This window comes from Metallosphaera sedula DSM 5348 (assembly GCF_000016605.1).
GTDB lineage: Archaea > Thermoproteota > Thermoprotei_A > Sulfolobales > Sulfolobaceae > Metallosphaera > Metallosphaera sedula.
Map to the genome: position 1 here is coordinate 451536 of NC_009440.1, position 57671 is coordinate 509206.

At 47.1% G+C, this 57671-nt stretch carries 57 protein-coding genes and 1 pseudogene (2 of these 58 cut by a window edge); 21 read left to right on the plus strand and 37 right to left on the minus strand.

Going from position 1 to position 57671, the window contains the following annotated elements; all coding sequences use genetic code 11:
- Positions 1–635: the 5' portion of an ATP-binding protein gene (locus tag MSED_RS02535; RefSeq protein ID WP_144418728.1), read on the minus strand. Its footprint begins 550 nt before the window's first position; the window shows 635 of its 1185 coding nt (coding positions 1–635); the start codon lies at positions 633–635; the stop codon falls past the left edge of the window.
- 126 nt (positions 636–761) lie between these two features.
- On the opposite strand from MSED_RS02535, the gene speB reads away from it, so the two are divergent.
- Positions 762–1694: an agmatinase gene (speB, locus tag MSED_RS02540; RefSeq protein WP_012020461.1), complete on the plus strand. Its 933-nt coding sequence runs from the start codon at positions 762–764 to the stop codon at positions 1692–1694.
- A complete protein-coding gene (locus tag MSED_RS02545) occupies positions 1666–2403 on the plus strand; it encodes a 5-formyltetrahydrofolate cyclo-ligase (protein WP_012020462.1) in 738 nt (245 codons plus the stop codon). Before speB ends, MSED_RS02545 begins: the two co-directional genes overlap by 29 nt.
- Position 2404: 1 nt before the next feature.
- Here the strand turns inward: MSED_RS02545 and MSED_RS02550 are convergent, their stop codons facing one another.
- From MSED_RS02550 to MSED_RS02585, 8 genes and pseudogenes are all read right to left on the minus strand, one after another.
- Entirely contained in the window at positions 2405–2695 is a 291-nt protein-coding gene (locus MSED_RS02550; protein ID WP_012020463.1) for an antibiotic biosynthesis monooxygenase family protein, read from the minus strand.
- A gap of 31 nt (positions 2696–2726) precedes the next feature.
- Complete coding sequence (gene soxC, locus MSED_RS02555) at positions 2727–4373, minus strand: proton pump complex cytochrome B SoxC (RefSeq protein ID WP_012020464.1); 1647 nt, start codon at positions 4371–4373, stop codon at positions 2727–2729.
- Positions 4374–4418: 45 nt separating this feature from the next.
- Entirely contained in the window at positions 4419–5399 is a 981-nt protein-coding gene (gene soxL2 / locus MSED_RS02560; protein ID WP_012020465.1) for a Rieske iron-sulfur protein SoxL2, read from the minus strand.
- A 175-nt stretch (positions 5400–5574) separates the two neighbouring features.
- A pseudogene (cbsA, locus tag MSED_RS02565) lies at positions 5575–6996 on the minus strand (cytochrome b558/566 subunit A).
- Between the two features lie 275 nt (positions 6997–7271).
- On the minus strand, positions 7272–8213 hold the full coding sequence (gene cbsB, locus MSED_RS02570) for a cytochrome b558/566 subunit B (protein ID WP_012020466.1): 942 nt from the start codon (positions 8211–8213) through the stop codon (positions 7272–7274).
- Positions 8210–9634, minus strand: a complete 1425-nt coding sequence (cbsA, locus tag MSED_RS02575) for a cytochrome b558/566 subunit A (RefSeq protein WP_012020467.1) — start codon at positions 9632–9634, stop codon at positions 8210–8212. The genes cbsB and cbsA (MSED_RS02575) overlap by 4 nt, the downstream gene beginning before the upstream one ends.
- Before the next feature lie 73 nt (positions 9635–9707).
- Positions 9708–12065, minus strand: a complete 2358-nt coding sequence (locus MSED_RS02580; protein ID WP_012020468.1) for a plasma-membrane proton-efflux P-type ATPase — start codon at positions 12063–12065, stop codon at positions 9708–9710.
- 40 nt (positions 12066–12105) lie between these two features.
- On the minus strand, positions 12106–12540 hold the full coding sequence (locus tag MSED_RS02585; protein WP_225938885.1) for a hypothetical protein: 435 nt from the start codon (positions 12538–12540) through the stop codon (positions 12106–12108).
- Positions 12541–12888: 348 nt separating this feature from the next.
- On the opposite strand from MSED_RS02585, the gene MSED_RS02590 reads away from it, so the two are divergent.
- The 4 genes from MSED_RS02590 to MSED_RS02605 are packed head-to-tail and all read left to right on the plus strand — an operon-like array spanning position 12889 to position 15705.
- The gene (locus MSED_RS02590; RefSeq protein WP_012020470.1) at positions 12889–13431 is read left to right on the plus strand and encodes a 2-oxoacid:acceptor oxidoreductase family protein; all 543 of its coding nucleotides are present in this window, start codon (positions 12889–12891) and stop codon (positions 13429–13431) included.
- Positions 13424–13690, plus strand: coding sequence for a 4Fe-4S binding protein (locus MSED_RS02595; RefSeq protein ID WP_012020471.1), 267 nt, complete (start codon positions 13424–13426; stop codon positions 13688–13690). The genes MSED_RS02590 and MSED_RS02595 overlap by 8 nt, the downstream gene beginning before the upstream one ends.
- The gene (locus tag MSED_RS02600; RefSeq protein WP_012020472.1) at positions 13691–14851 is read left to right on the plus strand and encodes a transketolase C-terminal domain-containing protein; all 1161 of its coding nucleotides are present in this window, start codon (positions 13691–13693) and stop codon (positions 14849–14851) included.
- Positions 14848–15705, plus strand: coding sequence for a 3-methyl-2-oxobutanoate dehydrogenase subunit beta (locus tag MSED_RS02605; protein WP_012020473.1), 858 nt, complete (start codon positions 14848–14850; stop codon positions 15703–15705). Before MSED_RS02600 ends, MSED_RS02605 begins: the two co-directional genes overlap by 4 nt.
- A 40-nt stretch (positions 15706–15745) precedes the next feature.
- On the opposite strand, the gene MSED_RS02610 is transcribed toward MSED_RS02605, so the two are convergent.
- Genes MSED_RS02610 through MSED_RS02625 form a run of 4 tightly spaced genes read right to left on the minus strand, consistent with a single transcriptional unit; the run spans position 15746 to position 19683 of the window.
- Complete coding sequence (locus tag MSED_RS02610) at positions 15746–16846, minus strand: radical SAM/SPASM domain-containing protein (RefSeq protein ID WP_012020474.1); 1101 nt, start codon at positions 16844–16846, stop codon at positions 15746–15748.
- Complete coding sequence (locus MSED_RS02615) at positions 16843–17886, minus strand: radical SAM/SPASM domain-containing protein (RefSeq protein WP_012020475.1); 1044 nt, start codon at positions 17884–17886, stop codon at positions 16843–16845. Before MSED_RS02615 ends, MSED_RS02610 begins: the two co-directional genes overlap by 4 nt.
- Complete coding sequence (locus MSED_RS02620; RefSeq protein ID WP_012020476.1) at positions 17880–18566, minus strand: MBL fold metallo-hydrolase; 687 nt, start codon at positions 18564–18566, stop codon at positions 17880–17882. The genes MSED_RS02615 and MSED_RS02620 overlap by 7 nt, the downstream gene beginning before the upstream one ends.
- Positions 18559–19683 carry a peptidase U32 family protein gene (locus MSED_RS02625; RefSeq protein WP_048059979.1) on the minus strand — a complete coding sequence of 375 codons (1125 nt, stop codon included), beginning with the start codon at positions 19681–19683 and terminating at the stop codon, positions 18559–18561. Before MSED_RS02625 ends, MSED_RS02620 begins: the two co-directional genes overlap by 8 nt.
- A 204-nt stretch (positions 19684–19887) precedes the next feature.
- Between MSED_RS02625 and MSED_RS02630 the strand changes: the two genes are divergently transcribed.
- Both MSED_RS02630 and MSED_RS02635 read left to right on the plus strand, forming a co-directional pair.
- A complete protein-coding gene (locus tag MSED_RS02630) occupies positions 19888–21090 on the plus strand; it encodes a radical SAM/SPASM domain-containing protein (protein WP_012020478.1) in 1203 nt (400 codons plus the stop codon).
- Between the two features lie 78 nt (positions 21091–21168).
- A complete protein-coding gene (locus MSED_RS02635) occupies positions 21169–21708 on the plus strand; it encodes a hypothetical protein (RefSeq protein ID WP_048059980.1) in 540 nt (179 codons plus the stop codon).
- 158 nt (positions 21709–21866) lie between these two features.
- Here the strand turns inward: MSED_RS02635 and MSED_RS11935 are convergent, their stop codons facing one another.
- Entirely contained in the window at positions 21867–22742 is an 876-nt protein-coding gene (locus MSED_RS11935) for an oxygen-binding di-iron domain-containing protein (RefSeq protein WP_012020480.1), read from the minus strand.
- A gap of 235 nt (positions 22743–22977) precedes the next feature.
- On the opposite strand from MSED_RS11935, the gene MSED_RS02645 reads away from it, so the two are divergent.
- Together MSED_RS02645 and MSED_RS02650 are read left to right on the plus strand one after the other, a co-directional pair.
- The gene (locus tag MSED_RS02645) at positions 22978–23985 is read left to right on the plus strand and encodes a hypothetical protein (protein ID WP_012020481.1); all 1008 of its coding nucleotides are present in this window, start codon (positions 22978–22980) and stop codon (positions 23983–23985) included.
- 68 nt (positions 23986–24053) lie between these two features.
- A complete protein-coding gene (locus tag MSED_RS02650; protein WP_012020482.1) occupies positions 24054–24833 on the plus strand; it encodes a ParA family protein in 780 nt (259 codons plus the stop codon).
- Positions 24834–24894: 61 nt separating this feature from the next.
- Here the strand turns inward: MSED_RS02650 and MSED_RS02655 are convergent, their stop codons facing one another.
- From MSED_RS02655 to MSED_RS02680, 6 genes are all read right to left on the minus strand, one after another.
- Positions 24895–25731 carry an ABC transporter permease gene (locus MSED_RS02655; RefSeq protein WP_012020483.1) on the minus strand — a complete coding sequence of 279 codons (837 nt, stop codon included), beginning with the start codon at positions 25729–25731 and terminating at the stop codon, positions 24895–24897.
- Complete coding sequence (locus MSED_RS02660; protein ID WP_012020484.1) at positions 25731–26636, minus strand: ABC transporter ATP-binding protein; 906 nt, start codon at positions 26634–26636, stop codon at positions 25731–25733. The genes MSED_RS02655 and MSED_RS02660 overlap by 1 nt, the downstream gene beginning before the upstream one ends.
- Before the next feature lie 54 nt (positions 26637–26690).
- Complete coding sequence (locus MSED_RS02665) at positions 26691–27650, minus strand: VIT1/CCC1 transporter family protein (protein WP_012020485.1); 960 nt, start codon at positions 27648–27650, stop codon at positions 26691–26693.
- 25 nt (positions 27651–27675) lie between these two features.
- Positions 27676–28155 (minus strand): hypothetical protein, encoded by a 480-nt coding sequence (locus MSED_RS02670; RefSeq protein WP_012020486.1) that lies wholly within the window; start codon positions 28153–28155, stop codon positions 27676–27678.
- 263 nt (positions 28156–28418) lie between these two features.
- Positions 28419–29342 carry a 2-oxoacid:ferredoxin oxidoreductase subunit beta gene (locus tag MSED_RS02675; protein ID WP_012020487.1) on the minus strand — a complete coding sequence of 308 codons (924 nt, stop codon included), beginning with the start codon at positions 29340–29342 and terminating at the stop codon, positions 28419–28421.
- Positions 29329–31218, minus strand: coding sequence for a 2-oxoacid:ferredoxin oxidoreductase subunit alpha (locus MSED_RS02680; protein WP_012020488.1), 1890 nt, complete (start codon positions 31216–31218; stop codon positions 29329–29331). Before MSED_RS02680 ends, MSED_RS02675 begins: the two co-directional genes overlap by 14 nt.
- Positions 31219–31436: 218 nt before the next feature.
- On the opposite strand from MSED_RS02680, the gene MSED_RS02685 reads away from it, so the two are divergent.
- Positions 31437–31922, plus strand: coding sequence for a PaREP1 family protein (locus tag MSED_RS02685; protein ID WP_012020489.1), 486 nt, complete (start codon positions 31437–31439; stop codon positions 31920–31922).
- A 2-nt stretch (positions 31923–31924) separates the two neighbouring features.
- Entirely contained in the window at positions 31925–34021 is a 2097-nt protein-coding gene (locus tag MSED_RS02690) for a xanthine dehydrogenase family protein molybdopterin-binding subunit (RefSeq protein ID WP_012020490.1), read from the plus strand.
- Here the strand turns inward: MSED_RS02690 and MSED_RS02695 are convergent.
- A complete protein-coding gene (locus tag MSED_RS02695) occupies positions 34013–34804 on the minus strand; it encodes a hypothetical protein (RefSeq protein ID WP_012020491.1) in 792 nt (263 codons plus the stop codon). The two genes, MSED_RS02690 and MSED_RS02695, sit on opposite strands and share 9 nt — an antisense overlap.
- Before the next feature lie 177 nt (positions 34805–34981).
- On the opposite strand from MSED_RS02695, the gene MSED_RS02700 reads away from it, so the two are divergent.
- The gene (locus MSED_RS02700; protein ID WP_012020492.1) at positions 34982–35569 is read left to right on the plus strand and encodes a hypothetical protein; all 588 of its coding nucleotides are present in this window, start codon (positions 34982–34984) and stop codon (positions 35567–35569) included.
- Positions 35570–35755: 186 nt separating this feature from the next.
- On the plus strand, positions 35756–36424 hold the full coding sequence (locus MSED_RS02705; RefSeq protein WP_012020493.1) for a hypothetical protein: 669 nt from the start codon (positions 35756–35758) through the stop codon (positions 36422–36424).
- Between the two features lie 227 nt (positions 36425–36651).
- On the opposite strand, the gene MSED_RS02710 is transcribed toward MSED_RS02705, so the two are convergent.
- Positions 36652–37374, minus strand: coding sequence for a carbon-nitrogen hydrolase family protein (locus MSED_RS02710; protein ID WP_012020494.1), 723 nt, complete (start codon positions 37372–37374; stop codon positions 36652–36654).
- Positions 37371–38498, minus strand: coding sequence for a CBS domain-containing protein (locus MSED_RS02715; RefSeq protein WP_012020495.1), 1128 nt, complete (start codon positions 38496–38498; stop codon positions 37371–37373). The genes MSED_RS02710 and MSED_RS02715 overlap by 4 nt, the downstream gene beginning before the upstream one ends.
- A 48-nt stretch (positions 38499–38546) precedes the next feature.
- Here MSED_RS02715 and MSED_RS02720 point away from each other — a divergent pair, with 48 nt between their 5' ends.
- On the plus strand, positions 38547–39593 hold the full coding sequence (locus tag MSED_RS02720; RefSeq protein WP_012020496.1) for an acetoin utilization protein AcuC: 1047 nt from the start codon (positions 38547–38549) through the stop codon (positions 39591–39593).
- On the opposite strand, the gene purT is transcribed toward MSED_RS02720, so the two are convergent.
- From purT to MSED_RS02755, 7 genes are all read right to left on the minus strand, one after another.
- Complete coding sequence (gene purT, locus MSED_RS02725) at positions 39594–40781, minus strand: formate-dependent phosphoribosylglycinamide formyltransferase (protein ID WP_012020497.1); 1188 nt, start codon at positions 40779–40781, stop codon at positions 39594–39596.
- 56 nt (positions 40782–40837) lie between these two features.
- Positions 40838–41440 carry a hypothetical protein gene (locus MSED_RS02730; protein ID WP_012020498.1) on the minus strand — a complete coding sequence of 201 codons (603 nt, stop codon included), beginning with the start codon at positions 41438–41440 and terminating at the stop codon, positions 40838–40840.
- 21 nt (positions 41441–41461) lie between these two features.
- Positions 41462–41923, minus strand: coding sequence for a hypothetical protein (locus MSED_RS02735; protein ID WP_012020499.1), 462 nt, complete (start codon positions 41921–41923; stop codon positions 41462–41464).
- Positions 41924–42019: 96 nt separating this feature from the next.
- Positions 42020–42667 carry a hypothetical protein gene (locus MSED_RS02740; RefSeq protein WP_012020500.1) on the minus strand — a complete coding sequence of 216 codons (648 nt, stop codon included), beginning with the start codon at positions 42665–42667 and terminating at the stop codon, positions 42020–42022.
- A gap of 74 nt (positions 42668–42741) precedes the next feature.
- The gene (locus MSED_RS02745) at positions 42742–43155 is read right to left on the minus strand and encodes a DUF3211 domain-containing protein (protein WP_012020501.1); all 414 of its coding nucleotides are present in this window, start codon (positions 43153–43155) and stop codon (positions 42742–42744) included.
- A gap of 167 nt (positions 43156–43322) precedes the next feature.
- Complete coding sequence (locus MSED_RS02750) at positions 43323–44096, minus strand: DUF929 domain-containing protein (RefSeq protein WP_012020502.1); 774 nt, start codon at positions 44094–44096, stop codon at positions 43323–43325.
- A 185-nt stretch (positions 44097–44281) separates the two neighbouring features.
- Complete coding sequence (locus tag MSED_RS02755) at positions 44282–45262, minus strand: NAD(P)-binding protein (RefSeq protein WP_012020503.1); 981 nt, start codon at positions 45260–45262, stop codon at positions 44282–44284.
- A gap of 33 nt (positions 45263–45295) precedes the next feature.
- On the opposite strand from MSED_RS02755, the gene MSED_RS02760 reads away from it, so the two are divergent.
- Positions 45296–46111 carry a hypothetical protein gene (locus MSED_RS02760; protein WP_012020504.1) on the plus strand — a complete coding sequence of 272 codons (816 nt, stop codon included), beginning with the start codon at positions 45296–45298 and terminating at the stop codon, positions 46109–46111.
- Here MSED_RS02760 and MSED_RS12135 read toward each other — a convergent pair.
- A complete protein-coding gene (locus MSED_RS12135; RefSeq protein ID WP_012020505.1) occupies positions 46005–46658 on the minus strand; it encodes a hypothetical protein in 654 nt (217 codons plus the stop codon). The genes MSED_RS02760 and MSED_RS12135 overlap by 107 nt on opposite strands.
- Before the next feature lie 40 nt (positions 46659–46698).
- Between MSED_RS12135 and MSED_RS02765 the strand changes: the two genes are divergently transcribed.
- The gene (locus tag MSED_RS02765; RefSeq protein WP_012020506.1) at positions 46699–47241 is read left to right on the plus strand and encodes a MogA/MoaB family molybdenum cofactor biosynthesis protein; all 543 of its coding nucleotides are present in this window, start codon (positions 46699–46701) and stop codon (positions 47239–47241) included.
- Here the strand turns inward: MSED_RS02765 and MSED_RS02770 are convergent, their stop codons facing one another.
- Positions 47242–49074, minus strand: a complete 1833-nt coding sequence (locus tag MSED_RS02770; RefSeq protein ID WP_012020507.1) for a 4Fe-4S dicluster domain-containing protein — start codon at positions 49072–49074, stop codon at positions 47242–47244.
- A gap of 58 nt (positions 49075–49132) precedes the next feature.
- A complete protein-coding gene (locus MSED_RS02775; RefSeq protein WP_012020508.1) occupies positions 49133–49339 on the minus strand; it encodes a hypothetical protein in 207 nt (68 codons plus the stop codon).
- Between the two features lie 34 nt (positions 49340–49373).
- On the opposite strand from MSED_RS02775, the gene MSED_RS02780 reads away from it, so the two are divergent.
- Positions 49374–51596 (plus strand): DEAD/DEAH box helicase, encoded by a 2223-nt coding sequence (locus tag MSED_RS02780; protein ID WP_012020509.1) that lies wholly within the window; start codon positions 49374–49376, stop codon positions 51594–51596.
- A 106-nt stretch (positions 51597–51702) separates the two neighbouring features.
- Complete coding sequence (queC, locus tag MSED_RS02785; RefSeq protein WP_012020510.1) at positions 51703–53112, plus strand: 7-cyano-7-deazaguanine synthase QueC; 1410 nt, start codon at positions 51703–51705, stop codon at positions 53110–53112.
- On the opposite strand, the gene MSED_RS02790 is transcribed toward queC, so the two are convergent.
- Both MSED_RS02790 and MSED_RS02795 read right to left on the minus strand, forming a co-directional pair.
- Positions 53086–53469: a DUF1634 domain-containing protein gene (locus MSED_RS02790; protein ID WP_012020511.1), complete on the minus strand. Its 384-nt coding sequence runs from the start codon at positions 53467–53469 to the stop codon at positions 53086–53088. The genes queC and MSED_RS02790 overlap by 27 nt on opposite strands.
- Positions 53469–54323 carry a sulfite exporter TauE/SafE family protein gene (locus MSED_RS02795; protein WP_012020512.1) on the minus strand — a complete coding sequence of 285 codons (855 nt, stop codon included), beginning with the start codon at positions 54321–54323 and terminating at the stop codon, positions 53469–53471. Before MSED_RS02795 ends, MSED_RS02790 begins: the two co-directional genes overlap by 1 nt.
- Positions 54324–54518: 195 nt before the next feature.
- On the opposite strand from MSED_RS02795, the gene MSED_RS02800 reads away from it, so the two are divergent.
- Positions 54519–54797 (plus strand): hypothetical protein, encoded by a 279-nt coding sequence (locus tag MSED_RS02800; protein WP_012020513.1) that lies wholly within the window; start codon positions 54519–54521, stop codon positions 54795–54797.
- Here MSED_RS02800 and MSED_RS02805 read toward each other — a convergent pair.
- Both MSED_RS02805 and MSED_RS02810 read right to left on the minus strand, forming a co-directional pair.
- Positions 54764–55696, minus strand: coding sequence for an AbrB/MazE/SpoVT family DNA-binding domain-containing protein (locus MSED_RS02805; protein ID WP_012020514.1), 933 nt, complete (start codon positions 55694–55696; stop codon positions 54764–54766). The genes MSED_RS02800 and MSED_RS02805 overlap by 34 nt on opposite strands.
- A gap of 96 nt (positions 55697–55792) precedes the next feature.
- Positions 55793–56803: an FAD-binding oxidoreductase gene (locus MSED_RS02810; RefSeq protein WP_012020515.1), complete on the minus strand. Its 1011-nt coding sequence runs from the start codon at positions 56801–56803 to the stop codon at positions 55793–55795.
- Positions 56804–56838: 35 nt separating this feature from the next.
- Here MSED_RS02810 and MSED_RS02815 point away from each other — a divergent pair, with 35 nt between their 5' ends.
- Positions 56839–57671 carry the 5' portion of an FAD-binding oxidoreductase gene (locus tag MSED_RS02815; protein ID WP_012020516.1) on the plus strand. It continues 550 nt past the right edge of the window, so the window shows 833 of its 1383 coding nt (coding positions 1–833); it begins with the start codon at positions 56839–56841; its stop codon lies off the right edge, out of view.

The window sequence follows — 57671 nt, forward strand, 5'->3', positions numbered from 1 at the left end:
GAGGTATTCCACTCCCCCTCTGCAAGTGACATGAGAATGGCCTCATAAAGGGTTGTTAACTGCCTCTCCTCTTCCTCAAAGACTTCCCCCACAAGCCCCTTGGTGACCATGTAGAGCTGGTATCCCCTTTCCTGCAAGTCCTTTACGTCCCTCAAAAAGGAGATCACCCATGGATCCTTGTACAGGACCGCGAGCAGGGGATTCCTCACTGCATGAAGGGTCTCAGCGTAATGGATGAGCCCCATCCTGTAGGGTATTACTAGACCGAGAAGCGGACTCTTGGAATCAAACACCCTTCTAGATATTCTGAAACTCGAACCTACCAACACGAGTTTACCGTTCTGACTCAGGGGACCAAACATTTCCCAGTACCTTTCAGGCATTCTCTGAAACTCGTTCACTACCGCGGTTCCATCACGCCTCAGAGTCTCGCTCAACTCCTTGAGGGCATCTTGGAGGGGCCTAATTTCCCCGTCAAGGAAGAAGGCCTGTAGATCTCTCGTTACCGTGAAATAGAGGTCGTGTTTGAGGTATTTCCTGATCAGAAAGGACTTACCAACCTTCCTTCGCCCGAATATCAGGGTCCAATCCCTGAGGCTCATCACGTCCCTTTGTTCCCTTCTTTGTATTTCCATGGTTATATAGCTCTGGTTATATAATCCTGGTTATATAATTTATCGTGAAAATGGTACGAGTTTCAAACCAGTTTAAGGGAGAAAACACCATGAATTCATTTTTAGTTTTGTGACACTGTCTTAAGTATGAGGCAGATAGATGCCCTCAAATCCCCGAGATTTTCTCAGATTTCGACCTTTGCTCGATTACCCCTCTGCGGAGACGAGAGGGTCGAGGCAGTTTTCATAGGAATTCCCTTCGATGACGCCACAACCTACAGGCCAGGGGCAAGGTTCGGTCCCATGGGTATAAGGGATGGTTCTAGGTTGTTGAGGCCCTACAACCCCTTCCAGAAGGTATATCCGCTTGACGAGCTCTCCGCCTGTGATGGGGGAGACGTGGATGTGATTCCGGGTCACATTGAGGATACCATGAAGAGGATTGAGGAGGTCCTCGTGGGAAGGATGAGGAACTCGACCCTCTTCATAGCGGGAGGGGATCACTCCATCACCCTACCAGTGCTGAGAGCAGTGCACAGGGTTCATGGGAAGGTAAACCTGGTTCACCTGGACTCGCATTACGACTTCTGGGACTCCCACTGGGGTAAGAAATACGACCACGGAACCTGGCTCAGGAGGGCCCTCGAGGAGGGTCTTCTGAACGAGGTAATACAGCTTGGGATAAGGGGCTCCCTCTTCTCCCACGAGGATGTAGAGGACTCCAAAAGACTTGGCATAACCTCCTACAACATTAGGGAGGTGAAGGCTAACCCGGAGAAGGTGATCAGGGAAATTAATGGTCTTGAGGGGCCCACTTACATCTCCTTTGACATAGACGTGGTGGATCCAGCTTTCGCCCCTGGGACCGGGACACCTGAAGTGGGCGGGCTAACTTCGTTTGAGGCACTGGAGATCCTAAGATCCCTAAACCTGAACCTGGTGGGGTTTGACGTAGTTGAGGTTTCCCCGCCCTACGACGTGAGCGAAATAACCTCCATGTTGGGGGCAAACCTGATATATGAGGCCATGAGCTTGAAGGCGAGGATGAAGCATGGAGAGGGAGGTAAAGCGGGAAATTAGGGAGAGAATCTGGAGATTAATGGAGGAGAAGAACGTAGCTTCGTTCCCTAGACCCGTGAGGGGGAGAATACCCAACTTCAAGGGAAGTGCCGAGGCAGCCAGGATTCTTTCAGAGACCCAAGAGTTCAGAAACGCGAGGGTCATCAAGTGCAACCCTGACTCTCCTCAGGCACCCCTCAGAGAACTGGTCCTGAGATCGAGGAAGGTGTTACTGGTCCCCACCCCAAGGTTGAGGGGAGAGTTCTTCCTTATGACTGAAAAGGCCTGGGAGAGTCCCAGGGAAGCCTCAAGGATTTCAAACTTTTCCTCCTTCGGGGAAAGGGTTCACTTTAGGAACATACCAAGGATAGATCTAGTCGTAGTGGGTTCGGTTGCGGTTTCGCAGGATGGAGGCAGGGTAGGAAAGGGAGAAGGTTACAGTGAGCTTGAATATGCCATCCTCAGGGAACAGGGCTTGGTGGATGAAAAGGTACCAGTCGTCACCACGGTGCACTCTATCCAGGTTGTGGATAGTATTCCGTTGGAGCCCTTCGATGTCCCCGTGGACATTTTTGCAACGGAAAAAGGACTCTTTAGGACTCCATCCAAACCTAAACCTCAGGGGCTCCTTCTTGAGTACTTAACCCCAGAGAAGATCCTAGACACCCCTTACCTCCTGGAATATCTAAAGGAGACGGGCAGGCTTAACAAGGTTCTTCGCAGAACCTAGATCACTCCACCTGCTGTAAGACCCTATGGGTTGGCCTTCCCTCGATGATTGTCTTTCCATATGAAGTGGTGTCCCTATACGCCTGACTTGACACGAATTGTCTAAACACTTCCAAGTTTTCCCATTCACTATAGATGAGGTATTCCTGAGGATCAGATACGCTCCTGTATAACTTCCCATCCTTGAAACCCGGGAAGTTCTTCTTCAGATACTCCAGAACCTTCGAGAAGGTTTCCTCAAATTCCTTTTCATGACCCTTCTTGACCCTATAATAAAATCCTACATTTATCATATTTTGTAAAAAGGAAAAGAAGCTAAAAAAATTATTCTTCCTTCTCAACGGGCTTCTTGTAGACCACGTAGTGGTAGAGAGAGATTACCTCTCCCAGCATTAGAAATACCAGTCCCAGATCCACTCCGAACAGGTTTGAGGCATAGCCAGTTGGAGGGATAGTCCACATTTGCGCCACTATTATCACAACTAGAATGAAGAGAATGCTCATGAGAACCTCCGCGAACTTCCTCTTGGTCTCATTGGAGGTGGGAGTCTCAGTGGTTGTTCTGACTTCAGGTACAGCATTGTTGGGAAAACCCTTACTCAGAACTACCTTGCCCATGGTCTTACTTCCTATAAAGAATAGCGAGCCCGTGAATAGCGTGACCGCAAAGGTAAACAGGCTTGGATAGTCGATTAGCTCCACGACGGAACCAGCGAACAACATTGCCACCACCACGAAGAGTAGAGATGTAAGGGGTGATATTCCTCTGACCTGTTTCGTCTTGACGTCCATTGGCTTAATGAAGGTTAAACCTAGAGCTACTATAATTGCCGGTATGAGATAAGCGATAACCTGTTCCTTAATACTTACTTCAACTCCGGGAGCAAGATCTCCCCACAGGGAGGTTTGTATAAGGTACGTAATCATGAGGATACCTATCCCAGTGAATACCTTCCTCTTGAGCGGGTGAAGTTCGTCGCTTCTATCTATGAATGGCAAGATGATGAGGTATACCAGTGGTATTATTACACCTATCATTAGAAATATTACCACGTCACTGGTGAAGTCTGCGATCTTGTAGAGGAACAGGAAGAACCACGGTGGATAGGTTGTAATATGCGCTGCAGCAGGGCTGTTGGGTGGAGGAGCTGGCTTCGGGTTCATGAAGGGATCGAAGTATTGTGGCAGTCCGTTTAGGTAGGCTAGCGCGTTCGGGATAGCTAGAATGAAACCCCAAGTCATGAAAATCAGCGAGCTCATGTAAACGAAGTTCCTAGGCCACCATGGATTAAACTTAGACCATTCCTCCTTGGTGTAAACCGCAGGCGCCTTTGGCTTTACCTTCCTTGAGGGCATCATTCCATACTGCTCCGCAAGGAAGAAGTGGAACACGAAAAGTAGACCTATTAAAGCCACTAGGATAATGTGCAACGCAAGTACTCTCGTGTAGTCTCCAGTGTCATAATTCCCGAAGATGATGGGTATTAAGAAGGACAGTTGCGGAATTGAGGTGATGATTCCGGCACCAACGTCAACAGCGCTAACTGCGAGGGCGTCCCCAATAAGGCTATATCCCAGGAAGGAAGCTCCTAGGGTGAGGACGAGCATTAAAACGCCGAGTATCCACAGGAGTTCCCTTGGCTTCTTATATGCTCCCACGAAATAGTTCCTAAACATGTGAACGTAAGCCAGGATAATCATGGCGTAGGAGCCATATAGGTGACTATAGAGCACCACGGACCCATAGGGCACTTGATTGATTATGGTCTCAGTTGACTGGTAACCTGCTGCTGCGTTATAATATAGCAGAAGTATTAGGCCAGATATCACGGTGTAGATAAATGATGCAGCGACCAACGCGCCTAACCATTCGTTAACGTGATACATGTAGTCTGGAGTCTTGAAGAAAGGTAGGTCATTTAATCCTAGTCTCTCCGAAAACCAGTTTGAAACCCTTTTTGTTAAACTCATGGTTTCACCTCATGAGACCATACAATTAAACTCTCACCGTTGAACTCATGAACCCGAGAACGGGTTCGTGCTAGCTTGTACCTGTGTCTTACTTCCCACCGAACTGCCGTACTGAGAGGTATCCAGATCCTTTGTGGGATCTTGTGATGGTACGCCGTCTGATCCCTCTGGGTAAGTGGCAACACCTATGGCCCCTATCGCGTAAAGGTAGTCTGTGGAGCTGTCATACTCAAGGATAACGGCGGGTAACGGTCTTTGCGTAGGGCCTGTTAATACAGCACCTCCCCCATAGGGATCGTACGTGGAACCGTGGCAGTCACAATGGATCAATGCTGGGATATTGGCCTGCTTTGCGGCTAGCAAGGCCTGAGCGGTCAGCGTGTTAGGCTCTGGAGCGGTGAGCTGTGAGGGTCCCACGTAGTTAGGAGGATAGAAATGTATGTACGGAGGCGTACAACCTAGATGCTGGCATATGGCAGAGTAGGATACGATCGAGTTATTTGGTCCAACGCCTCCAGGGAACTTGTACGTCTTCCCAGTTTGTGGAACGGACACCTCCACGGGCGCAATGGAGACCGGATTACCAGACTTATCGCCCAGATTGAGGAGGAAGTTGGGTTCACCTGTTAGAGGATACTCGTATAGAGTGATTATGGGGCTGTTCACTGGGATAGAGGACGCCTTCAACGGGTTCCCTGACACATCTACCAGAAGGGACTTGGGGAAGCCAGTAGCCTGCTCCACTGGCGGAACAAGAACTCTTAGCCCGGGGATTATTCCAACCACCGTCGCGGCGGCTACACCTATGACTATTCCCTTTAGGAAGTTTCTTCTCCCCTCATCAATTCCGCCCACATTTTTCCCCACATAGTTAAACAGGTAATCCTCGCCTTTCTCTACAAACTCCCTGCTATCGAACCTAGTCTTGGGATTCCTCATGGTCCTAAGTAATTTCTGTATGAAATACAGATCTGAAGTCTTCAGGACACCCTTCTCGCCGTTCCCTAACCTAATTTTTAACGGCATTTAGCCTTCACATCGCTATTATACTCCCACATTTATATTAAGACTTTGTCGTTGGACTATTTGTCAATTTAACTATTGATATATAAGGGTTGTTTGGTCCGTAAAAAGAAACCACCAAGAAGGAACTCGTTAAAGAAAGTTTTTTCCTTAATATGGAGAAATTAAAAAAGAGTTTCTATCTTCTAAACACCACATACAAGGAGACTAAGACTATGATAGCAACTACTGCTCCTATGATAGTAGCATCTAGAGCTACACCATTCTCATTAGGCACAGTTGTGGTGGAGGTGGTGTTGGTGGTGGTTGTGGTGTTTGATGTTGTAGTGGTTGTTGTAGTGGTTGTGGTTGGGGCCGAATTGGAGAGGGTGAACTGGAGGAAGCCAGAGGTGATGGACTTGTCGAACAGGGTCTCACCCAGCTTGCCCTGCCAAACAGCGAAGGCAACGTAGTAGGTGTTGCCCACAGTGAAGTTGGGCATCCACTGGGCATATGCCTGAGGTACCTGTAGGGGTCTCACGTACTCCACGGTCCAGAAACCGTTGGAGTAAGTGGCTCCGGTCTTAACGAAGAAGAGGGAGCCGTTGAGGCCTGAGGAGGCCACGGGAGCGTACCATATGCCTGCCGTGTCCACTTCGTACATGTTGGTGTTGTTAGTGTAGAGCGGAACAGCGAAGCCCTGATTACCTGGATCCGTGTAGGGTAGGCCAGTGAGAGACTCGTTATTCCATAGGTTTGCCGCGAAAGCGGGGTCGTAGGTCTTGTTGTTCTATGTGGCGCCGGAGACCCACATCCAGATGTTGGCTGCGCCTCCCTGCTGTTGTAGTGAACCACCTGCAGTTGTGAACGTATATCCGCTTAATGTTTCACCTATATAGTCGCCTCCTATGTTCATGCAGTCAGTTGTGGGAGGAATTACGCTACCCATGTACCACATTATTGCAGCCCTGTCTGGGTAATATTGCGTTGCATTGACATAGTAGCCGTAGAACATTCCATGGTTATACAAGAGATACTGCTTCGGCAACGAGTCAGGAGTTATGATAACCCCGTTGGGTAATACCCATATTTGAGTACCGTTAAGCATAGGCAACGTTATACCAGAGTAGTTCAGAATCAGACGACCATTTTCTTGAGTTCCATTAATGAAGGTAACATAGTTCGAGTATGAGGTGTTAACGTAGTACGTAGTTCCTGGAGTTAGCTCCTGAAGTTGCTCAACTCCCGGACCGCTCGCAGCAGGATACTTTGCCGCTGCAGCTGCAGACCAGGCACCGAACGCTGGGTCTGGGGCTGGCCAGCTCATGAGGACCATGAGGTCAGTCCCATTCCAGGCTGTCTTCACCAGGACGTAATGGGTTAAACCGGATGTTGGGGCCTGGGGTATGTTGGCCGTGAGCGAGATGTTGTCCCAAGGAATCTTGGACCAGAAGCTTTCAGTCCCTGGGGCACTGAGGTTAGCTGAACCCGAGATCTTGTAGGCTACTATCTGGGGAGTGGTTTGGGCCATGGGGACGCTGACAAAACCCATGATGAGTGAGGCGACCAGTAGTCCTACTCCTAGGATTAACAAGATTTTCCTGTTGTCTAACCTGCGCATCAATTCAACCACGAAAAAATAGTCTCGGGAAGTATAATAAACTTAAGAAATTGGACTCATGAAAGGTTAGTCGAAATTTAGAAACCTAAAACAGTTTTAAAGAATTTTTTAGTTATAACTCCTTTAAACCTCTCTCATTTTTTATGTCGTCTAGGGTTAATAATATGCGCTAATAATATACTACATATATAATTATTTCATATTGAGACAACTATACTGGGATGAGAGAATGAGACTTAAAGAATGTTGAAAAAGAGTAGCAGTAAAGGAGTGAACTAAGTTCTGTTTTGTGCTTTGTTTATAATTCTATCTAATAGCCTGCTCTTTCCTTCTTTCATGTTGATTAGGATGACCCCAATTATCGGGTATATCATATAGAGAATTAAATGATAACCGTTCACCCCTAGAAATACCGTCGTTATTACCATGAAGTATCCTAGACCAGCATAGGGATTCCTGCTAAGCGCTATGGTGACTGATAGATAAATGGCCACCGCAAGGGATATCACGAATAAGGGTAGTGAATACGGATTCGTGAGGACTATACCGAAAACTGAGGGCATTACCATGTTCATTATTATATCCATGAACCTGTTGCTGGAAACCAGGAAATAGATTGGAAGAAACACGAAAAGCGCAGGGATTGATGCCAAGTAGGAGATCGAAGCTCTTTTTAGACTAAGATTGCGGGAACTCCAGAGCACGGTATAGACTAGGAAACTAACCAGGGAGACCTCAAATACTAGAAGGTAATTGAGCAAGAGCTCCACATGGGATATATCCACGAGTAATCCGGCCACAATCAGCAGACCCACCATGAAGGCGGTGGGGAGATTTACTAGGGAAAGAATAGGGGCTTGGAGAAAGCTCTCGACTACACCAAGAATTCCAAGTGTGGCCACTATTACCTCGTACATTACCCATAGCGGGGATGAGAAGTAGTTATTGATAAGGGTAAAAGCTGGGGAGATCAGTAGAAGAATACCTAGAGGTAGTAACGCCTTAACCTTTTTCCATGAGAGAATAGAGAAAATTCCTATTGACAGGTACCCCAGATATATGCCGATCTGACCCAGCCTAGTTAGAACGTTCTGGAATGGGATATGAATGGGTAGATAGGAAACCGAGAAGATAAACTGCAGAATGAATTGAAAAATAGAGGCTAAAGCCAAAAAAACCAGAACTAACTTAATTGATTCATCCCTTAGGGAGCTCATCTTCTAAACACCACGTATAGGGCTAGAAGGGCTATGATTGCTACGATTACACCTACTACAGTAACATCCAGTGTAACGTTCCCCACACTGGAGGAAGTGCTTGTGGTGGAGGTGGTGTTGGTGGTGGTTGTGGTGTTTGATGTAGTGGTTGTTGTAGTGGTTGTGGTTGGGGCCGAATTGGAGAGGGTGAACTGGAGGAAGCCAGAGGTGATGGACTTGTCGAACAGGGTCTCACCCAGCTTGCCCTGCCAAACAGCGAAGGCAACGTAGTAGGTGTTGCCCACAGTGAAGTTGGGCATCCACTGGGCATATGCCTGAGGTACCTGTAGGGGTCTCACGTACTCCACGGTCCAGAAACCGTTGGAGTAAGTGGCTCCGGTCTTAACGAAGAAGAGGGAGCCGTTGAGGCCTGAGGAGGCCACGGGAGCGTACCATATGCCTGCCGTGTCCACTTCGTACATGTTGGTGTTGTTAGTGTAGAGCGGAACAGCGAAGCCCTGATTACCTGGATCCGTGTAGGGTAGGCCAGTGAGAGACTCGTTATTCCATAGGTTTGCCGCGAAAGCGGGGTCGTAGGTCTTGTTGTTCCATGTGGCGCCGGAGACCCACATCCAGATGTTGGCTGCACCTCCCTGCTGTTGTAGTGAACCACCTGCATCCTTTAGGGTGAAGCCATCAAACTCCTGTCCAGGTACCTTTCCACCTATGTTCATACAGTCACTTGTGGGAGGAATTACGCTACCCATGTACCACATTATTGCAGCCCTGTCAGGGTAATACCAAGTGTTATTTGTGTAGTAACCATAAAACATACCATTGTTGTACAGGAGGTCCTCCATGGGTCTTAGGGAGTGATATAGGATAATACTACCATTGGGTAAGACCTGAATCTGCGTCATGTTTGGAGTTGGTAGGGTAATCCCAGAGTAATTTAGTATTAACCTCCCTTGTTCCTGCTTCCCGTTGATAATGGCATAATAATTACTGAAGGATTTATTCAGTGAGTACGTAACTCCTGGAGTTAGAAGGATTTGCCTGAATAGACCTGGACCACTGGCAGCAGGATAGAGTGCACCTGCAGCTGCAGACCAGGCACCGAACGCTGGGTCTGGGGCTGGCCAGCTCATGAGGACCATGAGGTCAGTCCCATTCCAGGCTGTCTTCACCAGGACGTAATGGGTTAAACCGGATGTTGGGGCCTGGGGTATGTTGGCCGTGAGCGAGATGTTGTCCCAAGGAATCTTGGACCAGAAGCTTTCAGTCCCTGGGGCACTGAGGTTAGCTGAACCCGAGATCTTGTAGGCTACTATCTGGGGAGTGGTTTGGGCCATGGGGACGCTGACAAAACCCATGATGAGTGAGGCGACCAGTAGTCCTACTCCTAGGATTAACAAGATTTTCCTGTTGTCTAACCTGCGCATCAATTCAACCACGAAAAAATAGTCTCGGGAAGTATAATAAACTTAAGAAATTGGACTCATGGTCAATTCAACTTTAGGTTAATCTTAGTAAACTTACCTTAATCTGATCAAATATTAAGTTGAAAGTAAATGCAGTTAAGAGAATTAGTAAGGTTACCTGGATGGGAATAGGCGTGACCAGTATTCCAAGAGAGGAGATCATTAGTACAAATAATATGTCTGCAATAGACGAGATTAGAAGCGGTTTACTTGGCCTGGAGCTCCAAATTCTTCCCCTAGTTCGAAGGAGGTAAATTGTGAACTGACCGGTAAAGACAAGCATATCGAAAGTCGCTGTGTGTATTTGGTTTACGTCCAGCCTTAGATAGATTGAAAACCAGAGGACAAAGAAGGATTCCAACAATACCAGGAAGGCCAATATCAGAGAGGACCTGACAATTTTGTCCACGTTCCATCTCTCAGGTTTCATGGAATAGGTGACGTTGTCGGTGGCAATTGACATGGTGACGAAATCGTTGAGGAAGAGCAAAAGTATTACATCAAAGGGAGTTGTCACGAAGAACCTTGTAACAAAGAAAGAGAGCGTTAGAAAAAGGACAACCTGGAGCGTCTTTATTATCTTGTTCATCGTGTAGGTGAGCATCCTTTGATATATCTTTCTACCCGTCTTAATGGCCTCAACAATATCGGTTAATCCCTCATGCGTCAGCACCATGCTTGCAGATGCCTTGGCAACGTCTGTGGAATTGTAGACCGCAATACCTACCTCTGCCTGTTTTAGCGCTGGCGCATCATTCACACCATCCCCAGTCATTCCTACTACGTGCCCAGAATCCTGAAGCGACTTAACGATGGTGTACTTATCCTCCGGAAAGACTTCCGCAAATACCTGACATTCCTCAACGTACTTCATCTTTTCCTGTTTAGATGCTTCCCTAACCTCTCTCATATCGCAAACCCTATCCCCTATACCCACTTCCTTAGCTACCTCGACAGCTATCAGTGAGTTGTCGCCTGTTACCATCTTAGGGGACACACCTAGATTCTTTATCTCTTGGATGAACCTCGCACTGTCAGGTCTAGGTCTATCGTAAAGCGGAAGCAGACCTACGACCTCAAGTTTTTCCCTCCCAGCAGCCACAGCGATCACCCTAAAGCCCTTCGATGAGAGTAAACTTACCTGTTCATCAAACCATTTCTTATCGACACTCGCCAACTGCTCTATTACCTGAGGGGCTCCCTTCATAATCCTGAGTTCGCCCTCTGGTGTAGATATTATGGCTTCCGTCCTTTTCTTGGACGGATCAAAAGGCTCAAAGTGCAACCTGGAGTAGGATGATGTGACTCCCCTCTCCCTGGAACACTCAGCCACTGCGACATCTATGGGATCCAGTGTTGCCTCATCTGATGCTAGAAGGGCATAAACAATTACGTCTCTTTCAGTGTAACCCTTTGAAGGGACAGGATCGCCAACCCTAAGCCTGTTCTCGGTGAGAGTTCCAGTCTTATCTAGGTTAAGGACATCCATACTGGCAGCATCCTCAGAAGCGTTAAGCCTGGTAACCAAGATTCCCTTTCTCGAAAGCTCCTCGGCGCCCAAGGCCATGGCTATGGTGAAAGTTGCAGGAAGAGCCACTGGCACTGAGGCTATTAGGACAACTAAGGAGAAAGGTAAAACTTCCTCAAGTCTTATCCCGGCTAAAAGTGCGAATAAAGTGAGGGCAACCACTAGGGTAACGTCAATCATTATCAGGTATCTCACGATCTTCATGATTATGTCCTGAATATGGGATTTGGCCTTAGCTACCTGAACTAGTTGAGTGGTCTTGCCGAAATAGGTCCTTTCCCCTGTACTTATCACTATTCCCTTGGCTTCACCTCTCTTGACTACGGAGCCAGAGTAAACCGTGTCCAAGACTTTCCTTTCCACAGGCTGTGACTCCCCGGTCAGGGCTGACTGATCCACGAGAACTTCCCCTTCCACTATCCTAATGTCAGCGGGCACAATGTCTCCAATTCTTATGGTAACTAGATCCCCAGGCACCAACTCCTTGGCCTGGATTGAGATCCACTTCCCGTCTCTCTTTACCTTAGCCATGACCTGGAGTCTTCGTTTTAGAAGTTCCACAGCGTTCTCTGCCCTGTGCTCTTGGACGAAACTTATTACGGAGTTAAAAACTAGGAGAAAGAGAATTATGTACATGTCAAGGTATTTCTGAAGTATAAAGGTAAGTACTACCGTTACTTCCAACATCCATGGCACTGGAGCCCAGAACTTTAGGAGGAATTCAATGACCGGACTCCTCTTCTTCTCCTTGACTTCGTTGGGTCCAAACTTGAGAAGCCTGGATTTGGCTTCCTCTGAGGTTAGCCCATTCAAAGTGGTGTTTAGGGATTTTAGAAGAGAGTCCAGTGTCTCATTGTCGCTCATGGAAGGACCTTTACTCACCGTGATTAATGTACCTTTCCAATCAAGACCTGGAGCAGGATATCTCGATTTCCTCTTCTTTCTCTTCCTTCTTCCTCGCTTCAAAGATGGAATGACTTGGGAGCTTAAGGTAAGACACGTTCTCAACTAAGTTTTTCCTTATGTGACCCATCACTTCTCTCCATGCCTCTCTTGGGTTCATTTTGCTCACCTTAGCCCCTGATTCCTTAGCAACAAGTTTCAGGTAGGAGACGCACATGGATCTGATGGAACAACTTCTACAGGAGTACTCATCTTTTTCCAGGTCCATTAGGATCAGCTCCTTATCCTCAGTGACGTACATGAGCTTCTCTTTCAACTCCATCCTTTCTCCCTTGGGTTCAAAGGATATCACTGCCTTGAACGCGATTCCGTTCTCTTGCATAAGACCCAATTCCCTCATCTTCTCGAGAACGAAATAGAAGTAGCTCTTGCTCATCTCGCTTCTTTCGTGAGCCGATAAAACCTTGATGAACTTGTCATTACCAATTTTATCAAATTTTTCTTTACGTAACAAAACAACATTCTTTTCTATAATAGGTCGGTCAATTTTAGAAATATTTAAGTAACACATGATCCCAATAAAGTTATTTCTTAACCTTAAGAAAAAAGTCTTTCATAGGTAAAAGTAAATAGATTTTAAAAAACGTGATTAACTAAGTTAATTCTCTAAAACGAGGCGGTTTATTACAAGAGGTGTTCTAGTAAGGTGTATTAACCATGTTAATGCGAGTGAATGGGATGAATGATAAGTCATGTCCTTATTTTCAGAGTTTAATATTAACATATGATCGAAATCTCATTAAAGGGCAGAGGAGGTCAGGGAGTAGTCACGGCTGGAGAGCTATTGACCAAGGCGGTGATAGCAGAGGGAAAATACGCTCAATCTATCCCCTTCTTTGGAGGGGAGAGGAGAGGTGCGCCAGTGAGCAGTGAGGTGAGGGTGTCGGACAAACCAATCCCACTTCACAGGAGGGTATATAACCCGGACGTTGTGACGGTGTTTGACACAACCCTGCTCGAGATACTTAACCCCCTGGAGGGCATCAAGGAAAATGGAGTTCTCATCATAAACTCGGATAACCCTAAGAAGTATTGGAAAAATACATATTATGTTAACGCCACCGAGATAGCGAGAGGCCTTGGACTAGTTGTCGCAGGATGGAGTGTGGTTAACACGGCCATGCTCGGGGCACTAGTCAAGGTAACAGGGATAGCTGACCCTGAGCTGCTGGAGGAGGCTGTCATGGAGGAGTTCCCAGGGAAGCTTGGGGAGCTTAACGCCAAGGCGATACTCCTAGGTTCGAGGGAGGTGAGGGCCCTTGATTAAGGTTCCAGCTGACATTCCGCTGGCGAGACCCACCCTGGGGTCCGCAGGAAAAACCGGAACCTGGAGGGTTCTGAAGCCCGTGATACACTACGACAAGTGCACCAGGTGTAGACTCTGCTTCTTTTACTGCGTCGAGAACACCATTGACCTGGAGAAGAACCTCTATCCCAGGATAGACTACGATTATTGTAAGGGATGTGGTGTCTGCGCCCAGGTATGTCCTACCGCCGCAATCGAGATGATAAAGGAGGTGAAGTAGATGCAGAAGGCTTCCACCAAAAACGTGGTTAAGGCAATGGTGGGAAATCACGCAGTAGCTTACGCCGTTATGCAGGCGAAACCTCAGGTACTGGCAGTTTACCCAATAACTCCACAGACTACGATGCTTGAGAAGCTCTCAGAGTACGTGGATTCTGGCAAGTTAAAGGCCAGAATGATCAGGGTAGAGAGCGAGCACTCAGCCATGGCCTCAATATACGGGGCTGCACTGGCGGGAGCGAGGGTGTTCACTGCGACTGCCTCTCAGGGTCTACTCTACATGACCGAAATGATATACTGGGCTGGTGGTCAGAGGGTCCCCATAGTGGCAGCTGTGGCCACAAGGGCAATCGCCTCACCCTGGTCCATCCTCGATGATCATCAAGACTTCGTAAGCAAGAGGGATGCCATATGGATTCAAATGATGGCTGAGAACGTCCAGGAGGCCTACGACCTGACACTTCAGGCCTTCAGGATATCGGAGAACAGCAACGTTCTCCTCCCAGTTATGATGGGGTTTGACGGCTTTATCCTCACGCATACCATGGAGAGAGTCGAGGTGTTACCCGATGACGTGGTAGATTCCTTCATCCCTCCAAGGGAATTCAATCTGGTGGATTTCACTGACCCGGTGGGAATAGGACCTGTGGCGACGCCCGACGACTACATTTTCTTCAGGCATCAGGCTCAGAAAGCTATGGAGAGAGCCAAGGGCGTCATAGATGAGGTGGGAAGGGGATTTGAGGAGTTGACAGGGAGGAGATATGGGACTACGGAGTGCTATCTCTGCGACGATGCGGACTACCTGGTAATATCCATGGGAGCATGGACTGGTGACGCAAGGGTTGCCGTGGATAGGGTGAGGGGGAAGGGGATTAGGGCTGGTCTTCTGAAGATTAGGGCGTTTAGGCCCTTCCCCAGGGAAGTGGTTAGGAGCGCCGTGAGGAAAGTGAGGGGAGTTATGGTCCTAGATAGGGCCGTTTCCTATGGTTCCGGAGGTGTTTTGGGCATTGAGGTGAAGTCTGCCTCATATGGACTCGATGTTCCAATTCATAACGTGATAGCTGGGTTGGGAGGAAAGGATGTGAGACCCATGCATATCGAGAAAGCCTTGGAGGATCTAAGCGTGGGTGGATTGGAGGAGGAGAGGTGGCTGCTATGATGCTCATGCGCGGTAATGCGGCCTGCCCTGGATGTCCCATTCCCAGGGAGTTAGATGCCCTCCTAGAGGTCACTGGCGAAAGGACCGTACTGGTGGTGCCTGCATCCTGCTCCACAGTAATCATGGGAGATAGCAGGGGAATGCCATCACGCGTGCCAGTGGTTCACAGTGCCTTCGCTGCCTCTCCGGCAATAGCTTCCGGGGTGAAGTCTGCCCTGGAGGCCAGGGGAGAGAAGGCCACAGTGGTGGTCTGGGCGGGAGATGGAGGGACGGGCGATATTGGTTTTGCCTCACTTAGCGGGGCTGCGGAGAGGAATGAGGACATCCTCTACGTGTGTTACGATAATGAGGCCTACATGAACACTGGAATACAGAGATCAGGCTTAACCCCCTTTGGTGCGTGGACCACGACTACTCCCTCTGGTAAGAGGGAATGGAAGAAGCCGGTTCCACGGTTAATTGCAGAACACGGAGTACCCTACGTGGCAACAGCGTCCATTGCGTATATCTTCGACTATCAGGCCAAGGTTAGAAAGGCGAAGGATATAGTAGGGTTTAGATATATCCACCTTCTCTCTCCATGCCCTCCAGGGTGGAGACATGATTCGAGCTTGACCGTGGAGGTTGCTAAACTCGCTGTGGAAACTGGGATCTGGCCGCTTTACGAGATAGAGAGGGGGAAATTCAGGTTAACGAGTATAAGCAAGACGTTAACTGACAAGAAAAAGAGGAAACCCGTGACGGAATACCTGAAGTTACAGGGAAGATTTGCCAATTTAACGCAAGAGCAGATAAAGGAGATACAGGACGAAGTTGATAGGATGTGGGAGGAACTGGTAAAGGCGGAAAACTGATGAACCTATTCTTTTTATTTCTTTTTTAGAAGAGAATACTCTAAAAAGTTATTTTCTCCTTTATTTTCTCTATTTCGTCTAGATAGCACGACGGATCCTTCTCCCACATATCGCCTGTGACCGCCAGAGCTCTTCCCCTTAGCCCGCCGTTACACACGTCGAAGAACTTGCAGGAAGAACACTTAACCAAGGACTTTCTTTCCCTAAGTTTCTTCACCATGGGATGTGGTTCGTCCCATATTCTTTTCAGGTCTGTGATGTCACCTATCTTCACTGGAGTGAACTGATCTGGGTAAATCGTACCCTCTGGGTTAACGTCAGCTATCCTCTCACCTGACTTGTTTCCTCCATTTCTCCTGAGTAGCTCTAAGACCTTCTCCTTTCCCGTCAAGTGATACACCAGGACTCCGTCTACCGGGTTATCCGCTGTCAGGACCTCCCACTCCCCTGACTTGGCATATTCCACTATCTTACTCACTACCTTCAATCTAGTGAAATTATCCACGTCTAGTTTCTTGTCTGCCCTTCCAGCATAGGCTAGGTGATAAAAGCATACCCTGTTAATCCCCTCCTTCCTCATCAAGTCAAACACGAAGTCCACGTACTCGTAATTCTCCCTCGTGATCGTGAATCTAAGTCCCGTCTTTAGACCTATCTCCTTTGCCGTCCTAATTCCCTTCAAGGCCTTCGCGAAGGCACCTTCCACCCCCCTGAATTTATCGTGTATGGGCTCTGGTCCGTCCAAACTGACTCCCACGTAGTCCACGTAATTCTTGAGTTCCTCCAACCTCTCCCTAGTTAACATGGTCCCGTTGGTGGACAGCTCCACCCTTATTCCCCTCTCCCATGCCTCCCTAGCTATCAGGTGAAGGTCTCTCCTCGCCAAGGGTTCCCCTCCTGAGAGAAGGATATGCTTTACTCCCATATCTGATGCCTGCTTCACCGCATTAATCCACGTGGAGAGAGGAAGGTCCTGAAATAGTTGAGTTCCTGATCCGGAATAGCAGTGGAGACATCTCAGGTTACAGTTTCTAGTTACGTTGAACACTAGTACTGAGGGATACCTGTCCTTCAGGCCAGCGTATCTTATCCTGTCAGCCTCCTCCTTCCTATCAGACACCAGCCTAGATATGCTTATCATGCTCTCACCCTAAGCGTTCTTGGAACGTAGGTGCAGAAGGGGTCCTCATCCATGAAGTTCTCGGTTAAGCTGAAGGCCCTTGCCCTGCATCCTCCGCACACTGACCTATATTCGCATAAACCACACTTTCCTCCTAGCTTCGACGGTTCCCTCAAACTCTTGAAAACTGGAGACTGTTCGTAGATCTCGCTAAACCGTCTAAATCTCACGTTCCCTGCTGGAATGGGAAGGAAACCACAGGGATAAACTGTACCGTCATATGCGACGAAGGCATATCCGTTTCCAGCCATGCATCCCCTTGCACCGTTCACGCTTCTTCTTCCATAGTTCTTGTCAGGAGGTAAAGGTCTCACAACTCCCATCTCGTTCATTACCCTCACTAGGTAGGGGGCACACGTCATCCTCACGTTGAGGCCTTCCATCCTCCACTTGGTTATGGTCCTCATTACCTCCTCCGCTTGCTCGGAGGTAATCATCATTTCCTTGGTGGCTCTCCCCGTGGGAATGAGCATGAAGACGTCCCAGTACACGGGCCTCAGGGCCTCAACCGTCTTTCTAAGCTCCTGCAGATGATCCACGTTATACCTACTGATGGTGGAATTTATCTGCACTGGTAGTTTCACCTCGTGTAGGGAATCCACAGCCTGTTTAGCCATTTTGAAGGCTCCCCTAACTCCCCTGAATTCGTCATGTATCTCTTCGGGGCCATCTACGCTAATGGAGACCATACTAACTCCAGTGTCCTTGATGCGTTTGGCCACCTCCACGTTTATCCTACTTCCACTGGGGGACAACGCCGTGGTTATCTTCGCTGAGGAGTATTCGAGTATTTCAAAGATATCATCTCTCTTCAGTGCATCTCCCCCACTTATTACGAAGAGTTTCACACCTGAAGAGGCGAGGTCATCCACAAGGGACTTAACTTCCTCAGTGGTTAGTTCTCCTGGTAACCTGTTGGGTATGGCCTTAGCCCTGCAGTGTTTACAGGCCAGATCGCATGCCTTTGTGCTTTCCAGGACAACAACGTATGGAGCTACCATCTTGTAACCACCTCACCGTGATATGGGATGATTACGGAATAGGGAAGGGAAGTCAGGATCCGAAAAGAGTCTAGTGCCTCGGCGTAATTCCAGGAGAAGAACCTCAGGGGTGGAGTAAGTTTTCCCACTCCCCTTACCGCGTCCCCTGTCACAAGGAAGTTCCCGTCAAAAAGGGCTATGTGACCCCTAGTGTGTCCAGGGACGTGCAATACCCTGAAACCTGAGAGAACTTCTCCTCCCTTAAGTGGGACGTCAACAGTTACGGGATCGTACTCGAGGTGAGCTATCCTCTCCACGGTGGACTTGAATTCCTCTTCTGAAACCTTTAGCTCATCCTTCACGTCATTATATGCAATCTCGTATCTAGGTGGACTCTTCAAGTACTCCACCTCGTTCTCGTGCGCATATATTCTCGCCCCAAGCTTCCTTAACTCCGAGGCGTTTCCGGCATGATCATGGTGCCAGTGCGTAACAACCACATCTGACACGTCCTCAAGGAAGTAACCCCAGGCCCTCAGATAGAGCTCAATCTTCTCGAGATTCATGGGTAGACTTGTATCGATCATCATAAGCCCACCCGAAGGACCTTTCTCCACCACAACTACGTTATGATTGAGGACTCCACCAAAGAAACCGGGCTCCACAAGTTCAAGTATTCTAATCCTACCAAGGCTAACCATTTCCACCAAACCTCGGAATTAGATCTATGGGCGCTTGAATCTTCCCTAAGTCAAGTTCAGAGATCTCTTTCCCCTCAACCCTCATAACTTCCCTTGCCACTGCAGTGCAGTAACCGCACTCTGAGCAAGATCTCTCCTCGCATTGGTTATACCTGAAAAAGCTCAGCCAATTGGGCGGAAACTTTGTGTTATCCACGTAAACCTCCTTTAACACGTCATAATCCTTAGGACCTCCCACCTTCTCCATTACCTTCGGGACAGCCCTTCCCTGAGGGTAGCTGACTATGTCCAGCAAGTTGCCGTCGTACTTCCTGTTGGCGTAAGCTTTTACCGCCCTAACTAACCACTCTGTCCTCTTGTTCCTTCCCGCAATTTTGAACCTATCAAATCCCAGGCCTTCATATACTACCAGGTCCTCTGGCCTTATCCATCTCATCCTAATGATGTTAGCCAAGTCGTTCCTAACGTCTGTAGCACAGAAGAGAATGGGATACTCAAACCACGCCTCTATTCCCCCCTCAACTGAGCTCTGTGACGAGACTATATCATGCGTTCTCCTATAGACGCAACCCCAAAGGCAAGAATTGTTGGTAATAAGCTCGAAATCAACCCTCCTCTGTAACTTCTGTAGAGATCTCAACAACCTGAAGTTCCTGTTATCGTCCTCGTGAAGTATCACCGTGTCCGCCCCAAGTTCCATGAAGTTCTCAACCTCCCTGATATTGTAGACTCTAGCGTAGGACGAGATAGACACCTCCAACTCCGGATGCTCCCTCTTTATTAACCTGACTAGAAAGGGTAGAGCCACGACGAAGCCATCTACTCCGAAACCCACGAGTCTTTCAATTTCCTCTGATAACCTCTTCACGAACTTCTCAGAGTATTCCCCACCGTTCAGCGTAGCAGTATTCATGGTATAAAGGAACTTTATTCCAGCCTCATGCACGACGTCGAGATGGGCCTTGAACCTCTCATCGTCAACCTGTGGGAGGATGAAGGAAGCTCTCCCGTGTCCCGTCAAGGTTTTTGTGTGACTCCCAAAGATGTGGCTAACTGGGTATTCCTTTATTTTCCCTATGAGTTCATCGTCGAAATTTGTTCCTACAACGAGCCTCATGAAATTTAGATCATTTTTATTGTATTTAAACTTGTTATACAATTAACAGCCTTTACCATCTGTTATGATGGAATAATATGGGGAAAAGAAATAGAGCATGTGCCCTCCTCTTCCTCAATGTCCGCAAAAAAGGTAGTCCGGATCGAGAGAAGGGCCGGGAGATGCGGTTACTCCCCAAGCTGGGGAGAGTGAGGTGACCTCCCAATGGCCCTATCCAAGTTCAATATTTTTATTGATAATATAATTTTCAACACACTTACCGGTTATGCCATGGAACTAGAGCCGTGGGAGATAGAGAAGTTAAAGGGTGGAGAGGTACCTGATCACCTTAAGGAAGTAGTGGAGGAGGGATTTTCAACTCCTGGCGATTTGGAGAGCGTGTTGGAGCCACTCCTCAACAAGCCTGTCCTCGAACCTACCCTTCTCCTCACATACAACTGCAATTTCAATTGTACCTACTGTTTTCAGAAGGGATTCAGGAAAGATCTCACGGTCACGGAAGAGGTGATGAAGGGTTTCATAAACTACGTGAGGAAGAGGGAAAGAGGTAGAAAGGTAAGAGTCACGTTCTTTGGGGGCGAGCCTCTCCTAGAGCTCAAGAAGATCGAGGAGATATCTAGGTCGCTCTCTGATCTGAAGTACTCCTTTAGCGTTGTCACCAATGGTTCCCTCTTGACCAAAAGTGTAACCCAAAGGCTGATATCCCACGGACTTTCGCATGTCCAGATAACCCTGGATGGACCCCCGGAAGTTCACGATAAGAGAAGGTTTTATGTAGATGGTAGAGGTTCCTTCAACACGATAATACAAAACCTGAGAGAGGTTCAGGATCTAGTGAAGGTAGTTTTGAGAATAAACATAGACGTGAATAACCTTAACGAGGTATACACTCTTCTGGCCAAATTGGTGGAGGAGGGGATAACTAGGATCAGATTGGATCCTCACTTCGTACATACCAACCTATTTAGGAACGAATGGTGGGAAAACGTGATTCCGAAGGACCTGGAATCAGACGTCCTAGTCAAGTTCTGGGAAAAGGCCAGGGGTTACGGATTTGAGATTCCCCATGACATCTTTAGACTTGGGATCTGTGCAGCACATATAGACGAAGACATCGTGGTAGATCCTGAGGGAAAGGTCTATCCATGTTGGGCTTTCACAGGGAATCCCCTATACGTGAAGGGAAGGCTCACGCAGGAAGGTGAGGTGGAGCTACTGAATCGGTCCCTATCCGGAAGGAAATCCCTCATAATCCACGAGAAATGTAAGTCATGCCCCTATCTTCCCATGTGTATGGGAGGGTGTAGGTTCCTCTCAGTCCTTGACGGAAAAGGATACCACGGTCTAGATTGCAGGAAGGAAACTTATGAAAAGCTAGTCAAGCTATTAAAGTTTCTAATGCGGTAAACCCCGTTAAAGATCGAGTTAGTTATTTAGTGAGATTTCATTTTTTAAACTTTAAAATATCTAGTTATAATGAGTACAATGTGCGACTATAGAATTTTCAATACGGATAGGCCCGTGAAAAAGAGCGAGAAGATAATCATGCTGTCAAGGGAGAATTTCAACAAGTTGGGCACGGAGAATTACATAAAGGTACTATCCACAGATAGGAGAGACAGCCTAGGACTAAGCAAGAGTTACTATTACTACATCCTGGAGGACTTGAAGAGAATGGGACTCATAGAGGACAATGCCATAACCTTTAAGGCAGTTATACCCTTCATTCCCAGGCAAAGCTCACTCGACATAGATACAGGCGTACTTTATACATCAAATAACCACCTGATCTTCATTGACATGGGATCCTCAAAATACGAATGTGCAACGTGTCCTGTTTACGCAGAATGTGTCTACGGGATAAGGAGGGTAGCCAGTGAGATGAGAATAAAGGTAGGCAATGTTGATAACGAGGAAGCTAGGAATTTGAGGATGCCTTCTCAACTTTGGAACAAGTTGGTAAAAGGGATATTTGCAAAAACTGTTGTTAGACTTGAAGTGATCCCGATGACAGCTAAAATGTAAGTTATGAGTCTATCTTATACGTTAGATGATGTTTACTATTCTGAGATAGTTGTTCAGTTTTCAAAAACCATGCTTGGCGTGCCAAAATCGAGGGTCGTGGGTTTGATCCCCTCGCGCCCTCACATCCTCAGCTTGCAGGAGAATCGTTTTATTATATCCTAAAGTAGATCCAGACCCACCTTATCAAGGCTTCTTAACCAATCCAGGAAATTTTTGACATCTTTCTCCATGAATATAGAGCCGTGTTGTGGCGCAATTATCCGTATGTCCATGCCCTGAATTCTGTTTAACCATTTCTCGATCGCCGCCTTACTGGGTATATACCTTCTGTGGAAACCTTCCATTAACTTCACGTGTTCCTCAAAGTTCTCAACGATCAAATACCACTTATCCTTGGGAAATATGGCTGCGCCCATATCACCCGAGAAATATACCTTGGAGATCGGGTCGTAGAAGTGGAAGTTCCCAGGGGAATGCAGGAAATGTGCCGGAACAGCCTCGATATAACTCTTCCCGAACGGTATTTTTGCACCGACACTGTTCAGTAGAGACTCACAAGTATCACTTAGACGAGATAAAGTTATATCAAGGGCCAATCCCGGAGTCGTCACGAAGATAGCATTACAACTGGAATCCCCGGTAGCAAGGTGATACCCTTCGGTTTCAAGGGCAGTTATCTCATCCATGCCAGGTGGATTATCGGTAATTACAACTTCTATGTCTTTTAATGCCTTGGAGTACATTTCCACAAATTCCTTCACATTTGGAAGTTTCGTGGGTAAAATTGATACTAATGTCAATACTCTTAAGTTTCCTTCCTGGACCAAGTATTTTCCTTCAACTTTATCTGCTATCACATTAATTAGACCAGTTTTTAGCCCGAATATTCTTCCGATAGTATTCGTGTAATCCCTGTCCACAAGAAGAACCTTATATTTCTCGGAGAGTTTCTTGGCCAAGAAATAGGCTATAGTCGACTTACCGACTCCACCCTTAATACTAAAAAGGGAAAACTTTACGATCCTATTAGTCATGTATATTCTATATGCGAACTTTATCTTAAATATTTGTCATTATATTTATCCTGCTCAAGGTTAACTGGGTTTATTTCACTTTTTCTTTAGTTTAAATTTAATTTAGCCAGATTTTGCCTTTATAGACGCCTGGAACACGATGAGTAACTATTACATATATTGTCTTCAATAATCAATTATAGGTTTTATAGAACATTTATATACTCCAGATAATCATTATAATATAGGTGAAAGGTTGTCCCTAGATTTTAACAGGGAGCCTGAATTTCCTCCCTACAACGTTTACCCTCCACGGTGGAGTTTCGATAACGAGAAGGCCTGGCAACTTTACAGAAGGGCCAAGAGGGAACAATGGGATGAACAAGACATAAACTGGGAAAAAGTAAAGGAGATTGCCTCAGGACTGGACAGAAAGCAGAGATTGGCCATAGCCTACTGGTGGTCCCTACTCTCCACCTTTGATAATGCCACTCCGGTCTTCGCATATGCACTGGTAAAATCACACGAGCTTCACCTGGACACCGCGGTCAAGGGAGTCATAACAACCATCACCTACGATGAGAATAGGCACAACGTGATGTGTGGGCTAGCCATAAATAGTGTATTACCTGGTTATCCCTTCGATTTCAAACCCCAGGATGACCTGGAAAGGAAGGTAAAACTTAACACGTTATGGGCGTGGTATAATGGTTCCAGGTACTGGAAAGCTTACCTAGAGGCTTACAGCAAGTATACGATGGACGTTCTCTTTACCTCTTTCATGATGGGAGAGGCTGCGGCGACAACAGTGTTCTCCACCATGTCCAAGGGGTCAAAGATCGAGGAATTTGGAAAGGCTTTCAAGAACACGGCCGTGGATGAGACCAGACATTACGCCTTTACTCACCTCATTATGACCAGCAACGCCGCCAGCATGAATGATGAAAGGAAGAAACTGGTGTCCAAGCAGGTTAGAGCGGGATTCGTTTTCCTTTCCCTGATAACTTACAGGCCTCCAAAGGACTTCTGGAGACTCCCTCCGTGGTACCTTGAGGTCACGGAGAAGATGGAGGATCTCGCAAGAAGCGCAGGATTCTACATTCCGGAAATGAAGGAGAAGGAGGAGGCGTGGAGAACTGCCATAATGAGGGTGGGAGCCACACTGGGTAGGTACGGAGTTCCAATGCCTGCTATCCCTGAGCTTGGAATAACAGGTGAAGAGATAAAGGATCTTAAGGAAGACGATTTCGTCCCAGTCTTCTAGGATCAAGAGAGCGAAAATTTTTAAAATTTTTATCATGAAATGATTAAAACATTGGGTGTGCTATCTACTTGCGAATAATAATACTCGGAAGCAAAGGAGGGGTAGGGAAGTCCACCATTAGTCTGCTCCTAGCAAAGAGGCTATGTGAACTTGGGAAGACGGTACTTTTCGTAGATAGAGATCAGATAGGCTACGCCTCCTGGCTAGTGGGAATCAGGAGCAAGGGCCTAGTGGCTAGCGTGGTAGATGGTGAGGAGGGGGATTACTTTGTTCAGAGGAAATTGGGAAAGGGAAATCTTCAAGTCCTCAAATTCTATGGAGATGGCCCTAGATTAAAGGAAGATGTTAAACTAATCATCTCAGACCCAAAACTAAGAACAACGTTTAACGAAAAGTATCAAGAGGTTATCTCGTTAGGTCATGACTTCATTGTTTTAGATAACAAGAGTACCACTTTTCCCTCCAATGACGAGATAAGATTAGAAATTACTGCATATTCAGGACGATATCCCAATGCCCGTGGCTATAGGGTATTCGTCACGGATCCCTTTAAGATAGACATAGAGAACACGGTGTCTTTCGCTGAGAAGTTAAACAGGGAAGAGGTCCTCAAAAACCTACCGGTTAAGATTATAGGACAAGCCCTGGTAGTTAACATGGTTTCTCCTGGCAAAATTCATGATGTGAGGAGCGACCTAAGGGAACTAAGTAGCATGTTCTCGCCCATGATTTTTGTACCTTTCTTAGAAGAATTATTCTCTTTCAGCGATGATATAGCTAGACTTCCTGACGTTGATGAAATAAGACAACTCACTGACTTAATTCAGAGCTTGGAAAACGCAGGGTGATCTTATATTAGCGCTTTCTTGGTGCTTTACGGATCATTGAAAAGTATGCATGTTTTCCTGATCACGGGACTCTTTTGGGTATATCCCTCGATAGCAAACTCATGAACGCGAGGATTAGTGAAATCAAGGAATATCCCAGGGTTAATACCACCGCATCTATCCCCGTTCCAGGTATCGCAGGGAAAATTTCAAGTGCTTGAACTATAAGTGAGGCGTTAGGAATGGTACCAGCGTAAAGGAAAGGTAACTCCGTGGCTCCCCACGAGGGAAGAGCTATGGCTATGGAGTTGAACACTGGATCATTGGTGAGCCGTGCCACGAAAACTAGGACTGCCCCAATGAGGATGGAACCTATTAGCACGGAACTGGAGACTAAGAACGCTAGGCTACTCCTTCTTAGAAGTTCTCCTGACATGAAGGCGACACTGAAGAAGGTCAATGAGGAGAATATGACTGAGCCAACTAAGCCGGGGAGATACTCAAGGTCGGTCTGCGCCCCAAATAATAAATTCGAAAGTGATACCGCAAGTAGAACCATCAGGAGATATATTCCTGCAACTAGAATGTAACCTCCCACTAACTTACTCAACCCAAACTTTAACCTAGTTATAGACTTCGTAAGAAAGAAGTCCACAGTTCCTTGTTCGTACTCCTCCGAGAGAGATCCCGAGGCAATAGAGATGGCAATGAAGTGTAATAGCAAACTTTGAGGTAGGAGAACTCCGGCCAACCAAAGTATGGGCGATATGGGAGCAATTAGCTCCTCTATCCTTGGACTTCGGATCTGTGATAGAGCCACATAAACCCCTACCTCAAAGAGAACCGTTATCGTGATTAGGGAGATCACCTTCTTCCTTGCCACTGACCTCCTAAGTTCATAGGAGATTAGATCCCACATCACCTTGCCTCAGCCTCCTTAATTGCCCTCTCATAAGCTTGTTCCAAGTCCTGATCCAGGTAAAATGATTTCACCCTGACTCCGCCAAGCACTAACTCCCTCAGTAGCTCCTCCCTTGCGTCCCTCGTGAGTTCCACCACGTACTTATCCCTTCTCTCCTCCACGGACTTTACGTAGTCCAATCCTTTCACCAGTGACATGAACTGTTCCCTATCCTGGGTCTCAAGTATTACCCTAACTCCTAGGAAGCGTAGAACCAACTCCTCCGTGGTCCCAGAGAAAAACACCTTCCCGCGGTAAATGAAAATAACCCTGTGGGCCAGCTTCCTTACCTCCTCGAGTTCATGGGAAGTCATCACAACAGTGGTACCAGATTTGATAAGCTCGTTGAGAACATCCCTCATCTTGAGATTAAGGATGGGATCTGTCCCGACATTGGGTTCGTCCATTACGAGCAACTCCGGATTGCCCAGGAGGGCTTCAGCTAAGGCAATCCTTTGAACCATGCCCTTGCTGTACTTGGCTATCTTCCTGTCGGCGTTCTCTGTCATACCTACCAGTTCTAGAACTCTCTTGACGTCCCCTCTTTCCACTCCCTTTAGTCTAGCTGAGAGTTCCAGGAGCTCCCTTCCTGACAGGAAAGGCGGTAAATTCGGCAATTCCTGCACATATCCTACCCTCTTAAATACATCCTTCTCCATAAAGGGGTCCTTTCCGAGTATGGAGATCTTTCCCCTGTCAGGATGGATTAGGGTCATAGTAATCCTTATGAGGGTAGTCTTTCCTGCACCATTAGGGCCCAGGATGGCTGTTATGAGTCCGCTCTCAGCTGAGATTGTGACCCCATCCAAGGCCTGTTTGTTCCCGTAACGCTTGGCTACGTTCTCTGCCCTTAAGGTCTCCATTGATCGGGATTCCAACCTCAGAGTATTAAGAATATGCCAAAGAGATTACATGGTTTAGGAAAAACCCGCTAGATGTGCCAATAGTCCCAGAACGTGAGTCACTAGTGCTGCTCCCAGCGCCAACCCAGTCATTACCGCCCCCTTTCTCCAGGGGCTCACATCGCTGAGTACACCTATGAGCGCACCCACTATGAAAGTGGCGACACCAGTCACGGCATATGAGGTAACCAAGCCAACTAGACCGCCTAAACCCAGGAGAAAGGGTAGGATTGGAATTATCGCTCCCATGATATAGGAGATCGCAGTGGTTCTCACACTCTCCCCTGTTCTGGACACCTCCTGGTCCTCCTCATGTTTCTCCCCTTCTAGAAGACTCCTCAGCCTAGCCTTCCTGAGGGCATTGTTCCTTATGTCCTCCTCAGATTTCGCCGAAAGATAAGCCCCAATGCTCATGGATATCATTCCCGATACTCCTACGATGAGTCCTCCCAGTGCTACATAAAGGGGAACCGAGAATATACCTGCAAGTCCTGACACCGAAGCTAGTACCTCGATTAGGCCATCGCTAATAGCGTAGATGGTATCCCTAACAGTATCCACGTTCACCTGCGTCTGTATGAGCATATCTTCGTGGACCATTTCCTGCATCATAATGTCCCTGAAGCCCTGTCTCTCCGTGTCCGTAAACTCTTGCGAGGTGGAGAAGCGGTAATATTTCTCAGCATCGTTCTCCTCGCCCGCCTCAACCATCTTTAGGACTAGGGCTAGACCCAGAACTTTCCTGAGTCTTCGCAAGATCCAGAGCTTCAATTTGTCCAGAAATCCCAATCCCCTCAGCTTAATCCCTCTGCTTCTGGCTATACTCTCCCAGAACTTAGCATGTCTTCCCTCTCCCTCAGAGAGTTCCTGTAGTACCTCCCTGACCTTCTCGGACTTTTCGTCCCTGGCAAGAGCAGAGTAAAGTTCCTCACCGAACAGCTCTGCCCTATAATTCCTGTTAACTAACTCTTCCATACACTATATCTAGAGTAACTTGTATTTAAGAATTATTCTTAACTAGTTCTCGCATGTAAACCTTCTTAAAGGTCGAGGGAACGTCCATGTCGCGGGTCGAGGCAATAAGGACGCAACACCAGTCCCTGTACTCGTGGGGATTAGCGTCCTTTAGTACGAAGTATTTGAGGCGATCTGGAGAGGCAGTGTTTTCTATCTTCCTATAGTCCGATTCTGACGACATTACAAGATAGACGTTATCTGCCTCGATTTGTTGATCAAGAATGTACCACGTAACCTTCCTGGACTTGATTTGTTCCCAGCTTTCCTTGGGGGGAGATAACTTGAAGCCAGCTGGCGCCCTTCCTATTACCTCTTCTATTTCCATGAGTTCCACCTTATCCCTCCCAATCACGAAGAGGGCATCCCCCTTTGGGTAGTATAGGTATGTCTTCTCCGCAGAACTACCCAGAAGGATAACGAAGACCTTGTCGTTCATGTAATCTATGAAATATTCCTCTGACATTGTGAGGAGGAAGAACAGGAAAATAAAAGGCTGTCTAATTTGACTAATCTCCTCCTGAGGCCCTTAGCGGGGATCTGAATAACTGGAGTGACGTCAGCTTCACTCCTATTGCATGGGCCCAATCATGAAGAATTCTACGGGAATCTGATGGGATAAAAATTGATTATATCATAAAAATTTTATAAATAGCTTAAGGAATACCTTTGGCGAGTTGCGTATCATTCTCCTGATGATCTATTGGAAGGGATGAGTGCTAGTGATACCTAGATTTCCTTCTCCTTCAGGATGTCATCTATGATTGTGGTGTACTTCCCCCCATCCTCTATCCTGATCTTAGAAGGGTTCCTGTCCTTGTAAGATGGAGCATTACCAGCTATTCTCTCCTCGTATGATGGCACTAACTCGTTCTGGTAGAACAGACCGATGGGTATTCTTTCTCCCCACTCGAGGGACTTGAGCATGGCCTTAGCCATCTTCTCGCCCTCCTCCTCAGGTTTCCTAACGATGGGATCCCATCCAGGTTCAGTATCCAGCTTGTACACCCTCTTGTCGTAATACTCCTTAGTATGGATATCGTTATAGGTTGGGCAAGGTTGAAGGACGTCAATCAGAGCAAGTCCCTTATGTTTAATGCCGGCCTTGATCATTTCCTTTAGGTGCTTGACGTCGTAGGCATAAGATCTGGCCACGAAGGTGTAGCCTGAGGATATGGCAAGAGCTATGGGATTGACGTTATCGTTGATGTTGGGTCTTGGAAGTGATTTAGTCTTTTCTCCCCTTCTAAGAGTAGGCGCGGCCTGCCCCTTAGTTAATCCATAGACTCCATTATCGTGAAGTATTACTAACATGTCCACATTTCTTCTTCCAGCATTTACGAAATGACCTGCCCCGATACCTAACTGATCACCGTCACCACCATTCACAATCACGGTGAGCTCAGGATTAGAGAGCTTTATTCCGATGGCGAAGGTTAAGGCTCTACCGTGGAGTGTGTGAACGCCCGAGATCGGTAGCCTGAAGAAGTGGGGAGTCTTTCCCGAGCATCCTATCCCAGAGACGACCACAACATCCTCAGGTGTCAGGCCTAGTTCTGACAGCGCTTGTTGCTCAGCGTTTATGATGCCGAAGTTCCCACATCCGGGGCACCAATCGTTCCACTCAGGAGTCCAGACCTTAGGCACCGCCATGTAACACCACCCTCTTCTCTCCCTTTAAGGCTAACTTGATTCCGTCATAAATCTCATCCCATGTCATGGGCCTCCCGTTCCATTTCAGGATGTAGTTTGTGGGCTCAATACCAGTGGCAAGCTTCGTGATAATCCCGGTCTGACCTTCGTAATTGCCCTCGACGTCGATTATCACCTCCTTATTGGAAAGGAGCTTTTTCACGAGATTCTTGGGGAATGGATTGAACATCCTTATCTGTATGACCTGAGCCTTAATTCCCTCACTGGACAGTTGATCCACAGCGTCCAGTACTGCTCCCTTGGGTGAACCCCAAGTCATGATCGCGATCTTGGAGTCGGAATCACCGTAAACCTTTACCCTTTCCTCCTCTGGTATCTCCCTGTCGGCTGTCCTCAACTTAATGAGTCTCTTCTCGTACATCTTTATCCTGTTTTCCGAGTCCTCTGAGATATGCCCGAGCTCGTTATGTTCATCACCGGTGTAGAACATGTAAGCCTTACCTAGCACGGTCCTAGGAGATATTCCATCCTCAGTGAACTTGAACCTCTGAAACTCCCCGTCTGGTACCTCAACCAGCTTACCCCTTTCTGCACGCAGTTTGTCAAGTTCCAGTTCGCTAACATCGAAGATAGAGTAGGCGTTTGCAATGGCCTTCTCCACCAGGTGGATTACAGGGGTCTGATACTTCTCTGCAAGGTTGAAGGCCCACACAGCGTCCTGGAACGCTTCCACGTGATCGCTTGAGGCTATAACTATCCTGGGGAATTCACCATGTCCCACATGCATGGCAAAGAGCAGATCTGCCTGAGAGGTCCTTGTGGGTTGACCTGTTGAGGGTCCTCCCCTTATATAATAAGTAACGACTACCGGAACTTCGTTCATACCAGCCCATCCAATTCCCTCGGCCATGAGCGAGAAACCGGGACCTGAGGTAGCAGTGGCTGCCCTCACTCCCGTAAGGGCTGCACCTGAGGCCATGTTAATTGCAGCCAGCTCATCCTCTGACTGAACTACAACTATGGGTCTCTTCCTCTTGTCTCCAGTCTCTGGGTCTATGGACATAACCTCTTGGTGAGCCTCTATGTAGACGCTCTCGTCAGACGCTGGGGTAATGGGGTAATAACTCTGGAAACTGAGCCCAGCAAATATCTTCCCCATGGCGACTGCGGTATTTCCATCAACCTGAATTCTTCTGCCCTGCCTAGGAAGTTCCTTCAACTGGAACATTGGCTTAATTCCAGACATCACCATTTCCGCCGCTATTGTGTTGATCTTGACGAAAGTCTCCTGCTTGAAGGTCTTCTTCAGCACATCCAGAAGGTAATCCTTCTTCAGTCCAGTAAGGGCATAGGAGGCAGCAATGGCTGCAGTGTTCTTCGCCCTCTCAGCAACAGACATCGGAACTCCCACTGACTCGGCAGTCTTCTTAACTATCTCGTCGTAGTCAAGTTCAATTAACTTGACTCCCTTACTCTCTGCATACTTGAGTGCGTCTCCCACCGTGGTTCCAAGTCCCTTCGATTCCAGGAACTCCTTAACCCTCTCCTGTATCTCAGGTTCCATGCTCTGAACCCTGTCTAGCTTGGTGTCCTTAACTCCCTTGTTATATATGATGACACCCTTCACCTCTGTGAAATGCTGGAAAACGGTCTCAGCGTCAAAGGTGGCCAATATGTCCACTACACTCGAAATACTCCTGGCCCTCTTGTCGCTAATCGTCAAGTTAAAGTAACTATGCCTCCCCTTAATGTTGGAGTAATACTCCCTGTTCCCGTAAATGAAGTAACCAGCACTTGCCACGGCAGCCCCAAATATGTTCGCAGAAGTATCAACACCTGCACCTTGGGCTCCTCCAATTTCCCAACTTATCTTCATTATTCTCTCATGATAATATGCTTCAGAAGGTATTAAAGTGAATCTCCTGATGATTATAAACAGGTTCGATATGGTTTAAACTTCTGAAACCAGATAATGTATAATTCGTTCCATTTGTATCAGTTTATAGTCTAGGGTTGAAAACTCATGACACGCATTAACTAGTTTGTAGCTAGATGGTAAAAAGGGATAATTACCCTCATGCGGTGTTTAGACCCATGAAAACGTTAGAAGTACCTGAGACCTTGGCTACCAAACTATTTGAAATCAGCGAGAGGAGCAGAAAAAGACCCTATGATGTGATAGCGGAACTGCTGTTGGATAGGATGGAGGAGGCCGAGAGATTGAGCACGTTGTTGGATCTCAGTGTAGAGTTTGAGAAATTGGGCGATGAGCTACATTCCAAGGGAGATGCGGTCGAGGCCGGAGAGGCCTACTGGAGGGCTCTTTCCTACGCTATGAGAGCTGTAGCCATGAAAATAGGGTTTGACGTCACAACATATCAGGATCACTTCTCCCTCGTGGAATACCTTTCTTACAAACTGAACAATGGATCACTTGTCGTGAGCTTCCTAAACGCCGAAAGGCTTCACGGAGAGTTTCACCCCAGACCCCAGAACCCAGAGGAGTTTGAGTTTAGGAAGAAGCATGCGAAACTCCTTCTTACTGAGCTAAGACATTTAATTAACGAAATGCAAAAGTAGATATGCGAAGACTGGACGTAATAGATCTTATTCAAGGGAAGGGGACCTATGTAGATGATTTTCACTTCAGGGGATATTACGGAGTCCTGGTCAGGAGCCCCTATCCCCACGCAATAATCAAGTCAATGGACATCTCCGATGCGACCAAGAAAGGAGCTAAGGTCCTGACAGGCAGGGACATGACTGTGGGAGACACTGAGGGAGAGGAAAGGGAAGGCTCTTCCCTGGGACAATCTCCGCTTGCCACCAGAAAAGTAAGGTATATGGGAGAGCCTGTGGCCCTAGTACTCGCAGAAAATCCGTATAAGGCGCAAGACCTCGCTGAGACGGTACAGGTTGATTACGAGGAACTTCAGCCCGTGAACGATATAGATCAGGCACTGGAAGGGGAGAGCCTCGTTTTCGAGGAACTTGGTTCCAACGTTGTGGGAAATAAGGTCTTCGAGTACGGGAGTATTCCCACGGGCGGAAAGGAGGTTACACTGGATCTATACTGGTCCAGATCCTCTGGTAATCCGATTGAACCATTTGGGGTAGTAGCTATTCCAGAGTCTTGGGGAATTAGAATACTTGCTAACATGCAGGCTCCAAACTATCTGGCAGGCGAGATCTCAAGAGCCCTCAACTTGAAGGTCGTAGCAGAACCCCTACGCCAGGGAGGTAGTTTTGGGGCTAAGTTTTCGGTACTTAACTATGCTGTGATCATTGCCTACGCTGCCTGGAAGTTCAAGACCCCTGTTAAGTGGATCGAGACTAGGACGGAACACCTCATGGCATCAAACAGCTCCGGACCTGAGAGAAAGTTTAAGGCTAGAGCCACATTCCTCCCCGACGGGACAGTTACCGGACTTGATATCAAGATATGGGAGGACGTGGGCGCGGCGACCTCCGGTGGACAAGCCTTCAAACCCACAGGAATTCTAGCAGGTCCCTATGCGGTTAGGAACATTAGATATGAGGTTAACTTAGTTGCGACTAACAAGAATCCTCCAGGTGCCTTTAGGGGGGCTGGAACACCTCCGCACACCTGGGCCCTCGAAAGGTTGATGGACGCGGTAGCAGATGAGCTTGGACTTGGGAGAGAAGAGGTAAGGAAAAGGAATTTCATAAAGACATTTCCGTATGAGGCCCCTTACGCCTTCTACGACTCAGGCAACCCATCTCAGCTTTTGGAGTTAGCCCTATCCAGAAACGATATCTTCTCATTGAGGGAAAAAGGATACGGCGTTGGTCTGGCCTGCTCCACTGACCCGAGCACCCCCTCAGGACAAGAGGAAGTACATCTCTACGTAAGGAATGGAAAAGTAGTGGTAGGTATTGGTTATGGCCCTGAGGGACAGGGGAATGAACATACGGCCATGAGACTAACCTCTGAGCTCTTGGGAATCCCCCTCAACTCGGTTACAGTCGAGACCCTAGACTCGTCGAGGATAGGATCTAGCTTCGGACCTGGAGGTAGCAGGATGGCTGTGTTCATGGCTGGGGCAATCAAGGGGGCCACGGAGGAACTAGTTAGGAAAATAAGGACTAGACTTGAGAGGGAACTAGGAAAAGAAGTCACATATCACAGTGGGGTTTTCAAGGTAAAGGGAGATGGAACTGAGATACCCATAACACAGGTGGAGGAAGAAGCCAAATACACCTTCACGTTACAGGGTAAAACTAGGTTTAACGCCTACCCCTTCGCATGTGATCTAGCAGTGGTTAAGGTGGATCGCGATACTGGAGTAATTAAGCCCGTAAAACATGTGGTATACATAGATCCAGGTACACCCTTAGACGAGGATTTAGTAAAGGAGCAGGTTATAGGAGGTACATACATCGGAATATCGCTTGCCCTCTACGAGAGTTACGTCTACGATGAGGGTAAACTTCTCACAACCAGCCTTTCAGATTACAACATGCCAACTGCGGTGGAGATTCCTGACATAGAGATTAACATTGTTCCCACACCTTCGCCCTACACACCCATAGGCGCCAAGGGGATAGGGGAGATTCCGGTGGGAGTCGCGGCAGCAGCTGTAACTTCGGCCGTGGAGAACGCCCTACACAAGAGAGTAACTAGGGTTCCAGTGAGGCCAGAGGACATTCTAGATTAACTTGCTGGCCAGGGCCTCCACAATCTCGTTCCTGAAGATTGTCTTTTTCTTGTAATCGTAATAGAGAGATGCCTTAGATCTAGGACTTAGTGTATCTCCAGCTAGAACTTCGTCAGGACTTGCCTTACCCTCTAGAATCTCCACTCTTAGCTCTTCGCCGTTCCTTGTTACCTTGACCCTGTTCTCCGAAAGCTTTAGGTTCATGGCTAAGACTGAGGAGAAGAGGGTTAACCCCATGGGATAGAAGTTAAGCGCAACTGGACCCTGCATTAACGCATCCACCGATTTATTCTCAATGAAGATATTCCTCTTCTTCTCCAGGTTAACGACCTTTCCATCTCGGAACGTGGCCACTATATCATCTTCCCCTTGCCTAGCTATGGCCCCCTCTAGGCTCGCATAAGACTCGTAGGGAACGAAGGTAAGCCTCATTTTCCCCTCCTTTACCATAACCTTTGCAGGTACGGAGTTGTTCTCCACAAAGGTTACCACAACATCAGTCTCGGGGGTTGCGTAATATGGGAACTGAACTCCTTCCCCAGTTTTTCCGCCCAGTCTATTAATTGCATTCTGGATAAACTTATCCCTATCGTTACTAAATGATTTATATAAATCCTCCAATCTTGAATCTAATCTTTTTATGAGAGATTTAAGAAGATCGTCCTCTAAATAAAAAGAGACTAGCTCAACTAAACCCAATTCCTTTGATAGTTTGGATGCTATCTCAGCCATGGATTTTGTTGAAGGATTCTGCAGAAACGCCTTTAGCGAGATGGGTTCCATTGTGCCCTATAACACTGTGGTAATAAATATTTGAAGGTTTGATCCCGATTACGTAATACTTTCTGTATTTTCATTAGCTGGAACGAGATATTTGGATGTTCACCAATGCGTTCACTGATGTGAACACGGAGATTTCGCTGATTTATCTTTTATAGAGGAACATCGTACTTGTACTTAATGAAGCCACTATACATAGGTCTAATAGCTCTAGCCTTACTGGGTTCTGGAGTTGCAGCCTCATCGGTCGCAGGATTTGGACCAATTGCCTACATAACGTATCATATAATATCAAATCAAGGAAATGAAAATATCACCATATTACCTGCAAATATAGATCTAGGGAATTTAACACCGGGCATGAAAGGAAATGTAACAGCTAATGCCACAATAACTTTGAGCAAGGCAGATAATTATACTATCATGTTATTACATGTAGAGAAGTTAAAGAAGGACTTTTCAAGTTTCGTTGTGGAAATCACCATAGACAACCAAACCTTCAATGTGAGCGAGGATAATCCATATCACGTAATACAGCTCCAGAATGGAACCTATCAGGTCATCATAAAAATATTCTACACGGTGTCCATGAACCCCAAGGGAGATCTCAACGTTAGTAATGAACCACTATTGATCATACACCCTGGAATCGTGAAGGATAACGGAGACCATGGCCATGGAAATCATGACCATGGGGACCACGGTAATGGAAATCAGAATTCACAGGGTAGAAATGATAATCAAGATGACGACCAAAACGATAGCTAAGACAAATAATTTTTCTTGGTAACTAATTTTTCTTCTTATCTACGTCTTGAGAATTATTGGGAACCGAACATAGGTTGTCCACGTCTGGAAAACTTTAATATATTTACTGGTAAAAATACTATAAGGGACTGTCCGGGGATACGGACAGGATCATACAATTAAATCATGTTTATCTTCACTCTCTAGATGATTGCCTCTATCGACGAATCTGGGAATCCTTCCGTTAACGATCCATTGCCCTTTGTGCTGAGCATTGCTTTGATTCAGGACGAGGAGGGATACAAGGAGGGATACGAGAATATCTCACTAAAGCTGTTTAATAAAATGAGGATCTTCAAGTATTCAGCCGATAAACCTAAGAAGGACGACCCAAAGGGGGTTAACGTAAAGGGTTTGTTCATAGAGTCAATCTCGCCCTACGTCTCCCCAATCTCGATCGTGATAGAGAAGCACGAGGACATAAAGAACCTAGTGATAGAGACTTATGGCAAGTTAATTGCAAATCACTTAAGCGAATTAATTGTGAACAATCCAGGCTCGTCGAAGATGAAAGTAGTGTATGATAAGGTCCCCCTATTTACGTCCAGTGACAAGCAATTCATCACTACAAATTTTTACAGATGGATGAAGGTCGCGAAATCTTTAAGGCCACACGTAGTTGTGGACCTATCATGGAAGGACAGGGATATATGGATCTCGGCCGCGGATTACGTGACAGGCATTACAAGGGATAGTGTGCTATGCGGAAAAGGACTGGTTATTCGAGAGTACTGCGATATAGTGGAGGATTGGATAGGCTTACTAAAGCCCAAGATAAGGTCTTACACAACTGAGGAAGTGAAGGTTCTTAGGTAGTGAAGGTAAAGTTACTGTGCCAGACTAGGTAAGTCCCATTGAGCACATGGACTTAACTTGAGGATGAAGATTGTCCTGATGTCAAAAGCGCTACGAGACCAAGTGTTCCGCTATATCAAAGAGCCCACTTAAGTTCACTGGTGCGTCGAGAAATTTCCCTTAGGATCCATAATAACCCCACAAGATTTACATGAAAGACAGGATAACTAGATCCCAAGGACCACCATCTAGCCAGTGCTTAGCTCCTCCACCGAGAACTGTACTAATTCCTTCAATCTATCTAACCTAAGATGAAAATAACTCATCGGGTCAATGTCCACAGTGACGAAACCGTCCTCTTCTCCCATCTCCGCCACAGCCTTCACGTCCACTATTTCTCCCCTCCTGTAGGGAACCACTGCAACACTTCCTCCCACGAAATTTGGAAGCTCGACTGCATTTGCGTTAACTACTGCTATCCTGTTCTCCAACGCACGCATTCTCACATATTCCCTCCACTTATCCATTCCCTCCCTGCGAATCTTGGATGGGACCAAAAGAACTTCAACTCCCTTAGAGAACAGGGCCCTGGGAACCTCTGGGAAGTCCAGATCGTAACATATGACTATCCCTATCCTGACCCCATTCACGGTGAAGTAATATAGCGTGGTTCCGGGTAGGAGCTTCCCCTTCTCATTCCCAAAAAGATGGATTTTCTTTGCTATGCCTGCAATCTGCCCTCTGGGCGTTATTATGGGAGAAATGACTGAAACCTCGTCCTCCACTGCACCGGGAATAATGAAGGCGGTGTACTTTACAGCTAATCGCTGAAACTCGGCTAGGGGAAGATCATCTAGAGTCTTCACCCACTTCTCAGGTAAAAGGACTACCTGCGATCCGCTCTCCAGTGCCTTCTCTGTATTACGAAGCGCTGACTCAACTGTGGTAGGCTGCACTATGGCTATTTTCAAATTACCTCTTCCTTGTCACCCTTTTTCTCCTGGATTCTCTTTAATCTTTTTATTAGCCTTTGCTCCAACGTGTCCACGGCCCTCTTTACTGCAGCCACTGGATCCCTGTCGCTGTCGTTTGCCACGAAATTACCTATCTTCGTGGAGATATTTACCGAGACCTTGTAGAGAGGCCTGCCCTGACTGGAGGCCTCCTCCTTGAAGGAAACCCTGAAGTTGTTTATATCCACGAACTTCTCAAGCTTCGATAGGTACCTCTCTAGAACGCCGTCCAACTGTGCCTTTAGCTCCTTGTTCCTGAGGCCTGAGGTGAGCTTCGCCTCTATGGGCATTGAGAGCTGGAACTTGGACTCGAGAGACTTTATGATGTCTATTCCGCTTATGATCCCTGAGAGAAAGTCACCCTCCATGACCGGAGCTCCCGAGATCTTGTTCTTCAACAATTTTTGAGCAACCTCCTTGAGCGGATCAACTCCAGACACCGTGATCACAGGGGAAACCATTATTTCCTTCAGGGGGCTAGCCATAACCCTCTCCTCTTCGCTTAGGATTGAGGCTCTCTTCCTTTCGCTAAGTGGAGTGTAGAGGGCGTTAACTATGTCCCTTGTGGTAACTATTCCCACGAGCTTCTTGTCCTGGACAATTGGAATCCTTGAGATGTTGTCTCTAACCATAATCCATCTAGCCTTGGCAACTGAGTCCTCTGGGGAAAGGGTAACAGGCGGGGAACTCATGAACTCCCTTGCCCTCCCAGTCTCCAATTGACCTGAGTTTAGAAGGTAGGAAAGAACCTGTTCCCTTGTGATAATCCCCAGAAGGTTTCTGGAGTCATCGGTGACGGGGATGGCCCTGGCCTTGGTCGTGTAAAACTTGACTATCACCTTGTTGAAGTCGTCATTCTTAGACAGGGAGATAACGGGGGAAGACACATTTATGATCCTTGTCTCCAGGTTCACCCTTCTCCTGATGAGTTCCTTGAAGGAGAGAATACCCACAAGCTTCTTGTTGTTAACAACTGGAACAACCCACTGGTTAGCTTCCTTCATTTTGTTGAGCACATCCCTAAGTTTATCATTGGAATTAGCAACTAGGGATGGGCTCACCATGAGCTCTGAGGCACTCATAATGTCACGTGTAATCTTTTATTGATCTGATTATAAAAGCTACTTAGGATGCACAGAACTGTTTTCGTGTGGGATGATGCTTACCTGGATTACTCCTTTCCAGGGGATCATCCCTTTAAGTCGTTTAGGGAGAGCAGAGCTAAGAAGTACATGGAGGAGAGGGGGTTCTTTCATCACATGGAAATGAGGAGGCCGGATCCAGACGATGAGAGTATTCTCTTGAATGTTCACTCTCGGGATTACGTGGACTTCGTGAAGATGAAGAGTCAGGAGGGGGAGGGATTACTGGATTATGGGGATACTCCAGCCTTCAAAGGCGTCTTCGAGAGCGCACTGAGAAGGGTAATGGGTAGCGTTACGGGGATTAGGTTGCTGGCACAGGGCTACGACCACGCAGTGAACTTGGGAGGGGGTTTACATCACGCGCAATGGGGATCAGCATCTGGGTTCTGCGTCTTCAATGACGTTGCCATTGCGGCAAAGGAGGGAGAGAAGTTCTTCAGAAGGATCGCAATTGTTGATGTGGACGGACATCACGGCGACGGAACCCAAGCGTTACTTTACGATGACCCCAATGTTCTGAAGATATCCCTGCATATGTATCATAGGGGGTTTTTCCCCGGTACGGGAGAGATAAACGAAATTGGAACGGGGAAGGGAAAGGGGTATACGGTTAACGTTCCTCTGCCTCCTGGAACCGCAGATGATGCCTATATTTACGCCTTTGATAACGTGGTTATACCCCTTCTGGATAGGTTTCAGCCAGAGGCCATAATCATCCAGGAGGGAGGAGACTCCCATTTCGACGATCCTCTCGTGGAGCTTAAGTTGAGCACCAGGGGTTACCTTGCATTGGTCAAGAGGATCCATGATCTAGCCCACAGGGGCACTGGAAAGATCCTGTTACTAGGGGGAGGAGGTTATAACTACGATGCGACTGCGAGAGTGTGGACAGTTTCCGTAGCTGAGTTACTCGGACTTGATGATCAGGAGGTTGAGTCTCTGCACGACTGCTGTCTTACCTCATCAAGTGCCTACATAATGGAGAGAGTTAAGCAGGTTGTAGAAGAAGTGAAAAAAGTTCACGGAATCTAGTTACTTAACAAGGATGAGGGAGGAAGCCTTTCTCGCCTTGTCCCTTGCCTCATTCACATCATTTCCGTTTGCTAGTACCACTCCCATTCTCCTCTTGTCATAGGTTGAAGGTTTGCCGAAGAATCTAACCTGAACACCTGGAATAGAGAGGGCCTTCTCCACGTTCAGGTAGGATGGAGCCCAAGTCTCATATTGGGCGAGGATCACATGGGAGGCTGCTGGCGTTAATACCCTCACCTGAGGTATAGGTAAACCCAATGCTGCCCTAACATGAATCTGAAACTCACTGATGTCTTGACTGGCCAGGGTGACGAGGCCTGTATCATGTGGCCTCGGCGATACTTCACTGAAAAGTACCCTGTTCCCTGAGACAATTATCTCCACCCCAAATATCCCGAGACCACCCAACTCGTTCACCACCCTAGTGGCGTATTCCCTTGACCTTGCAATAACCTCCTGGCTCACCGTGGATGGTTGCCATGACTCGACGTAATAGTAGCTGGGCCTTTGATGCTCTATGGGTTCAATGGTTCTGGTCTCTATGGATCCGTTATTCATGTGACGATAGGTGAGAACGGTGAGCTCGGTGTCCACCTTGACGTACTCTTCAACTATTACAGTTCTGCTCTTACCTCTAGCATGGGATACCGATTCCCTGAAGCCCTTCTCCACCTCATCCTCTGATTTCACCAGAACGTGACCATGACCGCTGGAGCTCATCTCGGGTTTCAGGAGGCACGGAAATCCAACCTCTTTACACGCCCTTCTCGCCTCCTCCTCGTCGCTCGCAAAGGCGTACCTAGTTGTGGGCACGCCTACCTTTTCCGCAGCCAGCTTCCTTAACTGCATCCTGTTCATACATGTCTTCACAGCGTTTGCGTTGGGTATCACCCTGACTCCCTGATCCTCAAGGTCAAGCAATGCGTCAGTGTCAATGGCCTCTATCTCCGCTATCACCGCGTCTGGGTTCTCTCTCTTGATTATTGCCCTAATTGCGCTACCATTGAGCATGTCCACAACGTATTTCCTATGTGCAACATGCATGGCTGGTGCCATATCATATCTATCCACAGCTACAGTCTCTATTCCCATCCTCTGTGCCTCTATGACCATCTCCTTACCCAGTTCACCGCTACCAAGAAGGAGAATCTTCTTTCCGTTTCCCACCAATGGGGTTCCAAATTCCATGTGGGCTATTACTTGATCAACATAAAAATGTTTCGGCTTTAACTTCAGGAATTTACTTAATCATGTAAAAGAGAGTGGAGCCATCCCAGGAGGGGCCTTTGATCCATAACAAAATTGGTGAAGTATCTCCATCTCGGCGGTACCTTACAATTGGAGGAAAAGGGAGTTACCAGTGCGCCTAAGGGAAACCTCTTGGAGTACTCGAGGAGTTGTCCATAGTTGTAAAACGATACCTTAGCCTCCACTGGAATCCTGTTTTCCACCAGCAGGTCAGGGGTATTGTGATACCTTTCTCTCGTAAGCTTGAATAGGGACTCAAAGGTCTTTACATGCCTCTCAACCTTGAACTGGGAAGATAATGTTCTATACACAAACTCCTCGAAAACGTAGCCCATTACCCTATTCAGGGATAGAATCCTTGCCTTTCCTGGATAGGCAAGTGCAGGGAGGAGGTTGACCTCTATACCCGTGAACTGTGAGAGTCTTTTAATCTGCTCCACCAGGGAGGCCTCCTCTCTCGATAGGTGAAAGACAGGATTCTCAAGGTTTGTGTTACCGGAGACTACGGAAACTAGGGGGCCCTCAACAAAGACTAGTACCTGACCATTCTCGTCAGGATAGAGTTCCCCCTTAACAAGTGAGTATCTGAAAACATGCACATGATAAATCCTTTCCCCGGTTTAAAGTGTTTCACCTTCTCCCGTTCTGCGGAATTTTCTCCAGATCTCGATCCTCTTTAACGAAGCCTTTGGATCCCTGAGACTAACCCCTAGTTGCTCCCTCTGTTCATCCTCACAACCAACGCAATCATATAGTACCCATCCTCCCTGAAATTCCCACGAATCATAGTACTCTATGGCCCTCCATCCCCTCCTCGTGATCATGGCCCTCAACTCATGTAAGTCCATGACCGGAAAGGCCACATATTCTCTTAGCTTAAGGTAACCGATTCCCATCCTTTCCAGATTCTTTGGATGTATTAGTATGGTGACCTGAGAGTGAATGGGGTCTATGTCGGACATCTTCACAATCTCTACCACATTGTCCTGGGATACGTAAACCGCCACATTCTCGACATCCTGAAATAGGTCCCTCAGGTAATCCCAATCAGGAAGCTTTGACCCTAGGAGCCATGATATCATGAACCGTTTTAACCCTTTTACCCAATAAAGTTAAACAATGATGACGTGACGGTTTACTGAACGATGAAGAACGTTTCCCATATCTGACCTTCACGTTTACCCCAGCTTCACTGCAGCTAGCAAAAATGCGAAGGATAGAAAGGAAACGCTAAGGTTGTCATCTAGGATAGGCAGTACTTCCACCGCGGTGGCAATGACTGCGGAAAGGAGCCCTGGTACCGACAGAAGTAGATATCCTAGGGGTGCCGTCAGGATAAGCATTCCCACCGATCCCCAAAATCCTTTAAACCTCCTTCCATACACGTAGTTTCTCACTATCCCAGTAACCCCATCCCCGAAGGACATGAAGATTAGGGGTAACAACGCCACATATAGGTACTTGTTACCCAACTCCCAGAAGGTGGGCTCGAGAATCCACATTACCAGGAGAACAGTGCCGAAGGAGAAGGAGAAGAAGATCTCGCCCATATTATCAGACTCTTGGAACCACGACATGGGTTGCCTTAATCTCCTGATCAGCAGGTAACCCATCATGAGATAAGAGGCAACTATCACAACAAGGGGAGATGAGAGCAGGAAGGGAGATGTTACAGCAACTACTCCCCCTCCTGCCATATGTATGAACTTTCTTGCCACATACGTGTTTGTTTTTTTCGCGACAACCTTAGAAAGTTTCAGGGTCACGAGTGCTACCCAAACCACGTAAATGATCCCTATTATTGCGTCCTTGAATGTTAAGAGCATCCGACACTAAAGTAGTATTGGGGATTAAAAGATTTGGCTATTTCCATGAGCCTTTTGCAAATTGTTAAGTTTACCTAAATTTTTCTTTTGATTCTTTCTAATCTTAGGTCCTCTTCCAGTCCCTTGAGGAATCCACTCAACCATTTTTCCAACAGAGGAGCTGAGAAGTGTTCCATCCAGCCCTCATACTCAAGCCTGATCCTAACTTCACCCTGACCTATAGAGAAAATTAACCTCCCAGTACCCACATCATTACCGTGGGACACGGTATACGGATATGTTACCTCAGTGTTAGAAACAAATACATTTCCCTTAATTTCATGGTCGAAAAACATGTACCTCGCCATACCTGAAAATGACTTTCCTGATACCTCGAGTCTCTTAATTGTCGGGAAAAGCTTTGGGATGACAAACCCAGGGTCGGATAGGATTACTCTAACGGCCTCAGGAGTATGAGATGTCGGTATATTTCTGGAAATTATTAACATAAGGTTATCATAGTTATTATAAGATTCAAACTTTTTAAACTTTCCTATTATTTAACCTAAAAGTCGAATAATGGAGTTATGATAAGAAAAACTATTGGATTGGCGAAATATGCATTAATGGTACATAGTACAAGTGTGTGACGAACGAGATTTTTCCGGTAGCCGGGTTAAGTTGGACACTCTGACGCAAGAGGACCCGCAGCCTCTAAGGTAGCATTTTGAATAAGTTGCGCTCCCTGGATTATTTGAGTGAACTGATCGATGTGAGTCAGAACGTATTCTGGACTATAACCTGACAGGATATTTGGATTAACTATGGGCGTTGTTACAATGTATGTTCCTCCAGGTCCAGAGATAAGTATTGCAAAGTTGAGATGGGGAGGGTTAACGTAGAGTGCAGAGGGTTTTCCGTAGCTGGTCACTGGGACCTGGGTTTCGTACTTTATGATTAGTTGAGAAACCTGTGGCGGTAATCCCATCTGAGAGTATTCTTGCGTTAGAATTTGCTCTCCGGCCTGAACCAGTTGGCTCTCCGGTATCGGTGTGCCGTTGTAGGAGGCGTTCAGATACTCGTTATAGACGTAGGCGACGTAGAACTGCACGACCGATGTGGAATTAAACTGAGTAAAAATTAGACCAGGGATACTGGCCGGGCTATGTAGGGGGTCAGAGTAATGCAATTGATAGCTAAAGTTTCCATAGTTCTTCAGAGCATCATAGATAGACCATGAGGCTGCAGCTCCAACTGGACAACCTATCCAGGACTGCTCCACAATAATGATTTTCCCCTTTGGGGCTAGATCCTGGTTGCTGATTTTTACGAATTGACCTGCTGGGATAGACTGTGCACTGGTTACATAAATTCTTGAAAAGTAGAGAGAGAGAAAACTTACTACTACAACTATAACCGCGACTATGGCGAGTATTCTAGAGCTATACACGGTATAAAGAGCTTTTTAGCTATTATAAATGTTTTTTCGAAAGTAGAACAAGAAATTATTGAATCGTTTTAGTCAAGCTTTAGCTAGAAATTTATGGACAGGAGATTATCAGGTGTTAGTGCTAAGTACTCATTCATGAAAAGATAACTTGACGAAAGAAAACAGAGTTGTAGGGACCTACCTTGTTATATCTCGTGGGGCTCCCTCCCTACGGTGAAATCCGTGACCCCAGTGAACCTATCTAGAAAATACTCCTTAATCTTCTCCCCAGTCTCAATAAATTCGACGACAAGCTTGGCCAGTCCAGGCCCTACCTCAGCACCGTACCCATCTAAACCGCCTGCGTAAAGAATTTTGTCCGTCATGGGACCGTAAGCTGGTCTCATGTCTGGCGTCCCCTCACAGAACTCTCCGGCCGTGTAAAGGGGATGAAGAGATCCTAGTCTCTCCCTTGCCCTGTCCAAGACTTCATTCTCGTCCACAGGAATCCTTCTCCCAGGGGGAGACTCTATGGCCCTTCCGTCCCCCACAATGGCTATTCCTGTTCCAAGACCCAGGAGAGGTCTAGAGTAAAACCCTTTCTCATAGTCATATATGAAGTGGTTTCCCAATTCCTTGACCCCGCTGGCCACAAGGGTCGCCCAACAGTAATAGCTCTTCGTCTTCACCCCAAGGAGACATGGGTTCCACGGTCCCGCAACTACTAGATACTTATCGGCATGAATCTCCTTCCCATCCAAATAGACTTTCTCCTTAAGTAGGTCAATCTTAGCCTTTCCCCTCACAAACGGAACTGAGGATATTAGCCTTGAGATGTAAACAAGCCTATCTCCGCCCCTCGCAACTATACCATTAGCTTTGAGCCAGCTCACGTGTTCCTCCCTTATCTCTACGCCTGCTCTTTCCCAGGAATTCAGGATTTCACTGTCGACCTTACCAAGGGTTATTGAGATGAACTCCTTCATCGGGACTGAAAACTCTCTGTAGAAATCCAGGCTCATCCTCGCAAGCTCAATGTCCCTGTCCTTAAGAAGTAGGGAATGTATCAGACTAGGGAAGACTCTCCTTTCTCCTGACTCTATCACCTTGACCTCGTGACCTTTTCTCCTCAATAGGTGATAGAGTGAGCTTCCCAGAATACCTCTTCCAACTATTACGATCTTCAACGAGTTTTTGAAACCCTTGGAAGATATAAGATTATGGAAGTCTTTGAGGGCTTCATGCTTGAGCACAGGGATGTTATCTGGTCGGTTAAGGGATGCTACCATCCCGACGGTTACGCTGTTGCAACGCCCAGGTACTTTCAAGGAAGGAAAGTGAAAACATTGAGGGAGGGAATGGAAATAGTGAGGACTTACTTTCCAAGTTACCTACGACACGTAAGCGAAATAGGATTCGAGGTCCCTCTAGTGCCATTAAGGGAGAGCAAGGTCCTGAACCCCTTTACTAAGAGGGTGGATGACAAGTTATTGCGGGAGTTCTTGGCTTTCTTTCGGAATACTGGAGTCACTGGTAGTTACCTCTACTTAGGGGAGGGGAAAGACTTTGACCTGTTGAGCACCAATCTGGAGAACTACCAAGTTCTAGCTGAGCTTAGAAGGAGGAGGGTTACAACATCCTTGGATGAACTCAATCCCACGGAGGTAGAGGGACTTAACCCTCAGGACTTCGTCAACCTAAAGCTACATAGGGTACTGGAAGGGAAATTCAAGGGGCGACCTTACACCTTCAAAATAGTGGAATGTGAGGATTTTGGTGAAGTGACACACACCGAGAGATTTGATAATGTGCTCAGGGTAGAGAAGGCCTTAAAGCCGTTTTCCCTTCCTGCGAAATACCTGGCTTCAGAGGGAATAGTTCTGACTAGCTTTAGAACCAGGTTCACTGAAATACCAGAGGGTACAGTTCTCAGGGTGAGGGGGTTCCTCCTCCATAGAAGGGGTTTCCTAGACCTGGACCTTGACCTTGCGAAGGAGGTGAAAATACTAGAGTTTGGGAAAGGGAGTGCAACCTAGACACCATGAATCCGAAGGTGAAACCATTGGTAATGATTGTGAGTATTTCCATACCCACTTGGTCTGGAACATATTTGCCTCCCAGACCCAGTTGACTTTGAAGCAACATGAGGTTCCTTATCCTGCTATATTCCCCTCCTAAATAATAGGTGAGGGGGATGATGTTCAGAAAGGGTACTTGATTAATGACCGAAAACACCAACAATACTAGGAACATCTTCAATTGGTTATCCCGTGGAGGGGTCAGAATCCTCAGATTCTGGTATCCATACAGGTAGACAGGGGAGTTCACAGGGTGCGACTCCACGTAAGTCCTAAACTTCTCCAAAGTGGAGGAGTAAATAGAGTTTGCCTCCATCACTGTTACATATGTTTCATGTACCATTACAATACCTGATATGAAATAGATGGCCAAGAATAGGCCCGCCAGCGACGAGATCTTGCCAAGCGTGAAGCCACCGAGTAAGGAAAATGGAATGCTTAACAACGCCAATAGTCCTGATACCGAGTGTACGATTCCAAGCAATATTACGGCTATCTTGTTCATAATCCTTTTATGGAGTTGATGGGTATTTAACTTGATTCCAATGACCCATGCACACGAGAGCCATAGGGAAATGGCTCCAAAGAAACTCGGCTTCTATGTAATCACCGTAAGTACCTCCAGGTATCAGAAAATGTCTAGAAAGGAACCAGTTGTAGACGAGTCTGGAGATAAAATCAAGGAACTTATCATCTCCCACGGACATGAGTTGAAAGGTTACGCGCTAGTACCAGACGACAAGGTGAGGATATTGAAGGCAGTAATAGATGCCGTTCTGACCGAGGGAGTAGACGTGATAGTCTCCACTGGGGGCACTGGATATACCCCGTCTGACGTGACAGTTGAAAGTGTCAGGGGAATTTTAGACAGGGAAGTTGAGGGTTTTGGAGACGTGTTCAGAGCCTTGAGCCTCTCGGATCCAAAGGTGGGTCCAGCATCTTACCTAACGAAGGCTAGCGCTGGGATCCTCCGCGGGAAAATAATATATATGCTTCCAGGTTCCCCAGATGCGGTGAAACTAGGCATGGAAAAGCTAATTCTCCCAGAGGCACCTCACCTAACGTTCCTGGCCAGATCTAGCCAGTGATTAATCACTGAAGGTTTTCTTTATTTCCTCCATTAGAATAGATTTTATCTCATCATCGTTCAAAGCATTCTCTTGTACTAGCTTAACGTAAATCTTAATGGCTGTTGCCGGATCCTTCCCTGTAACAAAGTTCCTCAAAAGACCCTTGACGAAATCCACCCTCATGTTGTCATCTAAACCTTCGTACCATGTTAGGTCCTCAAGAATCGCCTTGTTCTTATCAAGAAGGCCAGAGATTTCCTCCACGAGTTTGTCGACATCCTCCTCTTTCACGTCTCCAAGCTCATCAACATAACTTGGTATACCAAGCTTCTTAGAGGCTAATGGACACAGGGTTACCTGAGAGGAGACAGGAGACTTGATGGAGGGCTCTCCATTCAACATTTCAAGGAAGGCAAAGCTACATCTTTCATCTCCGTTCACATTCCCCTTATACATGCACGTTTTGTGAACCTTTTTTCCGAGGATTCTGGATTTAATCTCGTTGGGTAAAACATCGAAGAGGAAGTTGACGTCTGTCACGCTCTTGGGCTTGGATGAAAGAAGGTATAGGCGCTCTTCAGGGGTTAATACGTAGAGCTCCTCAACCCCCTCTGGAAGTTTTAATTCCTTGCCTCTTATTAGCTCATCTAGTGAAATATTAAGCGTGAGCAACCCAAGCTTAATCCCTTGTCCATAGAAGAAACCTATTACCTTGATTGCACTTTCCATTAAATCCCTTGAGATTGGCGTTATGACTATAGACTTCCTGCTTGGTAACGAGAGCGATAAATCAAGGGATACGTTTCTAAATGTGGCCTTTTCTCTCAATTTCGGCACTATGTCTAACGAGACTGGACAGACATCGTCGCATCTACCACAAAGGTGACAGTTAGCGTACTCCTTACTCATCCCAGACACGAAAAAGCCTAGGGGAGAGTAATCCTTATCCCCTCTCTGAGCAACGTGGGGGCAAACACTAACACACTTCCCGCAAAGTATGCAACCTGAGAAAAGGTCCTGGGAATTCTCGTCAGAGAATGGATCAAGGGTCAAGGAGGATAGGTCAAGTGGTTTATTGGATAGTGCCACAAACTTGGTAACATCCTTTCTGATGAATAGGATAAGTTCCTCCACGTCGGGGAAAATGGAATAATCCAGGTCCATCGTCTTGACGCTCCCAAAGTACCTGAACCTATAATTACCCATGGAGAACGAGTAGGGCCTGCTGGGAGACATGTCTTCCAGTTTATCTCTTAAAAGTTCTTGTCTAGCTAACGGAAAGGCAACTTGAAGGATGGATGAATTCCCCTTCTTCATCACGGTAATATCACGAAATGGTGGTATCCCTGTGCTAAACCAATACTTCACCCTGTTGATCACGAAGTCAAAGCTCCTTTCTAATTTCATATATGAAAGAGGCCTCGGATCCTTTCTGATAATAACTGCCGATATTATTCCGCCCCTGAATAGACCACGATATTCCTCGCCATTCATGACTGCCTCAACCTCAACCCTTCTCCTTATGGGACCAAATTCATTGAAGCCAAATCCTGCATCCTCAAAATGGACTGACCCACCCACCGATGCTTCCTCTAACCCAAAGACCTCAATGTTATACTTTAGGAGATCGGACCAGGGGGTTCCAGGTAACACCCTCACCCTGTCTCCCAGATCCTCAACTCCCCTCTGATCTACTAGGTCCAGTATTATGTCCCCCTGTTCCCCTCTAAAGTACTCATATCTGGGCGTTCCTCCGCTTAATAGATCCTGGACTCCCGTAACCCTTATTACCTTCTTGGGTTGGGCACCCCTCTTGGTCCGAGACAGCGCTGAGTAAATAACACCTGGCACGAATTCAACTTGTTACCTGATAGTTAAAATAATCTACTTAAAAGATTGAAAAGGCTGGTTAGTGTCCATTCCTGAGCTCCAAGGTCAACTTGAAAAAGCCGTTGGGAAGATCCTCGGCATCAATTAGAGCGTAGTTATATTTCTTGATAACCGGAATACAGGTTGTGATAAGACCACTATCAACCACAATGGTTAGCCTTGGTTTTCCTCCTTCCCTCTCTAACAGTGAGGCCAGATCCCTTTCGTTGGTTACTATTTCTGACATGCTTTTTAGCTGTGGTTGTTGACTTATAAAGTACATGGAATTTCTCGAGAGAATCTCAGAATCTTTAAAGGTATTTGGTGCTGATATAGCTCACATTTACACTGAGACGGCGCTCGATCCTGAGATGGGGCCCGTAGTCGCGGAGAGCTCCCTTGATTCAAGGATTATAAATAGTTTGAGGGAGGCCGGCATTGAGAGGTTTTACAAGTACCAATGGGAGTCCATGGAGGCAATATTCAACCGCGAAAATCTTGCCATCATCTCAGGCACAGGGACAGGTAAGACGGAGGCCTTCTTCGTTCCCCTACTACAACTGGCGCTCAAGGGGGAGAGATCCGTCCTTGTGTACCCTACTAAGGCCCTGGCAAGAGATCAACTGGTCAGAATGAGGTGGCTAACCAAGGATCTCCTAGACGTTAGGATCGCGGTCCTAGATGGGGATACGCCCCAAAGGGTGAGGGAGGAGATATATGAAAATCCGCCCGAGATCTTGATCACAAACCCTGATATGATCCATTTGGGGCTTTCGCTCTCCCCTAGATTTAGGTCACTCGTCAGGGGAGCGGACCATTACGTAGTGGATGAAATGCACGTGTATGACGGTGTTTTAGGCTCTCACCTACGTAGGATCTTAGATAGGATAAGGGAACTTAATCGAGAGATCCACGTTATTGGTGCCAGCGGAACTGTGGAAGCTACACCCCTGCTCCTTAACGAGCTATTTGGCGTTGAGGGGAAGGTGATTAGAGGGGTTCCGAGAAGGCGAGGGATGGCGATTCATGCCCTCGTGGCGTCCAACGGTGTAAGTAGATGGACCCTTTCGGCTTACCTAGCAGGCTTAATGGTGAAGGAGGGGTTGAAGACCTTGATTTTCGTGGACTCCCAGCAGATGGCAGAGAGACTGGCAAAGATGGCAGAGAGGTTTGGGGCCAACCTAGCGGTTCATAGGGCTGGTATCTTGGCTAACGAGAGGGTTGAAGTTGAGGAGAAACTGAGAAAGGGAGAACTTCAGGGAGTAGTAGCTACCCCTACCCTGGAACTGGGGATTGATATAGGTAGCCTGGACGTTGTGATAATGAGCGAGAATCCGCCCAGTTACCCCAAATACTTGCAGAGGGCAGGAAGAGCGGGAAGAAGGAACAAGCTAGGCCTAGTCTTCACAGTGATGGGGGATAATCCCATTGATTCCTATTTCCTTAGGAGGCCTCATGAGTTCTTCAATAGGAAACTCACTCCCATAACCTTCGATAACACCAACCTCGAGGTCCTTAAGGTCCACGCTGCAGCTTACCTTGTCGAGAAATACGCTGTGAAGAGAGATGAACTTCCAGCCCTATGGGTGAAGGCCCTTGACGAACTGGCAAAGGAGAAGGTTATAACAGAGAGAAAGGGAACTTATTACGCTACTCCAAGAACCACGTCCTTCGTCAGGTCGAGTTCCCTTAGAAGTGCGGGTCCTGTGGTGGACATCGTTGAGAACAGGAAAATCGGCGAGAGGGAGCTCCCTGCAGCTCTATTTGACCTGTACCCTGGTGCGACCTACCTGGTCTCTAAGAGAAGCTATCAAGTGAAGAGTCTAGACTTGAAGAGTCTAGAGGCAAAGGTAGAGAGGACTAAGGATGAACAGGACTACTATACCAAGCCCCTCTACAAGGTAGACATGAAGGAGTTCAGGGAAGTTGAGAGCAGAAAGGTACTTGGATTGCCGGTAAAATACGGGGAGATTAAGGTCACGGTTTCAGTGGTGGGCTACGTGATCTTTGACTACTACTCAAAGAGGGAGAAACCAAGGGCTGAGGTGGAGTACGATGACCCCATAGAGTTCACTTACGATACTAAGGGCCTTGTGATAAAGCATCCTATCCTGGAGGATTGGGATCTCCTCTCATCAATGGAGGCATATCACGCGACTGAGCACGTTCTAATAGCAGCCGGGAGGGTCGTGGCGGGTGGTTCAATCACTGACCTATCTGGGATAAGCTATCCCTCAGGACATGTGGTGATTTACGACTCAACCATAGGGGGTAATGGGGTCTCACGTCTCCTATATCAGCGCCTGGAGTCGGCCTACGACATTGCCCTAGATATAGTGAGAGGTTGTGATTGCGAGGACGGATGCCCTAAGTGCATATTTGACCCGTACTGTGGAAACAACAACAAAGTTCTCTCCAAGAAGAAGTCCATGAGATTGATTCAAACAGTGATGGAAGGTGAAGACACCGAGTACACCCCACCAGATGGGGAGAGCGTGAGGTAGATCACCGTTCACGTCACCACGGGGTAACTGAACAACCGCACCGTTAATCGTGACGCCCATTTAGTTAAAGTTAAATCGTGAGCCTCACATTCGGGTTAGATCACCAGTGTGTAGCGTAACAGGAGTTCTTATCATGGACCCCAGCAAATACGCTGAAGTTAATCAGAAGTTAAAGTCGATCCTGATCAGGGCTGAGGATAGGGGTAGAGACAGTTTTGGAGTTATTGCCGTTGAGGAGGACGGACATGTTAGGTCTGTCAAGTCGCTTGGGAGACCCTCACTTAACCAGGAGAAACTGGATGGAATAATCACCGAGAAAACTAGGGTTCTGGTGGCAAATAACAGGGCAGAGCCAACTACCGAGTTCGTTAGGTTCAAGATGGAGAGGGATATCCAACCTTTCCTTGGGGATAGATTCATCGTGTCCCACAACGGCATCATTGCAAACGACAAGGAGATTGAGAAAAAGTATGAAATAAAGAGACTCACCACGATTGACAGTGCCATCCTCCCTCCTCTCCTTGATAAGAAGTGGGATGGTAAACTTGAAACCCTTAGGGACATCCTGAAGGAATTGAGGGGGAGCTACGCTCTGGTCATCGCTGACAGGGAAAGGCCTGACAGAATATTCCTGGGACAGAACTTTAAACCCCTGTACATGGCCTATGACGTAGATTTGAACGCTGTGTTCTTCACCTCGCTTGATGACTATTTTGACGTTAAGCCCTTCGACCACGTTAACGTTAGGAAGCTAGAACCATACTCGGTGGTGGAGGTAACACTGAACAAGGAATTCAGGACACTGTCCCTTTATGCACAACCTAGGAGGAGGGCCCTCGTTATAGCCAGCGGTGGTCTAGACTCTACCGTCGCTGCAACCAAGATGATCAGGGAAGGTTATCAGGTCACACTCCTTCATTTCAACTACCATCACAAGGCAGAGGAAAAGGAAAGGGAAGCAGTCAGGAAGATAGCCTCATACCTCAACGCGGATCTAATGGAGATAAACACGGATCTATTTTCCTTGATCGGGAATGCCACCCTACTCAAGGGAGGAGGGGAGATAGTCAAGGACAGGAAAGGAGAAGAGGGGGCTGAGTTCGCCCACGAGTGGGTTCCAGCAAGAAACGCGATCTTCTTCACAGTTGCCATGGCCATAGCTGAGGCCAAGGGTTACGACGCCATAGTTTCAGGGATAAACCTTGAGGAGGCTGGAGCTTACCCAGATAACGAGATGGAGTTCGTGAGGATGTTTCAGAGGCTTTCTCCATATGCCGTAGGTCCAGAGAAACGGGTCGACGTATTAATGCCCGTGGGGAATCTGGTGAAGCACGAAATAGTCAAGTTAGGGCTGGAGATAGGTGCACCACTTCATCTAACCTGGAGTTGTTACGAGGGAGGAGAGAAACATTGCGGAAAGTGCGGTCCATGTTACATGAGAAGGGTAGCATTCGAGATAAATGGAGTTAAGGATCCTGTAGAGTACGAGTCACTTGATGATCAGAGCAGGCACTAGGAATATTGCTATCATAATGTTGATAAGTACGATCAACGACAGTATCGTGTAGAGAACGTCCTTGTTCTTGGCAAAATCTCCTATGAGAAGTGCAACTCTTATCACTGGTGTGGCTATGAGAATGATGAGACCCATGTAAATGAAGGAGAGGCCATCAAGCTTGGGTATTCCCTGGATCACCTTCTCAGGCGTCGTGGTGGAGGTGTTAACGAGGGAATGAACACTCCCAATCTGTTCCAGGGTTAGACCCTGTGCTCCTCCCTGTATGAAGATGAGGGCCACCCCCGTCACCACGAAGGCTATACTTATCACCACTCCCGCAATTAACGTGTAACTTATTACGTCCTCTATCTCCATCAGAACACCCCCAACCCCCTAAGGATCATTTGTATTCCAAGGAACGCCAGTATTACCAGGAACACAGCCCTGATCCTCTTGTTCTTCAGCCTGACAAGAACCCTAGTCCCCACCAGGGAGCCTATTAGAACCCCTATGGCAGTTGGGGCAGCTAGAAAGGGCTGAATGTAACCCAATGCCCAGTAAATTCCACTCCCAGTAGCAGCTGTAACCCCTATCATGAAGTTACTCGTAGTAGTTGTGACCTTCATGGGCAAATTCATGGCGTAGTCCATTCCTATTACTTTGAGAGCACCAGAACCTATTCCCAGTAATCCAGATATGAACCCAGCGAAGAACATCACGATCAGGCCGAGCCACCACCTAACTCCCCAGTACTTGACGGTAGTGTTATTTGCAGGGTCGAAATACTCCCCGTAAAGGTTTAGGAGCTTTGTGGTCCAATCCGGTGGTTTAGGAGTTGGGAACTCACCCTTCATCTTCTTGAGCGTGGGATATATGGAGAAAAGGAGAACTATTCCAAATACAATATAAACTAGGTACTGAAGATGTAAAGAGTAAATGTAAGCCACAGTCAAGGAACCGACAATTGACCCCGCGGTAGTTGCGATCTCCAGTGAGATCCCTATTCTAACGCTAGTGATCCTCTCCTTAACATATGCCGAAGCGGAACCGCTGGACGTGGCTATTGTGGAGATCAGACTAGAACCAGTTGCGTAAATAATGGGTATTCCCAGGTAGAGAGTTAGGATCGGTACCAGGACCGTCCCTCCACCCAACCCAGTAAGTGACCCTAGAAAACCCGCTAGGATGCTGAAAAGAAGGATTGACAAAAAAGTCAGTATGACACTCATAATAATCGTGATTCATCACTATTCGCCATTTTTAAAACCAACCACCTATTCTTACGGTAACATTGCAATTTAAACTCTAAGGGGGTTAATTTTTATCTTCTTACTAGATTATAGTTATGAAAATCTGAAAGAAGAGGCCACAAAACTAAGCAAACGCTAAGATATATTTAATACCTTTCTCTCGCAATTTGTAATATGGATGGAATAACTGCAGGTTTCCTTAAACTCAAGGAATTAGTGGGAGAGGCCAGGGCATTCAAGCTCGAGGACCAATACACGTTGGTTGGAATCAGAAAATTGAGTTGCAAGGAGAAGTCCAAGATAGTGGATAGGGTACTGGACGAAGTTTACAAGTACGGAGATAGTTTCAATTTAACAATACTTCTCCTAGGAGAGGATGGATTAGAGAAGGTTAAGGATAGCCTTGGGGAGGACATAACTCAAGAACTCGTAGCAAAACTGGAAAAGTCGTAAAGCCTTACACTCTTGTTAACGGCGTTATCCATCATGGCTATGCAGTAAGAGCCCATCCTCACCAATTCCTTTCCTGCCTCGTTTTTAGGCGCTCCTTTTTCCAAGTTCCTGAATCCCTCCCTGATCTTTCCCATGGGTGATAGATCCTCTGTAAGAAACATGTTTACTGCTAGAATGAAGATCTCCCTCAACGTCTTGAAGTTACTGGCCATACTCTCTAGTTCTTCCCTTTTAATTTCCCTCAGGAAGAACATGAGATGGGTGATGAACCTTCCGAGGTCTCTCATGGCTATTGCAAACAATATCACGTCCTTAGGATATAACTGGAAATTAATCTCGTCGTCCCTCTGCACTCCGACTGCAATCATCCTTATGAGAAGCCTGTAGTCCTTGTTTAATATGGAAATCCTAGCTAGAAGATCCTCCCTCATCTCATTCGTGAAATTACCGAGAAGAAGTTCTACGTCGTTCAGAATGTTTTCTATCTTAGTGATGAACTGCTTCATGGATTCTATGAGGTTCCCATTCAGGTTTACGTTTACCCTGAACGTGATACTATCGAATGACTCTGACTCGACCTCGAGTCCGTAACACTGTAACTGTAGTTCCCTTAGTTCCTTCTTCACTTCAAGGGGTATTACCGAGCCTGATTTTACCACTATCCTGTCAAGTCCCTGCATGTAATAGGTGACTATGAGGTACTTCGTTGTCTCAAGGTCGCCCAACTCAATGACCTTCTCAAGGTTAGGCTTCACTGGAGGCCTTATCTTGAGACCGTCATAGACCTCGTAAACCTTCAATCCGCTCTTAACATCAAGTTTCATCTTTCTTACCCAATCACTAGGAAGAGAGATGATGTAGCTTCCTCCCTTGATTTTCTGCAATCTCCTTACATTCATTATTTATAGACATGAATATTTGTTTAAAAGATTATGCATTAAATGAAAAGGGTATATATGGCTTTAGATGAATATACAGTAATATAGAACGTCATCCTATACAAAGATTCCTTCAGGATCAAGAGCTGACTTTAGCCTAAGAAACGATTGAGTGGGTTTAGGCAAGCACTCCTCCTCACATCCCTTCTCCCCTAGGACCTTGAGACCCCTCGCCCTAAGTTTACCCATGTCCTCTCCGTTGTAGACTCTAGAGTATCCTGAACCATAATAGGAAACTATGCACTCCGCCTTTACCTCCTTCACTGACTCCCTCTCAAGGCCCCTTGTGGAGATGATGGAGTAAACCCTCTCCCCCGAGCATTCTGGAACCTCCGCTTGCCTGTAGTCCTTGGTAACCCTTCTCACGTAGTTAGAGTGTCCCAAAAACCACGCTATCATCTGTTCATTCTCCTTCTTGTACACGGTCACACCTACGGCACCGCGGAGAATTGCATCATTTATCTGCTCAGGTTTTATCTCCGCAGGGAAAATCTCCTCTGGCAATGGGATCACCCTCACAATCACGTCCAAATACACCCCAAGTCTACCCAGAGCCCCGGACATGGCCTTCCATATCTTGTATCCAGAGGAGAACTTCGGAGTCTTGCTTCCTGTCTTGATTACTTCTCCTAACCCCGTTAGAACCCTAGCCCCTAGAAGCCAATCTCTTGGATATCCGTGAAATAGACTGAAGTGAAACGGTAAGTTGAGGGAGGCGAATCCCCCCACGCTTCCCTCATGCACAAAGGGGATCCAGAGCCCCTCTCTCCTTAGGACTTCTAGTAATTCACGAAATGGAGTCCCAGACCTTACAGTGGCGTAAAGATCTCCTATGGAACTCTCCAACACTCCAGCGTACCTGAGGGTGGAGAGGTAAACGTCAGCACTCACCTTTTCCCCCACGTGACTTTGTCGCGTTCCAACCACATGTGCCTTTAATCCTCTCCCCCTAACCAGGTTAACTACGTCCCTGAACTCCTCCGCGGTCGCAGGTTCAACAATGACAGAGACTCTAGAGTCTTCCATTATCTTGATAGGGGCGATCTTTTCTAGATCGTCAACCCACATTACGATTTAATAGGGATACTGAACTATTTAAGGTGATGAACCTACACGATGAGTTGGCCTCCATCGTGGGAGACGAGTGGGTAATAACTGGGCAGGAGGCTAAGCTTTACTCCTACGACGGATTTACCGCAGTGGAAGGAGACCCCTCGATGGTGGTATTACCAGGTAACGAGGAGGAGGCAATCAGAGTTGTGAGATTACTCCTTGAGAAGGGAGCGAAGTTCGTCATGAGAGGAACAGGGACCAGTCTCAGCGGAGCCACTGTTCCCTTGGATGGGGAAGTAGTGGTTGGAATGGCTAGGCTAAACAGGGTGTACTCCCAGTCTGGCCTAGAGATTGAGGTAGGCCCTGGGATAGCAAACGTAATGGTGACTAAGAACGCGCCTCCACACCTGTTTTACGCTCCAGATCCATCCAGTTATACCGTATCCTCAATAGGGGGTAACATATCCCACGACTCTGGAGGTGTTCACGTGGTAAAGTATGGCCCCACGGTTAACAGCGTATTGGGCGTAAGGGTGATCCTACCTCACGGGGAGGTAGAGGACCTAGAGTATGGTCCATTTCTGTCAGCCCTACCCATATTTGTGGGCTCCGAGGGGACTCTAGGGGGGATCTTGAGAGCTAGGCTCAGGCTCTTTCCAAAGCCAGCAACCAGGAAGAGCATGTTTGCCACATTTGACAGCGTGAGAGACGCAGGGAGAGCTGTGGTCGGAATATTTAAGGCAGGAGTTATACCCTCCGCGCTGGAGATGATGGACAGGAATACCATAAGGGTAGTTGAGAGGAGTAGGTACAGGGCCAACGCTCCAGACGTGGAGGCACTCCTCCTCATAGAGCTAGATGGAAGTGAAGAGGCAGTTAACGA

Bases quoted from the DNA above. Each gene is read 5' to 3' on its own strand.
- MSED_RS02700 (WP_012020492.1), top strand. From the start codon at position 34,982: ATGAAGCCACTATACATAGGTCTAATAGCTCTAGCCTTACTGGGTTCT.
- MSED_RS02775 (WP_012020508.1), bottom strand. From the start codon at position 49,339: ATGTCAGAAATAGTAACCAACGAAAGGGATCTGGCCTCACTGTTAGAG.
- MSED_RS02715 (WP_012020495.1), bottom strand. From the start codon at position 38,498: ATGAGTGCCTCAGAGCTCATGGTGAGCCCATCCCTAGTTGCTAATTCC.
- speB (WP_012020461.1), top strand. From the start codon at position 762: ATGAGGCAGATAGATGCCCTCAAATCCCCGAGATTTTCTCAGATTTCG.
- MSED_RS02680 (WP_012020488.1), bottom strand. From the start codon at position 31,218: ATGAAGATAAGTTGGGAAATTGGAGGAGCCCAAGGTGCAGGTGTTGAT.
- MSED_RS02810 (WP_012020515.1), bottom strand. From the start codon at position 56,803: ATGTGGGTTGACGATCTAGAAAAGATCGCCCCTATCAAGATAATGGAA.
- MSED_RS02670 (WP_012020486.1), bottom strand. From the start codon at position 28,155: ATGTCAGAGGAATATTTCATAGATTACATGAACGACAAGGTCTTCGTT.
- MSED_RS02805 (WP_012020514.1), bottom strand. From the start codon at position 55,696: ATGAATGTAAGGAGATTGCAGAAAATCAAGGGAGGAAGCTACATCATC.
- MSED_RS02665 (WP_012020485.1), bottom strand. From the start codon at position 27,650: ATGGAAGAGTTAGTTAACAGGAATTATAGGGCAGAGCTGTTCGGTGAG.
- MSED_RS02705 (WP_012020493.1), top strand. From the start codon at position 35,756: ATGATTGCCTCTATCGACGAATCTGGGAATCCTTCCGTTAACGATCCA.
- MSED_RS02735 (WP_012020499.1), bottom strand. From the start codon at position 41,923: ATGATATCATGGCTCCTAGGGTCAAAGCTTCCTGATTGGGATTACCTG.
- MSED_RS02580 (WP_012020468.1), bottom strand. From the start codon at position 12,065: ATGAGCGACAATGAGACACTGGACTCTCTTCTAAAATCCCTAAACACC.
- cbsB (WP_012020466.1), bottom strand. From the start codon at position 8,213: ATGAGCTCCCTAAGGGATGAATCAATTAAGTTAGTTCTGGTTTTTTTG.
- MSED_RS02740 (WP_012020500.1), bottom strand. From the start codon at position 42,667: ATGCTCTTAACATTCAAGGACGCAATAATAGGGATCATTTACGTGGTT.
- MSED_RS02655 (WP_012020483.1), bottom strand. From the start codon at position 25,731: ATGTGGGATCTAATCTCCTATGAACTTAGGAGGTCAGTGGCAAGGAAG.
- MSED_RS02690 (WP_012020490.1), top strand. From the start codon at position 31,925: ATGCGAAGACTGGACGTAATAGATCTTATTCAAGGGAAGGGGACCTAT.
- MSED_RS02745 (WP_012020501.1), bottom strand. From the start codon at position 43,155: ATGTTAATAATTTCCAGAAATATACCGACATCTCATACTCCTGAGGCC.
- MSED_RS02605 (WP_012020473.1), top strand. From the start codon at position 14,848: ATGATGCTCATGCGCGGTAATGCGGCCTGCCCTGGATGTCCCATTCCC.
- soxC (WP_012020464.1), bottom strand. From the start codon at position 4,373: ATGAGTTTAACAAAAAGGGTTTCAAACTGGTTTTCGGAGAGACTAGGA.
- MSED_RS02660 (WP_012020484.1), bottom strand. From the start codon at position 26,636: ATGGAGACCTTAAGGGCAGAGAACGTAGCCAAGCGTTACGGGAACAAA.
- MSED_RS02760 (WP_012020504.1), top strand. From the start codon at position 45,296: ATGGAAGTCTTTGAGGGCTTCATGCTTGAGCACAGGGATGTTATCTGG.
- MSED_RS11935 (WP_012020480.1), bottom strand. From the start codon at position 22,742: ATGACTAATAGGATCGTAAAGTTTTCCCTTTTTAGTATTAAGGGTGGA.
- MSED_RS02620 (WP_012020476.1), bottom strand. From the start codon at position 18,566: ATGGTTAGCCTTGGTAGGATTAGAATACTTGAACTTGTGGAGCCCGGT.
- cbsA (WP_012020467.1), bottom strand. From the start codon at position 9,634: ATGCGCAGGTTAGACAACAGGAAAATCTTGTTAATCCTAGGAGTAGGA.
- MSED_RS02720 (WP_012020496.1), top strand. From the start codon at position 38,547: ATGCACAGAACTGTTTTCGTGTGGGATGATGCTTACCTGGATTACTCC.
- MSED_RS02695 (WP_012020491.1), bottom strand. From the start codon at position 34,804: ATGGAACCCATCTCGCTAAAGGCGTTTCTGCAGAATCCTTCAACAAAA.
- purT (WP_012020497.1), bottom strand. From the start codon at position 40,781: ATGGAATTTGGAACCCCATTGGTGGGAAACGGAAAGAAGATTCTCCTT.
- MSED_RS12135 (WP_012020505.1), bottom strand. From the start codon at position 46,658: ATGAACAAGATAGCCGTAATATTGCTTGGAATCGTACACTCGGTATCA.
- MSED_RS02790 (WP_012020511.1), bottom strand. From the start codon at position 53,469: ATGGAGATAGAGGACGTAATAAGTTACACGTTAATTGCGGGAGTGGTG.
- MSED_RS02675 (WP_012020487.1), bottom strand. From the start codon at position 29,342: ATGGCGGTGCCTAAGGTCTGGACTCCTGAGTGGAACGATTGGTGCCCC.
- MSED_RS02765 (WP_012020506.1), top strand. From the start codon at position 46,699: ATGACCCATGCACACGAGAGCCATAGGGAAATGGCTCCAAAGAAACTC.
- MSED_RS02625 (WP_048059979.1), bottom strand. From the start codon at position 19,683: ATGAGGCTCGTTGTAGGAACAAATTTCGACGATGAACTCATAGGGAAA.
- MSED_RS02800 (WP_012020513.1), top strand. From the start codon at position 54,519: ATGGATGGAATAACTGCAGGTTTCCTTAAACTCAAGGAATTAGTGGGA.
- MSED_RS02545 (WP_012020462.1), top strand. From the start codon at position 1,666: ATGGAGAGGGAGGTAAAGCGGGAAATTAGGGAGAGAATCTGGAGATTA.
- MSED_RS02635 (WP_048059980.1), top strand. From the start codon at position 21,169: ATGTGCGACTATAGAATTTTCAATACGGATAGGCCCGTGAAAAAGAGC.
- MSED_RS02610 (WP_012020474.1), bottom strand. From the start codon at position 16,846: ATGATAAGCATATCTAGGCTGGTGTCTGATAGGAAGGAGGAGGCTGAC.
- MSED_RS02780 (WP_012020509.1), top strand. From the start codon at position 49,374: ATGGAATTTCTCGAGAGAATCTCAGAATCTTTAAAGGTATTTGGTGCT.
- MSED_RS02585 (WP_225938885.1), bottom strand. From the start codon at position 12,540: ATGAGCAAGAGCTACTTCTATTTCGTTCTCGAGAAGATGAGGGAATTG.
- MSED_RS02600 (WP_012020472.1), top strand. From the start codon at position 13,691: ATGCAGAAGGCTTCCACCAAAAACGTGGTTAAGGCAATGGTGGGAAAT.
- MSED_RS02550 (WP_012020463.1), bottom strand. From the start codon at position 2,695: ATGATAAATGTAGGATTTTATTATAGGGTCAAGAAGGGTCATGAAAAG.
- MSED_RS02685 (WP_012020489.1), top strand. From the start codon at position 31,437: ATGAAAACGTTAGAAGTACCTGAGACCTTGGCTACCAAACTATTTGAA.
- soxL2 (WP_012020465.1), bottom strand. From the start codon at position 5,399: ATGCCGTTAAAAATTAGGTTAGGGAACGGCGAGAAGGGTGTCCTGAAG.
- MSED_RS02630 (WP_012020478.1), top strand. From the start codon at position 19,888: ATGGCCCTATCCAAGTTCAATATTTTTATTGATAATATAATTTTCAAC.
- MSED_RS02795 (WP_012020512.1), bottom strand. From the start codon at position 54,323: ATGAGTGTCATACTGACTTTTTTGTCAATCCTTCTTTTCAGCATCCTA.
- MSED_RS02615 (WP_012020475.1), bottom strand. From the start codon at position 17,886: ATGGTAGCTCCATACGTTGTTGTCCTGGAAAGCACAAAGGCATGCGAT.
- MSED_RS02590 (WP_012020470.1), top strand. From the start codon at position 12,889: ATGATCGAAATCTCATTAAAGGGCAGAGGAGGTCAGGGAGTAGTCACG.